The sequence below is a fragment of the Aeromonas sp. R7-1 genome, from assembly GCF_040908115.1.
Lineage (GTDB): Bacteria > Pseudomonadota > Gammaproteobacteria > Enterobacterales > Aeromonadaceae > Aeromonas > Aeromonas caviae.
The window spans coordinates 1-42,444 of the sequence record NZ_JBFODD010000035.1 but is presented as its reverse complement, the minus strand read 5'-3'; the positions used below and the strand labels follow the sequence as shown (position 1 = coordinate 42,444).

32 protein-coding genes and 1 pseudogene are annotated in these 42,444 nt (G+C 63.8%); 19 read left to right on the top strand and 14 right to left on the bottom strand.

Going from position 1 to position 42,444, the window contains the following annotated elements:
• Positions 1-121 precede the first annotated feature (121 nt).
• The 4 genes from AB5Y51_RS07935 to arcA form a co-directional block, all read right to left on the bottom strand.
• A complete protein-coding gene (locus tag AB5Y51_RS07935; protein WP_010676008.1) occupies positions 122-1,528 on the bottom strand; it encodes a YfcC family protein in 1,407 nt (468 codons plus the stop codon).
• 121 nt (positions 1,529-1,649) lie between these two features.
• Positions 1,650-2,654, bottom strand: a complete 1,005-nt coding sequence (gene argF, locus AB5Y51_RS07930; protein WP_010676009.1) for an ornithine carbamoyltransferase — start codon at positions 2,652-2,654, stop codon at positions 1,650-1,652.
• 78 nt (positions 2,655-2,732) lie between these two features.
• Positions 2,733-3,659, bottom strand: coding sequence for a carbamate kinase (locus tag AB5Y51_RS07925; RefSeq protein WP_223955928.1), 927 nt, complete (start codon positions 3,657-3,659; stop codon positions 2,733-2,735).
• 62 nt (positions 3,660-3,721) lie between these two features.
• A complete protein-coding gene (gene arcA / locus AB5Y51_RS07920; protein ID WP_010676011.1) occupies positions 3,722-4,942 on the bottom strand; it encodes an arginine deiminase in 1,221 nt (406 codons plus the stop codon).
• A 746-nt stretch (positions 4,943-5,688) separates the two neighbouring features.
• On the opposite strand from arcA, the gene AB5Y51_RS07915 reads away from it, so the two are divergent.
• The gene (locus AB5Y51_RS07915; protein WP_102983722.1) at positions 5,689-5,865 is read left to right on the top strand and encodes a hypothetical protein; all 177 of its coding nucleotides are present in this window, start codon (positions 5,689-5,691) and stop codon (positions 5,863-5,865) included.
• A 742-nt stretch (positions 5,866-6,607) separates the two neighbouring features.
• Here the strand turns inward: AB5Y51_RS07915 and AB5Y51_RS07910 are convergent.
• The 6 genes from AB5Y51_RS07910 to AB5Y51_RS07885 form a co-directional block, all read right to left on the bottom strand.
• On the bottom strand, positions 6,608-8,341 hold the full coding sequence (locus tag AB5Y51_RS07910; RefSeq protein WP_368178255.1) for a methyl-accepting chemotaxis protein: 1,734 nt from the start codon (positions 8,339-8,341) through the stop codon (positions 6,608-6,610).
• Positions 8,342-8,398: 57 nt separating this feature from the next.
• Positions 8,399-9,409 (bottom strand): galactose/methyl galactoside ABC transporter permease MglC, encoded by a 1,011-nt coding sequence (gene mglC / locus AB5Y51_RS07905; protein ID WP_010676014.1) that lies wholly within the window; start codon positions 9,407-9,409, stop codon positions 8,399-8,401.
• A gap of 15 nt (positions 9,410-9,424) precedes the next feature.
• Complete coding sequence (gene mglA / locus AB5Y51_RS07900; RefSeq protein WP_010676015.1) at positions 9,425-10,945, bottom strand: galactose/methyl galactoside ABC transporter ATP-binding protein MglA; 1,521 nt, start codon at positions 10,943-10,945, stop codon at positions 9,425-9,427.
• Between the two features lie 53 nt (positions 10,946-10,998).
• Positions 10,999-11,985 (bottom strand): galactose/glucose ABC transporter substrate-binding protein MglB, encoded by a 987-nt coding sequence (gene mglB / locus AB5Y51_RS07895; RefSeq protein ID WP_010676016.1) that lies wholly within the window; start codon positions 11,983-11,985, stop codon positions 10,999-11,001.
• 219 nt (positions 11,986-12,204) lie between these two features.
• A complete protein-coding gene (locus AB5Y51_RS07890) occupies positions 12,205-15,279 on the bottom strand; it encodes a beta-galactosidase (protein ID WP_368178254.1) in 3,075 nt (1,024 codons plus the stop codon).
• Positions 15,280-15,921: 642 nt separating this feature from the next.
• Positions 15,922-16,926, bottom strand: a complete 1,005-nt coding sequence (locus tag AB5Y51_RS07885; protein ID WP_010676018.1) for a substrate-binding domain-containing protein — start codon at positions 16,924-16,926, stop codon at positions 15,922-15,924.
• A 216-nt stretch (positions 16,927-17,142) separates the two neighbouring features.
• Here AB5Y51_RS07885 and galE point away from each other — a divergent pair, with 216 nt between their 5' ends.
• The 6 genes and pseudogenes from galE (at position 17,143) to bacA (ending at position 23,713) form a co-directional block, all read left to right on the top strand.
• Complete coding sequence (gene galE, locus AB5Y51_RS07880) at positions 17,143-18,156, top strand: UDP-glucose 4-epimerase GalE (protein WP_045522836.1); 1,014 nt, start codon at positions 17,143-17,145, stop codon at positions 18,154-18,156.
• 49 nt (positions 18,157-18,205) lie between these two features.
• Positions 18,206-19,264, top strand: a complete 1,059-nt coding sequence (locus AB5Y51_RS07875) for a UDP-glucose--hexose-1-phosphate uridylyltransferase (RefSeq protein ID WP_368178253.1) — start codon at positions 18,206-18,208, stop codon at positions 19,262-19,264.
• Positions 19,261-20,409, top strand: a complete 1,149-nt coding sequence (gene galK / locus AB5Y51_RS07870; RefSeq protein WP_043153961.1) for a galactokinase — start codon at positions 19,261-19,263, stop codon at positions 20,407-20,409. The genes AB5Y51_RS07875 and galK overlap by 4 nt, the downstream gene beginning before the upstream one ends.
• Positions 20,410-20,490: 81 nt before the next feature.
• A pseudogene (locus tag AB5Y51_RS07865) lies at positions 20,491-21,504 on the top strand (galactose-1-epimerase); the annotation flags it as partial.
• Positions 21,505-21,647: 143 nt separating this feature from the next.
• On the top strand, positions 21,648-22,643 hold the full coding sequence (locus AB5Y51_RS07860) for an aldo/keto reductase (RefSeq protein WP_368178252.1): 996 nt from the start codon (positions 21,648-21,650) through the stop codon (positions 22,641-22,643).
• A 254-nt stretch (positions 22,644-22,897) separates the two neighbouring features.
• Positions 22,898-23,713: an undecaprenyl-diphosphate phosphatase gene (gene bacA / locus AB5Y51_RS07855; RefSeq protein ID WP_010676024.1), complete on the top strand. Its 816-nt coding sequence runs from the start codon at positions 22,898-22,900 to the stop codon at positions 23,711-23,713.
• A gap of 111 nt (positions 23,714-23,824) precedes the next feature.
• On the opposite strand, the gene AB5Y51_RS07850 is transcribed toward bacA, so the two are convergent.
• From AB5Y51_RS07850 to AB5Y51_RS07840, 3 genes are all read right to left on the bottom strand, one after another.
• Positions 23,825-24,490, bottom strand: coding sequence for a ChrR family anti-sigma-E factor (locus AB5Y51_RS07850; protein WP_368178251.1), 666 nt, complete (start codon positions 24,488-24,490; stop codon positions 23,825-23,827).
• Positions 24,483-25,052: a sigma-70 family RNA polymerase sigma factor gene (locus AB5Y51_RS07845; RefSeq protein ID WP_010676026.1), complete on the bottom strand. Its 570-nt coding sequence runs from the start codon at positions 25,050-25,052 to the stop codon at positions 24,483-24,485. Before AB5Y51_RS07845 ends, AB5Y51_RS07850 begins: the two co-directional genes overlap by 8 nt.
• Positions 25,053-25,176: 124 nt before the next feature.
• Positions 25,177-25,743 carry an LON peptidase substrate-binding domain-containing protein gene (locus AB5Y51_RS07840; protein WP_010676027.1) on the bottom strand — a complete coding sequence of 189 codons (567 nt, stop codon included), beginning with the start codon at positions 25,741-25,743 and terminating at the stop codon, positions 25,177-25,179.
• A 314-nt stretch (positions 25,744-26,057) separates the two neighbouring features.
• Between AB5Y51_RS07840 and argS the strand changes: the two genes are divergently transcribed.
• The 4 genes from argS to hslU all read left to right on the top strand — a co-directional run bounded on the left by argS (position 26,058) and on the right by hslU (position 30,786).
• Complete coding sequence (gene argS, locus AB5Y51_RS07835) at positions 26,058-27,803, top strand: arginine--tRNA ligase (protein WP_010676028.1); 1,746 nt, start codon at positions 26,058-26,060, stop codon at positions 27,801-27,803.
• 3 nt (positions 27,804-27,806) lie between these two features.
• The gene (locus AB5Y51_RS07830) at positions 27,807-28,655 is read left to right on the top strand and encodes an SPOR domain-containing protein (protein ID WP_010676029.1); all 849 of its coding nucleotides are present in this window, start codon (positions 27,807-27,809) and stop codon (positions 28,653-28,655) included.
• A gap of 176 nt (positions 28,656-28,831) precedes the next feature.
• Positions 28,832-29,365, top strand: coding sequence for an ATP-dependent protease subunit HslV (gene hslV / locus AB5Y51_RS07825; RefSeq protein ID WP_005306539.1), 534 nt, complete (start codon positions 28,832-28,834; stop codon positions 29,363-29,365).
• 92 nt (positions 29,366-29,457) lie between these two features.
• The gene (hslU, locus tag AB5Y51_RS07820) at positions 29,458-30,786 is read left to right on the top strand and encodes an HslU--HslV peptidase ATPase subunit (RefSeq protein WP_010676031.1); all 1,329 of its coding nucleotides are present in this window, start codon (positions 29,458-29,460) and stop codon (positions 30,784-30,786) included.
• 88 nt (positions 30,787-30,874) lie between these two features.
• Here hslU and AB5Y51_RS07815 read toward each other — a convergent pair whose 3' ends face one another.
• Positions 30,875-32,299: an MFS transporter gene (locus tag AB5Y51_RS07815; protein WP_368178250.1), complete on the bottom strand. Its 1,425-nt coding sequence runs from the start codon at positions 32,297-32,299 to the stop codon at positions 30,875-30,877.
• A 168-nt stretch (positions 32,300-32,467) separates the two neighbouring features.
• Here AB5Y51_RS07815 and AB5Y51_RS07810 point away from each other — a divergent pair, with 168 nt between their 5' ends.
• The 8 genes from AB5Y51_RS07810 (at position 32,468) to nirD (ending at position 42,391) form a co-directional block, all read left to right on the top strand.
• Positions 32,468-33,388 carry a LysR family transcriptional regulator gene (locus AB5Y51_RS07810; protein ID WP_042864766.1) on the top strand — a complete coding sequence of 307 codons (921 nt, stop codon included), beginning with the start codon at positions 32,468-32,470 and terminating at the stop codon, positions 33,386-33,388.
• A gap of 272 nt (positions 33,389-33,660) precedes the next feature.
• Positions 33,661-34,302, top strand: a complete 642-nt coding sequence (locus tag AB5Y51_RS07805) for a helix-turn-helix domain-containing protein (RefSeq protein WP_323955836.1) — start codon at positions 33,661-33,663, stop codon at positions 34,300-34,302.
• Positions 34,299-35,267, top strand: coding sequence for a secretion protein HlyD (hlyD, locus tag AB5Y51_RS07800; RefSeq protein ID WP_368178249.1), 969 nt, complete (start codon positions 34,299-34,301; stop codon positions 35,265-35,267). Before AB5Y51_RS07805 ends, hlyD begins: the two co-directional genes overlap by 4 nt.
• Positions 35,264-37,033 carry an ATP-binding cassette domain-containing protein gene (locus tag AB5Y51_RS07795; protein WP_323909225.1) on the top strand — a complete coding sequence of 590 codons (1,770 nt, stop codon included), beginning with the start codon at positions 35,264-35,266 and terminating at the stop codon, positions 37,031-37,033. The genes hlyD and AB5Y51_RS07795 overlap by 4 nt, the downstream gene beginning before the upstream one ends.
• On the top strand, positions 37,030-38,139 hold the full coding sequence (locus AB5Y51_RS07790; protein ID WP_368178248.1) for an ABC transporter permease: 1,110 nt from the start codon (positions 37,030-37,032) through the stop codon (positions 38,137-38,139). Before AB5Y51_RS07795 ends, AB5Y51_RS07790 begins: the two co-directional genes overlap by 4 nt.
• Before the next feature lie 3 nt (positions 38,140-38,142).
• Positions 38,143-39,231, top strand: coding sequence for an ABC transporter permease (locus AB5Y51_RS07785; RefSeq protein WP_324062682.1), 1,089 nt, complete (start codon positions 38,143-38,145; stop codon positions 39,229-39,231).
• 296 nt (positions 39,232-39,527) lie between these two features.
• On the top strand, positions 39,528-42,074 hold the full coding sequence (gene nirB, locus AB5Y51_RS07780; protein WP_368178247.1) for a nitrite reductase large subunit NirB: 2,547 nt from the start codon (positions 39,528-39,530) through the stop codon (positions 42,072-42,074).
• The gene (nirD, locus tag AB5Y51_RS07775) at positions 42,074-42,391 is read left to right on the top strand and encodes a nitrite reductase small subunit NirD (protein ID WP_368178260.1); all 318 of its coding nucleotides are present in this window, start codon (positions 42,074-42,076) and stop codon (positions 42,389-42,391) included. Before nirB ends, nirD begins: the two co-directional genes overlap by 1 nt.
• The last annotated feature ends 53 nt before the right edge of the window (positions 42,392-42,444 follow it).

Genomic DNA, 42,444 nt, shown 5'->3' with positions numbered 1-42,444 from the left:
CGCCTTTTTGGTGCCCGCGCGGCAAGGAGCCAGGCCACGGGAGAGCCCGGGCGCCCCACCTTGCCAGCCATAAAAAACGGGAGCCCCAGGCTCCCGTTGTTGTCCCTATGTCTGTCGGCATTCATGCCAGCACGGCGCCCAGGCTCAGGCAGAGCACGATCAGCACAGTCAGCATGCCGAGCAGCGGGGCCACCCACTTCAGCCAGCGCACATAGGGCACCTTGGCAATGGCCAGCCCCCCCATGACCACGGCGGAAGTCGGGGTCACCAGGTTCACCAGGCCGGAGGCGGACTGGTAGGCGGTGACCACCAGCTCGCGGCCCACGTTGGCGAAGTCGGCGAGCGGCGCCATGATCGGCATGGTCAGCACCGCCAGACCGGAGGAAGAGGGCACCAGGAAGGAGAGCACCACTTCCAGCACGAACATCACGTTGATGAAGACGATGGTGGAGAGGCCGGTCACGATCCCCTCTGCACTGTGCAAAATGGTGTGGGTGATCATGCCGTTATCCATCACCACCACGATACCGCGGGCGATACCGATGATGAGGGCCACGCCGAGCAGATCGCGTGCACCGTCGATGAAGTTGGAGGTCAGCTCTTCTTCGCTCATGCGGGAGATGACGCCGACGATGATGGCGGCAGCCAGGAACACGCCGGAGATCTGCGCCATCCACCAGCCCAGCACGGCCACCCCGTAGATCATCACGGCAAAGGCGGCGACGAAGATACCCAGCACGATCTTGCGGGTGGTGGTGAACTCCAGCATCTGGTCGCTCTTGTTGCCGAGGAAGTGGGCTCGGTTCTCTTCCCACTTGTCGGCCACCAGGGACTTGCTGGGATCGCTTCGCACCATCTTGGCGTAACGCATCACATAGGCCACGCAGATCAGCCAGCCGGCCACCAGCATGGCGACCCGCAGCCAGATGCCGTCGGTGAAGGAGATGCCGGCCGCGTTGGCGGCGATCACGGTGGCGAACGGGTTGATGGTGGAGCCCAGGGTACCGATACCGGCCCCCAGCAGCACGGTCGCGGCAGCGACCACGGGGTCGAAGCGGGCGGCCATCATCACCGGCACCAGCAGGGTGTAGAACGGCAGGGACTCTTCCGCCATGCCGTAGATGGTGCCCCCTGCGGCGAACAGCGCCATCAGGATCGGGATCATCCACTCTTCACGGCCACGCAGGCGATCGGTGACGCGCTCGATACCTGCATCGATGGCACCTGTCTTGGTCACGATGCCAAGGAAGCCACCGATGATCAGGATGAAGAGGGAGACGTCGATGGCGCCAGCCTCATAGGTGTCGTGGTTGTAGAGACCGTCGATAGGTGCCAGCAGCACGTCGACGATCCCCTGGGGATTGGCATCCACCAGTTTGTAGGTACCGGCCACCGGCACTTCCTTGCCGAGGGCCTCGTTCATGGTCATCTCGTATTTGCCGGCCGGCACTATCCAGCTCAGGGCGGCCACCAGGGCGATCAGCACAAACAGTATTGTGTAGGCTGACGGGAACTTGAATTTGGTCATGGTCCAGCTTCCTTCTGTGGGTGTGGTATCCATGCAGGCTGCGGGTCGTAGGGTTGGAGGTATTATGCCGCTGTCACATGGTTGAAAAGCCGGGGGTCACCCCCCGGCACCACTGACGACGTCAGTCGCCCAGCGTAGCCACCATCACTGCCTTGATGGTGTGCATCCGGTTTTCCGCCTCGTCGAACACGATGCTGTGCTCGGATTCGAACACGTCCTCGGTCACTTCCAGGCCCTTCATGCCATATTTGTCGGCCACTTCCTTGCCCATGGTGGTCTCGTCGTTGTGGAACGCCGGCAGGCAGTGCATGAACTTCACATCCGGGTTCTTGGTCGCGTTGATGACGTCCATGTTGACCTGATACGGGGTCATCAGCTTCACCCGTTGATCCCAGGCTTCCTTCGCTTCACCCATGGAGACCCAGACGTCGGTGTAGAGGAAGTCGGCACCCAGCACACCCTCTTTCACGTCTTCGGTCAGGTGGATGCGCGCACCGGTCTCTTCGGCGATGAGGCGGCAGGTGGCAACCAGCTCCTCTTCCGGCCAGAAGGCTTTCGGCGCCACCAGGCGGATGTCCATGCCCATCTTGGCGGCACCCACCATCAGGGAGTTGCCCATGTTGTTGCGGGCGTCACCCAGGTAGGCGAACTTGATCTGATCCAGACGTTTGCCCTTGCCGTGCTCCAGCATGGTCATGAAGTCCGCCAGGATCTGGGTCGGGTGGAATTCGTTGGTCAGGCCGTTCCAGACCGGCACACCGGCGTGGGCCCCCAGCTCTTCGACGATCTCCTGGCCGTAGCCGCGGTATTCGATGCCGTCATACATGCGGCCCAGCACCCGGGCGGTGTCCTTCATGGACTCCTTGTGACCGATTTGGGAACCGCTCGGGCCGAGGTAGGAGACCTGGGCGCCCTGGTCGAAGGCCGCCACTTCGAACGCACAGCGGGTGCGGGTGGAGGTCTTCTCGAAGATCAGGGCAATGTTCTTGCCGACCAGATGCTTGCGCTCATAGCCACCGTATTTGGCTTTCTTCAGGTCGATGGCCAGATCGATCATGTATTGGATTTCGCGAGGGGTGAAGTCCAGCAGTTTCAGGAAGTTACGGTTACGCAGATTAAAAGCCATGATGAGTTCTCTCTATATTTGTTCAGACCAATTTGGCAGTGTCATTGACTACGCAGTTGTTCAGACCAGAGCCTTGGCTCAGGCATTGACGGTATTGGTGGCGACGATGTTGGTGCCGGCTTCCCCCTTGAGGATGGCGAGGCCATCTTCCAGGGCGCCGATGCCGACCATGCCGCCGGTCGCCTTGACGAATTCACAGGAGGCTTCGACCTTGGGCCCCATGGAGCCGGCATCGAACTTGACGCCAGCCAGCTCATCCGGGCTGGTGACCCGCAGCGGACGCTGGGTCGGTTTGCCCCAGTCCAGATACACTGCATCGGCATCGGTCAGGATCAGCAGGGCGTCGGCCTTGATCTGCTTGGCCAGGTAGGCGGCAGACATGTCCTTGTCGATGACGGCCTCGATGCCGGTCAGGCTCTGGCCATCCCAGGTCACCGGGATGCCACCACCACCGGTACAGATGATGAGGTGACCCTGGGCGATCAGGGTTTCGATGGCGTCGCCTTCGACGATGCGCTGGGGCAGCGGGGACGGCACCACGCGGCGGAAGAACTTGCCGTCTGCCTTGACCGACCACTGCTTCTCGGCAGCCAGGGCGCGGGCCTCCACTTCTTCATAAACCGGGCCGATAAACTTGGTCGGGTTGGCAAACGCCGGATCCTTGGGATCGACCTGCACCTGGGTCAGCAGCGCGGTGACGTTGCGGCTCGGCATCAGGTTCTTCAACTCCTGGATCAGCATGTAGCCGATCATGCCCTGAGACTCGGCACCCAGCACATCCAGGGGATAGGGGGAGACCTTGGTGTAGGCGCTGTTCTGCAGGGCCAGCAGGCCGACTTGCGGGCCGTTGCCGTGCACCAGCACCACGTTGTAATCCTCGGCGATGCGGGCGATGGTCTTGGCGGCGGTGGCGATGTTCTTGCGCTGGATGTCGGCTTCCAGAGGTTCACCGCGGCGGAGCAGGGCATTGCCCCCCAGGGCGACGACGACAGTTGGTTTTTTCATGGGTGTTACTCTCGAATTCGGGTGTGTGTGGCGCCAGCCTCTGCCAGCGCCACGCCGTCTTGTCAGATGCCGTCACGTTCCATCGGGCAGCTCATGCAGCGGGCGCCGCCGCGACCACGTCCCAGCTCTTCACCCGGGATGGGCAGCACAGTGATGCCGGCCTTGTCGTACTTCTCGTTGGTGTAGGTGTTGCGCTCGTAACCCACCACCACGCCGGGGCGCACGGTCAGCACGTTGTTGGCGTCGTTCCACTGCTCCCGCTCGGCCTCGAAGCTGTCGCCGCCAGTGGTGATGAGCCTGAGCTGATCCACCCCCAGCGCCTTCTCGATGGCGGTCACGAAGTAACCCTCTTCCTTGATGTTCATCCCGGTGGCACCGCCCGGGGTCAGGCTCCAGCAGTTCACATCCTTGCGGATGACTTCCGGATAGACGGAGAAGGTGTCGACATCCATGTGGGTCATGACGGTGTCGAGGTGCATGCAGCTACGGTGTTTCGGCAGCTCCATGGCGATGACCTGCTTGGCCTGACCGTGCTTGAACAGGCTGCGGGCCAGATGCTCCACCCCTTGCGGCGTGGTGCGCTCGGACATGCCGATGAGCACGGCGCCACGGCCGATGACCAGAACGTCGCCCCCTTCGATGGTGGAGTTGTCGTAGTCGCGCTCCTCGTCACCGAAGTACTTGATGAACTCCTGACCGGCAAACTGCGGGTGCCAGCGGTAGATGGCCTTCACGTGGTTGGTCTCGCGACGACGGGCGGCCTTGGCCATGGGGTTGATGGAGACGCCGCCATAGACCCAGCAGGAGGTGTCGCGGGTGAAGAGGTGGTTGGGCAGCGGTTCGATGATGAAATCGGTCGGGGCATGCATGCCGACCACCATGTTGACGCCGCTGTAGGGCATCTCGGAGTAGGTGAGGCCGCCGGAGAGGATGCGGGCCAGCTCGCGGTGAGGCATGTCCGCCAGGAAGCAGCGCACGTCGTTGGCCAGGGCAGTGCCGAGGCGATAGTCGGATACCTGGTGTTGCAGCAGCCAGGCTTTGGCTTCCGGCACGTCCAGGGTTTCCGCCAGCAGATTGGTCAGGAGGAAGACTTCGACATTCTGATCGCGCAGTACCTGAGCGAATTTGTCGTGCTCCTGACCGGCACGTTCCACAGACAGGACGTCGTCAAACAGCAGATCCTGGCAGTTGGAAGGGGTCAGACGCTTCAGACTGAGGTTGGGGCGGTGCAACATGACACGGCGCAACTGGCCAACTTCAGAACCCACATAAAATTTGCTCATGATGATATTCCGTCTAGCAGTGGTCCCTGCGAGTGATTGAATAGATTCCTTCTATTCAGGCTCGTGGCTAAGGCGGGATATTCTTTATGTAGGGTACTCGGCTTGTGTTCTATCCTGCCCTTGCCTTTCGACGCAGAGATTAGGTCTGGCAACTCCACCAAACTTGGACATTGATCACATTCACCCGAGACTGCATAAATTCAGAAGTTAATTTATGATGGAGTTTACATATCTGACATTTCCCTCACCCTCCATCCGGCATAAATACGCAATAAAGCCCCAATATATTCCAAAAAGAGCGCAATTTCATTCATCTATGGTATCCACAAATGGATAGCCACCAATAAAAAACATCAAATAAATCAATGTATTAAAATCAAAACGCTCATTTTTTGAATAAAGTTCACCCACCTTTGAATTTATCCTCGCTTATCATCCCGTTTGCTCTCACATAAATAATCACCTGCTCCTTTATCGCTGAATAATCCATCTCTTGTCCCAGATCATGGCGGCCCGTCCGGGCCAGATGGCGAGCCTCATCGCCAAGTCGTGTGCACTATCTCTTTTATATGGATATGCATTTTGCACGCATCCTGATGGCGGCTTTTTCACCGACCGGAGTGCAACCGGGATTCAAAGTTTTTTCATTAGTTGAATTTTTTCAGTCACCTTGCGCCGATTTCGGGTTCGCCTTAACTCAAAAAGTGATGCTTGTCACATTCGTTCCCGTCACCAAGGAGATAACCATGAAGATCCCGTCGCTGTTTCTGTTCGTCGCCCTGGTCCTGCCCATGACACCGGCCCTGGTGCATGCCCAGGGAGCCCCCGCCATGCCGCTGGTGGTCTGTCACGTTGACCAGGCACCCCAGATGCTGGTACCCGCCTACCTATGCCAATGGTACGGTGGCAGCCAGCACCCCTGACCCTCTCGCCCAAGGGGAGGCGATCTCCTCTTGGGTCACCCCCGCTTTCCCTCCTTTATCTCCTGAATGGGATCCGGACCACTCCACCTGCATCATGCCCGTTGCCCTCCTCCACCCTCATCTGCGATCGACACTGACCGGTCTCCCCGGATTCTGAACCGCAGTTAAACGCCTTGTGAGACATTCGCCATCGACTGCGTAAGCAAAGTGCCAACAAAATTCTCGCCATAGTCGGAAGATGCGCGTGAAAAAACAGCATGAAAGATCATTAAAACCATGATTTTAAAAAAGATAACTTCATTATCCTTTCGCGGGAAACCAGTTTGAATAAAACGTTTTTCAGCATGTCATTGTCGCCCTGCGCGAAATCCTTATAGTTACTCCTGCACGGACGCAATGAAGTCGGTCAGGAAGACTGGCTGCCAGGGTTGGGCAAATGGACTCACCACAGGATGTGGTAAAGGACACCTCCCAGGACGGAGAAAGTGCGACGGGAACGGATGACTCGTCAGGCCATGATGGCTAAAGGACACCCCAAAGGATTGGGAAGGGGAAACCTAAAGGAAGAGGTATAGTCAGGGATTGCAGGGAGCAACTTCGTTCAAGGATATGAGCGATAAGACTATCGGGGGCGACGCAAGTCGCCCCCATCTTTTTTGGGTATTTTTCACGTCTGCTCGCTGATGGGTCATCCCGGCCACGATGTTGCTGGCCAGGGTACCCGGGACTCGCACAGCCGGCGCTATTCCAGCCGGAAGTGCCCCACTATCTCCCGCAGCCTGTCATAGGTGCGCTGCATGGCGTTCGAGCTGTCCACGGTGCGCTCGCCATTCCCCTTGAGCTGGGTGATCACCTCGGCGATGGCACTCATGTTGCGATTGATCTCCTCGGCAACGGCACTCTGCTCCTCCGCGGCAGTGGCAATATGGCTGATGAGATCGTTGATCTCCACCACTTCTCCCGCCATCAGATCCAGTGACGCATTCACCTTGCTGGTGTTTTCCGCCGCATCCTGGCAGCTCTGCCGGGTGTTGCCCATGGCGGCCACCACGGTCTGGGTGCCCCGTTGCAGCCGGGTCAGCATGGTCTGGATCTCGGCAGTGCTCTTCTGGGTGCGTCCCGCCAGAGAGCGCACTTCGTCCGCCACCACCGCAAACCCCCGCCCCTGCTCACCAGCCCGGGCCGCCTCGATGGCGGCGTTGAGGGCCAGCAGGTTGGTCTGCTCTGCGATGCCACCGATGACCCCGAGAATCGAGCCTATCTGCTGCACATCCTGCTGCATGGCTTCGATGGAGTGTGCCGTGGCCTCCACCTCCGTCACCAGCGCAGTGACGCTGGCCATGGCCTGATCCACCACCTGACGCGACTGGTTGGCCAGTTGCTGGCTCTGGCCGGTCAGCTGGGCAGTATTGGCCGCGCTCTCCGATACCGAGACGGCAGTACGGCTCATCTCGTTGATGGCGGTGACCACCTGTTCGGTCTCCCGCACATGCTCCGCCAGCAGGCCCTGGGCCGACCCCGTCTGCCTCGCCAATGCCGATATCCCTTCATTGAGCTGGCCGCTCGCTTGTCTCACCTCCCCCATCATGCCCTGCAACTGCTCGATGAAACGGTTGATGCCCGCCGAGATCTGGCCGAGATCATCCTTGCTGGTCACCGTGAGCCGGCGGGTCAGATCCCCATTGCCCTGGGAGAGCTCCTGTACCAGGTCGCGCAGGGAGAGGATGGGTCTATAGGCCAGGTTGAGGGCCACCATGGAGAGGGCCAGTACCAGCACCGCCACCCCGAGCAGGGCCAGGGTGATCTTGCCGTTGAGCGCCTGGGTCATGGCCCGGATATAGTCGAGATCCACATAACCGGTCAGGGTCCACTCGCTGCCGCGAATATCCAGCTTGTTGGGGCGGCTCTCGCTCTCTCCCTGGGGCTTGCTGCTGTAGAGCACCTGTCCCTGACTGTCGGTGAGGGAGAAGTAACGCCCTTCCCCGCTTACCTTGGTCAGCAGCGTCTTGAATTCGCTCATGTCGAGGTAGTAGAGGTAGGCGGAGTCGGCACCGCGCGGCACCAGGATGGAGATGACGGGTTTGCCGTCCAGCTGCTCCAGCGGGCTGACGGTGATCTGGTTGTTGGCGGCGGGGATCAGCTTGCGCAGGGCGTCAACCCTGGCCTTGTCGTCGATGACCCCGTTCGCGTCGAATGCCATGTCGCCAATGAGCTTGACGATGTTGTGAAAGCCGGTCTCCTGCAGCGCCTTCTTGACGCTGGTCACCCCAAGGTTGAGGTTGGCGGCCAGCAGCACCTTCTGGTTGATGTCACCCGCCAGCTTCTCCCTGACCAGGGTGATCTGCTCGTTGATGTTCTGGGTGGCCTGGGTGCGGATGTAGCCGCTGATGAAATGGTTGACGCTGAACCAGGCGGTACCGATGGTGACCAGAATGGCGAGCAGCAACAGCACGTTGATTTTGACTTTGAATGCCATGGTATGGGTCCCTCCAAAGAGAAAGGGCCGGGATGACCCGGCCCTCCCTGCCAATGCTTACTTCTTCTTGGCGTACTTCATGGAGTCCAGGGCTACCGCCAGGATGATGATGCCGCCCTTGATGATGAACTGCCAGTAAGGGCTGACACCGATGTAGGTCAAACCATAGTTGATCAGCGTGAAGATAAGTACGCCGGTGATCACACCCGCGACAGTTCCCACACCGCCGGCAAACGAAACGCCCCCCACCACGCAGGCCGCGATGGCATCCAGCTCGTACATGAAGCCGAGGTTGTTGGTGGCACTGCCGATCCGCCCCGCTTCCAGCATGCCGCCGAAGGCGTAGAAGACACCGGCCAGGGCATAGATGACCACCAGGTTGACGGCGACGTTGACGCCGGACACCTTGGCCGCTTCCGGGTTGCCACCGATGGCGAAGATGTTCTTGCCAAAGCGGGTCTTGTTCCACAGCACCCAGACGAAGACGCTGGCGATGGCCGCATAGAAGGTCAGGTACGAGAGCTTGAATCCGCCAATCCGGATGAAGCCCTGCGCAAAGTTGGAGAAGCGAGGATCAAACCCGGCTACCGGGGAAGCCCCCACGGAGTCGAAATAGAGGGAGTTGATGCCGTAGACGATGATCATGGTGCCCAGGGTGGTGATGAAGGGCGTCACGTTCAGGTAGGCGACGATCAGGCCGTTGACCAGACCAATCAGGGCGCCCACCACGCACACCAGCAGGATCACCGCCGGAATGGGCACCTCCCCCAGGGTGGGGAAGACCTTGTTGACGTTGGTCAGGGCCTGCAGCATGGTGGCCGCGATCAGCGCCGCCAGACCGACCTGACGACCGGCCGACAGGTCAGTACCCTGGGTGATGATGATGCCCGCCACCCCGAGGGCGATGATGACCCGTACCGAGGACTGGGTCAGGATGTTGCTGAGGTTGGTGAGGCTGAGGAAGGAGGGCTCCTTGATCACGATGATCATGAGCAACACCAGCAACACCACATAGATGCCGTTCTCTTTGAGCGCCTGCATCAGATTGAAATTTTTAGCCGACTCCATAATGTCTTCCTGTCTTTATAGGTACAGAGATGCCAGGCGCAGGATCTCGCTCTGGTCAGTTTCTTTGGTGTTGACGATCCCCGCGACCCGGCCATTGCTCATGACCATGATGCGGTCCGTGATGCCGAGCAGTTCCGGCATCTCGGAGGAGATGATGACGATGCCCTTGTCCTTCTTCGCCAGCTCCAGGATGAGCTGGTAGATCTCGAACTTGGCGCCGACGTCGATACCCCGGGTCGGTTCATCCAGCATCAGGATCTCGGGCTGGGTCAGCAGCCAGCGACCGATGATCACCTTCTGCTGGTTGCCACCGGAGAGGGAGCCAATCTGTGTCTGCTGGGTCGGTGTCTTGACCCGCATGGAGTCGATGACCCACTGGGTATCGCTCTTCATCTTGTTGTCGCTGAGCAGCCCCATGGATCCCTTGTAGTTGTCCATGTTGGCGATCAGAGAGTTGAAGGCGATGTCGAGGCGTGAATAGATCCCGGTGGAGCGGCGCTCCTCGGTCACCAGGGCGAAGCCGTTCTGGATCGCCTCGTGGGCGTTGTGGTTCGCCACCTCTTTGCCGTGCAGCTTGATGGTCCCTTCGCTGCGATCGCGGATGCCGAACAGGGTCTCCACGATGTCGGTGCGCTTGGCCCCCACCAGACCGGCGATGCCGAGGATCTCCCCCTTGTGCAGGTTGAAGGTCACGTCCTTGATGGAAGGCTGGTTCTTGGCCGTCAGGTGCTCGACCTCGAGGATCACCTCTTTGGGCTGGTTGGTTTTTTCCGGGAAGCGCTGGGTGAGCTCGCGGCCGACCATCATGCCGATGATCTGATCCATGGTCATGCCCTTGAGGGGCTGGGTCGCCACCCACTGGCCATCCCGCAATATGGTGATCTCGTCACAGAGCTGGAAGATCTCTTCCATCTTGTGGGAGATGTAGACGATGCCGCACCCCTTCTCCTTGAGCTTATTGATGATCTTGAAGAGGTGGTTGACCTCTTTCTCGGTCAGGGAGGAGGTGGGTTCGTCCATGATGACGATCTTGGCGTCATAGGAGAATGCCTTGGCAATCTCGATCATCTGCATCTGGGAAACCGACAGGGTGCCGACCTTGACCCTGGGGTCGATGTCGATGTCCAGCTCCTCGAAGATATGCTTGGTGTCCTGATACATCTTGCCGTGGTCGACAAACAGTCCCTTGGTGGGATAGCGGCCGAGCCACATGTTGTCCATCACGGTGCGTTGCAGTACCAGGTTCAGCTCCTGGTGCACCATGGAAACGCCATTCTCCAGCGCCTCTTTGGACGAGGTGAAGTTGATCTCCTGTCCCTTGAAGAAGATCTTGCCCTGATCCTTCTCGTAGATGCCGAACAGGCACTTGAGCAGCGTGGACTTCCCTGCGCCATTCTCGCCCATCAACGCATGCACAGAATGAGGACGGACCCGTAAATTGACATTATCGAGTGCCTTGACGCCAGGAAAGCTCTTACTGACGTCAATCATCTCCAACAGCCATTCTGATTGTTGCCGTGTTGTCATATCAGCCATCACATCTGGTTGAAAAGAGGGCAAGGGGATCTCCCTTGCCCTGAGGGGAGGAATTACTCGAATTGGGACAGGTTGTCTTTGTCTACGCCCACGTAGGCAACGCGGACGACCTTGTTGTCGATCTTCCAGTTGGTGCCTTCACCGGCCGGCTTGCCTTCGGCCAGGTTCTTGGTCAGCTCGAAGGTGGCCTTGGCCTGGTTGGCCGCATCGTTCAGCACGGTACCGGCCATGGCACCGCTCTTGACCATGGCCAGGGCTTCCGGCAGGGCGTCAACACCGAACACCGGGATGGCGGTCTTGCCCTGGGCCTTCAGGGACTCCACGGCGCCCATCGCCATGCCGTCGTTGTTGGCGATGACTACTTCGATCTTGTTGGCGTTCGGACCGGAGATCCAGGCGTCCATCTTGTCCTTGGCCATGGCGGTATCCCACATACCGGTATCCATGTGCAGCTGCTCGGTCTTGATGCCGCCATCGTTCAAGGTCTTGACGACGTAGGTGGTGCGGGCTTCCGCATCCGGGTGACCAGGCTCACCCTTGAGCAGCACGAACTGGATGACGCCGTCCTTGTTCAGATCCCACTCGGGGTGCGCTTTCCAGTGCTTGGCGATCAGCTGGCCCTGAATGATTCCGGACTCCTTGGAGTCGGTGCCAACGTAGTAGGCCTTGTCATAGCTGGCCAGGTCGGCCGCGCTCGGTTCCTTGTTGTAGAAAACCACGGGGATCTCGTCCGCACGGGCTTTCTCAATCACGACAGGGGCCGCCGCCGGGTCAACCAGGTTGATGGCCAGGGCCTTCACGCCCTTGGCCAGCAGCACGTCGATCTGGTCGTTCTGCTTGGACTGGTCGTTCTGGGAGTCGTTCATCAGCAGTTCCACACCCGGGGTGGCCGCCGCTTCTTTCTCGATGGCCTTGCGCACCACGGCCATGAAGTTGTCGTCGTACTTGTAGACGGTGACCCCGATACGGGTATCGGCCTGGGCTTGGGCTCCCGCCATCAGTCCCATCAGCAAGGTGGCAACTGTCGTGAGTTTTTTCATTGTTATGCTCCGATCTCTATCTGTTTTTTGTAGGGAATGCTGTACACCGTTTGAGCTGGCGCCAGCCTAATGTAATCAGTTTGTTGTGAGGCGGTCTGTGATCCTGGCAACAAAATGAAAACGTTTACACTCTGTTACATAGCCGTAATATTGTTAAAAATTAAATAGTTACGTGAGAAACCGCCTTTGAGTCTCGCCATCTCGCGACGGCGGGTCCGGCTAGCTCAGACGGCAGTGCCACTGATAACGCCCCGGCAACAGCCAGAACTCGGGCCGCACGCTCTGGCTCCAGGAGTCGTCGCCTCCCACCCCCATGTGGAAGCCATCGAGGCACAGGTGCGTGCCCCCCAGGGCCACCAGATCGGTCTGGTGACGGGCTTCGGCCAGCTGCTGCTGACTGTAGCGGCTGACACTGAAGTGGAAGCGCCCCTCCACCGCCAGATCCCCCAGTTGCAGTGCGCGGGTATCGCAGCGCAGTCCGTTGTCGGTGGGGAAGACATAAGGGGTGTGCAACGCCTCGATGGGCAATTGCCAGCGACCGAGATCGGCGGCGAGCCGGCGATCCGGGTAATTCTCGTGGGGGCCAAGCCCCAGCCAGCTCACCGGGGCACCTTCGGCCGGTTCATCAGCCAGCCAGAGCCGGGCACCGATGCGCGGCAGGGAGGGCATGTCGGCGGCCACCTCCACCTCGATGGCGAGGTGCATGGCGCCCTCCCCGTCCATCCTGTGATGCCAGCGGGTCAGGATCTTCGGCTCGTCACCCACGAAGTAGCCGTGGTGCGCCGTGATAAGACCCAGCTCCGGACTCGCCTCCAGGCCGAGACAGCGGTGCTGCAGATCATTGAGTCCGGCCTCCTGCCAGCGGGCAATCCAGGCGTTGGGATCGGCATGATCCGCCTCGCTGGTGCCGATATCGTTGTCGAGCGGCGCCCGATAGAAATGATCGGCGATGGCGTCGCGCAGCCGCTCGCGGCCCTGCTTCTGCCAGCTGACGATGCGACCACTGGCCTTGTCGAGCTGCCACAGGGAATCTGCGGCGCCAAGCACCCAGTGATCGCGCTGCTCGGTCAGGCTGACCGCCGGGCAGGCCGACGGCAGCGCCAGGGGCGCGGGCAACAGGCATTGCTGGCGAGCCACCTCGTGACCCGCTCCGGCCCAGGCCGTGGCGGTGGGCTGCACGATGGCGAGATCCAGCCAGGCGAGCGCCCCCGGCGCAAAGGCCGGCAGTTGCTCCAGCAGGGTCAGCGTCACGCTCCCCCGGGGGGCCAGCTCGAGCGGGCATTCACCCTGGCTCACCACCACCCCGTCTTCACACAGACGCCACTGCAGGCGTTCGTTGTCCGTCTCGCGGAACAGGTATTCGCTGCGGATCTCCACCGTCAGCGGCTGGCGACCCTGCAGGGTCAGAACAAAGGGCTGCTGGGCACGCCGGGCTTCAAACAGGGAGGGATGGGGGGTGCGATCGGGGAACAGCAGGCCGTTGCAGCAGAACTGGCGATCGTTGGGAGTGTCGCCGAAATCGCCACCATAGGCCCAGAAATGGCGGCCATCGTCGGTCTGCTTGTCCAGCCCCTGATCGACCCAATCCCAGACAAACCCACCCTGCAGCCGCGGATGATCGCGAAATGCCTGCCAGTAATGGGCATAGCCCCCCAGGCTGTTGCCCATGGCGTGGGCGTATTCGCACAGGATCAGCGGCCGGGTCTCTTCCGGCAGGCCGATCCACTTGGCCAGCGCCCACTTGGGCACCGCCGGGAAGGGTTGATCCTGGTGGGTACGGGCATACATGGGGCAGATGATGTCGGTGGCCGGGGTGTCGGCCCCGCCCCCTTCGTACTGCACCGGGCGGCTGGGATCCGCCCCCTTCACCCAGCGATACATGGCGTCGTGGGCCGGACCATAACCGGATTCGTTCCCCAGGGACCAGATGATGATGCAGGGGTGGTTGAAGTCCCTGGCCACCATGCGGGTGACCCGCTCCAGGAAGGCGTTGCTCCAGGCGGGATCCCGCGCCAGCCGCCCCATGGGGGTCATGCCGTGGGTCTCCAGGTTCGCCTCGTCCACCACATAGAGGCCGAGCCGGTCGCACAGGCGATAGAGCTCGGGGTGATTGGGATAGTGGGAGCAGCGCACCGCGTTGAAGTTGTGCCGCTTCATCAGCAGCAGATCCTGCTCCATGTCGGCCGGGGTCACCACGTGACCCGTGGCGGGATGGTGTTCATGGCGATTGGCGCCACGAATGAGCAGGGGTTGGCCGTTGACCCGCAGCAGGCCGCCACGGATCTCCACCGCCCGAAAGCCCACGTCATGGGCCTCGCTCTCGAGGACGCTTCCCTGCTCGTCCAGCAGGGTCAGGGTGAGGCGATAGAGGTGCGGGGTCTCGGCGCTCCACTTGTGTGGCGCCGTTACCGTCAGCCACAGCTCCGCGCGATCGTCATACACCCCTTTCTCGTCGATGGCCTGGGTGCCAATCTGCTGGCGCAGGGTCGCCACCCGCTCGTCGCCATCATAGAGGTTGGCCTCCACCGACAGACCGGCTCCGTTGGCCGCCTGCAATTCAACCTTGAGGCGGGCATCCCGGTAGCAGGCGTCGAGCTCGGGCGTCACTCGGATATCCATCAGATGACGGGCCGGTTTGTGCAGCAGGCTGACGGAGCGGAAGATGCCGCTCATGCGCCACATGTCCTGATCTTCCAGATAGGAGCCGTCAGACCAGCGCAGCACCAGGACGGCGAGGCGGTTGGCCCCGGCCTGAAGGAAGGGGGTCAGATCGAATTCCGCCGGCAGCCGGCTGTCTTGGGAGTAACCGACCCAGCGGCCGTTGCAGAAGAGGTGAAACGCGCTGTCCACCCCGTCGAAGATGATCCGGGTCTGCCCCTCGGCCAGCCAGTCCGCAGCAATGGTGAACTCGCGGGAGTAGCAACCGGTGGGATTCTCGGCAGGCACCCGGGGCGGGTCGCAGGGAAAGGGGTACTTGATGTTGGTGTAGATGGGCACATCCGTGACGGGCCGCGCCCCCGGATAGGCCGCAGCCAGTTGCCAGTTGCCCGGCACCTTGATGGGGCAGGCATCTGGCAGATCCTCTACCAGCCACTGCTCCGGCACCCGCTCCGGGGCCTCGAACCAGGAGAACTGCCACTCGCCGTCCAGCAGCAGGCGGGAAGGTGACAACCCCCCCATCCTGGCTTCCCCTTCACTGCGCCAACTGGACAAGGGGGTATGGGCTGGCAACCGGTTCACGGCGGTGATCCCCTGGGTCTGCCAATCCTGACGGGCCACTATCTCCCTGAGCATGCTTCACTTCTCCCTGCATTCACGCTGAAAACCACTGCAGTGTAGGAGAGTTTTGCCCGGTGATCGGCGATCCCGCTCACACAGATGTAAACGATTACACTCATTTTGTTAAGTAAAACGGAGTAAAAATCGGATAAATCCGAGTAAATAACCCCGCGGGGGAAAAGCGGACCTTCGGAAGGGCAAAAGATGCCCGGGAGTGTGAAACCGGGAGGCAATGGCCGAACCAGCTGAGCAAGCCATGGCAAAGACCCGACATCACGCCCCCCTCGCTCCATCAGGTGCTGGAGCGCCTCAACCCGGTTCCGGGCACGCAGCCCGGCCTCTCGCAGGAGTGTGCAGAGGCCACGAGAGCCCCTGCCCGACGCAGAGAAAAGCCATGGCGGGTGTCTGGCAGGTTCCGGCAGGAAGTGAGGCTCGGCAGGCCGGGGGAGAGGGGCTCGTGACAGACGAGCGGGAAGAGCTGCCGAGTTCGGCAGGCAGGGAGTGTGAGGGGACGGTTGTCACTCCTCAGACAGTCCTTTATGGTCTGCGCTAGCCATGCTCTGAGCTATCTATCGTCTGAGCTATGGGGGCGCTTTATATGCTGCAGTACGGGTTCGCCAGGTGCAGCGCTTGCGCCGACGGGCGCAAGCGCTGCGATCAGGACCTGACGGGAGCGACCGAATGGCGGTTGATCAGGGTGGGGGTATAGATGCGGCTCTGCACCGATTCGCTCTCCCCTGCGGCGAGTTGCAGCGCCAGCTTGGCCGCCTGGGCCGCCATCAGCTCGATGGGATAGCGCATGGTGGAGAGCTTGGGCCTCAGGTATCTGGCGTAGATGATGTCATCGAAGCCCACCACAGACACCTCTTCCGGCACCTTGAGGCCGTTGTCCGCCAGCACAGAGATGGCCCCTGCCGCCATGGCGTCGTTGTAGGCCACCACCGCCGTGATGGGCAACCCCTTGGCCAGCAGGTTGAGCATGGCGCGCTCGCCCCCCTCTTCATTGGGCATGCCGCTCTCCACCAGCTCGGGATCGGCGAAGACCTCCGCCTCCGCCAGGGCATCCTGATAGCCCTGGTGGCGCAACAGCGCATCCTCGATGGCGTGATCCGAGCTCAGGAAGGCGATATGGCGGTGGCCGAGATCCAGCAGATGACGGGTGGCTGTCGCCGCACCCTGGCGGTTGTTGAGGGCGATGCAGCGCCCCCTCAGACTCGGAATGTCGCGGTTGATCAGCACCATGCCGGGGGCGCGCAGGGCGTAGTCGACCAGCTCCTCGTCGCCGAGCGCCTTGCTGTGCACCACCAGTGCCTCGCAGCGTTTGCCGATGAGCAGCTCGATGGCCTCCCGCTCCTGCTGGGCGCGGTGAAAACCATTACCCATCAACAGGTGCAAGCCCTGCTCCACCGCCACCGCCGCGACCCCTTTGACCAGGGCGCCGAAGAAAGGATCCGCCACGTCGCCCACCACCACTCCCATGGTGTCACAGGTCTGGCTGACCAGGGCCCGCGCGTTGGCGTTGGGGGTATAGCCCAGCTCGGCCATGGCCTTCAGCACCACCTCGCGGGAGGCGGCACTGGCCTTGGGTGAGTTGTTCATCACCCGTGAAACCGTTGCCACTGACACATTGGCCAAACGGGCGACATCCTTGATGGTGCTCATGCTGTTTTCACTTATTTCACGCTGCAACTGGCCGCATTATACCGTTCAATGTCACTGATAACAGGGGGAAAAATCAGAACTTGCCACATTGGTCGATGAAAACAAGTGTAATCGTTTACACGTATTTGTTAAGCAGCTCACAGTTTGCCCGTCAGCCCCTCGGCTAGACTCCTGCTCAGGCTTTCCTGATGCGAGGAGTTGAGGGTGGAACAACGGATGAAAGTACTGGTCACCGGCGGTTGCGGCTACATCGGCAGCCACACCTGTCTGGCCTTGCAGGCCGCAGGCATGGAGCCCGTGGTGGTGGACAACCTCTGCAACAGCAAGGCGGGCGTCCTGACCCGTGTCGCCGCCATCAGCGGGCACGAGCCCCGCTTCTACGAGGGGGACATCCGTGACCCGGCCCTGCTGGATCGCATCTTCAGCGAGCAGCACATCGACGCAGTGATCCACTTCGCCGCCCTCAAGGCGGTCGGCGAGTCGACCCGCATCCCGCTGGACTACTACGAGAACAACCTGAGCGGCACCCTGGTATTGCTGCAGGCGATGAAACGGGCCGGGGTACGCAATCTGGTGTTCAGCTCGTCGGCCACCGTCTACGGCGATCCCGCCAGCACCCCGATCCGGGAGGATTTCCCCCGCAGCGCCACCAACCCCTACGGCCGATCCAAGCTGATCATCGAGGAGATCCTCGAGGATCTGCAGCGGGCCGAGCCCCACTGGAGCATGACCCTGCTGCGCTATTTCAACCCCGTCGGCGCCCACGAGTCCGGCACTCTGGGGGAGGATCCCCAGGGCATCCCCAACAATCTGATGCCGTTTTTGACCCAGGTCGCCATCGGCCGGCGCGACTGCCTCTCGGTCTTTGGTAACGATTACCCAACCATCGACGGCACCGGGGTGCGCGACTACATCCATGTGATGGATCTCGCCGAAGGGCACGTCAAGGCTCTGGAACACTGCGCCGGACGGGGCGGTGTCCACGCCTACAACCTGGGCACGGGCCAGGGCCAGAGCGTGCTGCAGATGGTCGCGGCGTTCGAGGCTGCCTGCGGTCGGCCCCTTCCCTACCGGATCGAGCCACGGCGCCCCGGCGACATCGCCGAGTGCTGGGCCGATCCCGCCAAGGCCGCTCGGGAACTGGACTGGCATGCCAGCCGGGATCTCGCCGCCATGTGCGCCGACAGCTGGCGCTGGCAGTCCGCCAACCCCAATGGTTACGAGGCGTAGGCCCTGGCCTGCGCCTTCGGATGTATTCAACTCACACACTGGAGTGATGATGTTCAACCCCGTTGATCACCCCCACCGCCGCTTCAACCCGCTCACCGGCCAGTACGTGCTGGTCTCCCCTCACAGGGCCAAGCGCCCCTGGCAAGGCCAGGTCGAGAAGGTGAGCCTGGCGCCGAGCCAGGCCCATGATCCCGACTGCTTCCTCTGTGCGGGCAACACCCGGGTGACCGGCGATATCAACCCCGACTATCAGGGCACCTTCGTCTTTACCAACGACTTCGCCGCCCTGATGCAGGACACCCCGGCCGCCGACGCGGCGCCGGATCCCCTGCTGAAGCTGGAAGCCGCCCGGGGCACCAGCCGGGTCATCTGCTTCTCGCCGGATCACGGCAAGACCCTGCCCGAGCTGCCCCTGCCCGCCATCGAAGGGGTGATCACCACCTGGATGGACCAGGTGGCCGAGCTCTCTGACCAGTGGGAATGGGTCCAAGTCTTTGAAAACAAAGGCGCCGTCATGGGCTGCTCCAACCCGCACCCTCACGGCCAGCTCTGGGGCAGCGACTTCCTGCCCAACGAGATTGCCCGGGAAGAGGCGCACCAGCGCGCCTGGCTGGCCGAACACGGCCGCCCCCTGCTGCTGGACTATGTGGAGCGGGAGCAGGCGGATCGCTCCCGCATCGTGGTGGAGACCGCCCACTGGCTGGCGGTGGTGCCCTTCTGGGCGGCCTGGCCGTTCGAGACCCTGCTGCTGCCCAAGGCCCATGTCCCCTCCATGCTGGATCTCACCCGGGAACAGCAACAGGACCTGGCCATAGCGCTCAAGGAGCTCACCAGCCGCTACGACAACCTGTTCCAGTGCAGCTTCCCCTACTCCATGGGCTGGCACTTCGCCCCGCCCCGCTCCGACTGCCCCGAGGCGTGGCAACTGCACGCCCACTTCTATCCGCCCCTGCTGCGCTCCGCCACGGTGCGCAAATTCATGGTGGGCTTCGAGATGCTGGCCGAAACCCAGCGCGATCTCACCCCGGAACAGGCGGCGGAACGGCTGCGCGCCCTCAGTCCCATCCACTACAACGACCAGAACCAGTCCAACGAGGAGGCCCTATGACCCCGAGCCAGCGCGTCAGCGCCGTGTTTGCCGAGCAGTTTGAGCAACAACCCGACCTGCTGGTACGGGCTCCAGGCCGCGTCAACCTCATTGGCGAGCACACCGACTACAACGACGGCTTCGTGCTGCCCTGCGCCATCGACTACGAGACCTGCGTCGCCATCGGCCTGCGCGGCGACAACCTGGTCGAAGTGATCGCCGCCGACTACGACAACCAGCGCGACCGGTTCAGTCTCGATCAACCCATCGAGCACCACCCCAGCCAGCGCTGGAGCGACTACATCCGCGGCGTGGTGAAACACCTGCAGGCACGGGGCCACGCCCTGCGCGGCCTCAATCTGGTGGTCTCCGGCAACGTGCCCCAGGGGACGGGTCTCTCCTCCTCCGCTTCCCTGGAGGTGGCCATCGGCCAGGCCTTCAAGGAGGCCCAGGGGCTGGCCATCAGCCAGGCGGAAATCGCCCTCAACGGCCAGCAGGCGGAGAACCAGTTCGTCGGCTGCAACTGCGGCATCATGGATCAGATGATCTCCGCGAGCGGCAAGCAGGATCACGCCTTGCTGCTCGATTGCCGTTCCCTGGAGACCCGGCTCATCCCCATGCCCACCGATCTGGCGGTGCTCATCGTCAACTCCAACGTGCGCCGCGGCCTGGTGGACAGCGAATACAACACCCGTCGCCAGCAGTGCGAAACCGCCGCCCGTCACTACGGGGTCAAGGCCCTGCGGGATCTTGACCTGGCCACGCTGGAAGCGGGCAAGGCCGGTCTGGACGAGGCCTGCTATCGCCGTGCCCGCCACGTGGTCGGCGAGAACGCCCGCACTCTGGCGGCGGCCGATGCGCTGGCACAGGGCGATCTGGTGCGCCTCGGCGAGCTGATGGGCCAGTCCCACGCCGCCATGCGCGATGACTTCGAGATCACCGTGCCCCCCATCGACGGCCTGGTGGAGATCATCAAGGCCCGGCTCGGCAGCGAAGGCGGTGTGCGCATGACCGGCGGCGGTTTTGGTGGCTGCGTGGTCGCCCTGCTGCGCCCCGAGAAGGTGGCCGAGGTGATCGCCGTGGTGGAGGCGGAATACCCGGCCCGCTTCGGCCTCAAGGCGGACTGTTACGTCTGCCGTGCCAGCGCAGGGGCCGGCAGACTGTAACGCACGCCTGACAACGGGTGACGCCCCCTGCCCGGCACTCACGACGCCGGCAGGGGGTGACGGGATCACGACGGGGAACCGCAAACCATGATGAGATTCGAGCTGGAAAACGAGGAGGGACTGCGGCTGCGCGGTCTCGCATACGGGGCCACCCTCACCTCCCTCACCCTGCCGGTGGCGGGAGAGCGGCGGGAGGTGCTGCTGGGCTGCGCCGACGAGGCCTACCTCACCCAGCAGGTATGGCTGGGGGCCGTGGCGGGGCGCTTTGCCAACCGCATCGGCGGCGCCCGCCTTGAGCGGGAAGGCCAGTGCTGGACGCTGGACGCCAACCAGGGGGCCAACTGCCTGCACGGCGGGCGCGACGGGTTCCATCGCCGCACCTGGCAGATCAAGGAGCAGGAGGCGGACAGGGTCAAGCTGGCGCTCCTCTCCCGGGCGGGGGATCAGGGCTTTCCCGGCAATCTGAGGGTGAGCCTGGAGTATCGGCTGGAGCAGTGCGATCTGGTGGTCGACTTCTGCGCCAGCACGGACGCTCCCAGCCCGGTCAGCCTCACCAGCCACGCCTACTTCAACCTGGATGGCGGTGGCGACATCCGCCACCACACCATCAGCCTAGACGCCGACCGCTACCTGCCCACGGATGACCAGAGCCTGCCGCTGGCCATCGCCCCGGTGGAAGGCCCCTTCGATCTGCGCGCCCCCCGCCCCATCGGCCAGGCGTGGCTGGACCACCCCCAGCAGCAGTTGGCCAAGGGGTACGATCACGCATTTCTGCTCAACAACAGCGATTTTGAGCCTGCTGATGAGCCGTTTGGTGGGTCCAACCAGCCATGGGCCGCCCGGGTGATCTCGGGGGATGGCAAGCTGACCATGGCGGTCTACACCAACCAGCCCTCCCTGCAGTTCTACAGCGGCAACTGGCTGACCGGCACACCGGATCGTCAGGGCCGACCCTACCGGGATTACGACGGCTTCTGCCTGGAGGCCCAGCAATTGCCCGACAGCCCGAACCGGCCCGCCCTCGGCGATCCCTGGTTGCTGCCGGGGCAGCGTTATCGCCACCAGACCCGTTATCGCTTTATTCCTGCCCCCTGACAGCCCCGCTCGGGCAGACGAAGGGGCCCGGGCGCGCCGCCACGTCATGGCGGCCCCGATGGCACCGCCGAATCAGCCGGGGTGAGGCCGGCCGCAGGGCCCGCCGCTCCTCATTGCACACCAGCCCAAGGAACCGCACCGTGATGGATGACAACTACCTCGCCGCCCCCGACCGCTACCAGCGCCAGTCCTACCGACCGGCGGGCCGCCACGGCCTGCGCCTGCCCGGCATCGGTCTGGGCCTTTGGCACAACTTCGGCGCCGGGAGCGATCCCGCCACCGCGAAGGCCATGGTGCATCAGGCGTTCGATCTGGGGATCACCCACTTCGATCTCGCCAACAACTACGGGCCGCCGCCGGGATCTGCCGAACTGACCTTCGGCACGCTGCTCAAGAGGAGCCTGGCTCCCTATCGGGACGAGCTCATCATCGCCAGCAAGGCGGGCTACGTGATGTGGGACGGCCCCTACGGCGATGGCGGCAGCGCCAAGTACCTCTTCGCCAGCCTGCACCAGAGCCTGCGCCGTCTGGGCCTCGACTACGTGGACATCTTCTATCACCACAGGCCGGATCCCCGCCCCCCGCTCGAGGAGACCTGCCAGGCCCTGGCCCTGATGGTGCGCCAGGGCAAGGCGCTCTACATCGGCCTCTCCAACTACCCGGCACCGCTCGCGGCCAAGGCTGCCGCTCGGCTGGCGGAGCTCGGCACCCCCTGCCTGGTCAACCAGCTCAAATACTCCCTGTTCCAGCGCGATATTGAGCCCGACACCCTGCCGGCCTGCCGGGAGCACGGCATGGGGGTGGTCGCCTTCTCGCCCCTGGCGGGGGGGCTGCTGAGCGATCGCTACCTGGCGGGCATTCCCGCGGATTCCCGCGCCGCCAGTGCCAGCCCCTTCCTCACGGCGGACCAGATCACCGAGGAGAAGCTCGCCACCGTCCGCGCCCTGCATGCACTGGCCCTGCAACGGGGTCAGTCCCTGTCGCAACTCGCACTGCAATGGGTGCTGCGCGACCCCGTGGTGAGCTGCGCCCTGATCGGCGCCAGCCATCCCCAACAGATAAGGAGCGCCGTCGACGCCCTGGGGCAGCCCCCCCTGGACGATGATCTTCAACAGAAAATCCTGTCCATACTGGCCTGACAGCACAAAGAGATCATAAAACAGAGGTCAACAGGCGTGACTGCCCTGTCAGAACGTGACGGGACAGTCATGGCTTCTGACAGCATGCGGCAAGCCGCGCCCTGCATGGTCCGCCAGCGCCCTTTCCCGGCCGGAACAGGGCGCTGAAATCCCCAATATTCACTGGTTGCCCGCGCGATTTTCCGCCATCATTGGCCGCCCCGACCCGTTCGGGGTTGATTTTATCCAGACCCCATAACCAAGAGATCTGCACCATGACCGAATCCTACGCCCTGTTCGTCGCCTTTGTGCTGGGCATAGTGGAAGGCCTGACCGAGTTCCTCCCCGTCTCCTCCACCGGCCACATGATCATCGTCGGCCACCTCCTCGGGTTTGAAGGACCCAAGGCCGCCACCTTCGAGGTGGTGATTCAGCTCGGCTCCATTCTGGCAGTGGTCGTCATGTTCTGGCGCCGCCTGTTCGGACTCATCGGCATTCACTTCGGTCAGAAACCGACCCCGGGCCACGCGACCCTCTCCCTGGTGCACGTCATCCTCGGCATGCTGCCCGCCGTGGTCGTCGGGCTGGCTATCCACAGCTGGATCAAGGCCAATCTGTTCGGGCCGGAAACCGTGATGTATGCCCTGGTGGCCGGCGGCATCCTGCTCATCATCGCCGAAAAGTTCCGCCCCGCCGTGACCGCGGAGACCCTGGACGACATCAGCTACAAGCAGGCCTTCGGCATCGGCCTGTTCCAGTGCCTGGCACTCTGGCCCGGTTTCTCCCGCTCCGGCGCCACCATCAGCGGCGGCATGCTGATGGGCATCAGCCGCCACGCGGCAGCAGAATTCTCCTTCATCATGGCGGTACCCATGATGATCGCGGCCAGCGGCCTGGATCTCTACAAGAGCCGCGATTTCCTCTCCATGGCGGACTTCCCCATGTTTGCGGTGGGCTTCGTCACCGCCTTCGTGGTGGCCATGGTCGCCATCAAGACCTTCCTGGCGCTGATCCGTCGTCTCGACTTCATCCCGTTCGCCATCTACCGCTTCCTGCTGGCCTTCGTCGTCTACCTGGTCTTCGTGGCCTGATGGGCTTCGCCGCCAAGCAACACAAAAGGGACCCGAGGGTCCCTTTTTTCATGCCGTGATACCGCCTCAGTCGCGCGGCAGCCCGCGATCACCGGGCAGCCGTGACCCAACTCAATAGAGGTGCTGGCTGATGCCGTTGAGCAGCCGTGACAACCCCTTGGTGAACTGCACGGGGGCATCCTGCACCGTGTAGCAGAGGCAGCCGTCCGGGGTACGGGGGCTGTGGGCGTGGCTGGCGTCACGCCAGATGAAATCCCCCGCCTGATAGCGGGTGTCGCCATCCTCGATGGTGCCCGCCAGCAGCAGGGTCAGCTCATATCCCTTGTGGGTGTGCTCCGGGATCCGCCCCCCCGCCTCGATGTGCAGCAGGTTGGCCCGCGCCCCCATCTCGTCCAGGGGCAGGCTGACCTGACGGATGGCCCCGAGATGACGCCACCTGGGGGCATGATGCCGTGCCAATGCCCGCGGCAGCCGGTAACTGTGACCCGCCACCCTGAGCTCTGGCCTCGGGCTTTCGGGAAGGGCGAGCGCCGCCTCCGTCGCCACCGGCTGTTGCAGTATGCCCGCCAGCATGGCATCGAATCCGGCGGGCAGCGCCTCGTCCGGCGCGTCAGGGGCGAGATGCTGGCTCGCCAGCGCCTCTTCAAATTGCTTCACCCGGACGGCACACTCGGGGCAGAACTCGCAATGGGCGGAGACACCGACGGCCAGCGGCAGGGGCAGCTCGTCGGCGGCGAAGGCGCGCAGCATGGGTTCAGTCGGATGGGTCTTAATCATGGCCTTGCTCCACTTGTTCCTTCAGTTTCTGTAGTGCCAGCCGCAGCCGGGACTTGATGGTGCCAAGGGGCACGCCGAGCCGGTCGGCCAGCTCCTGCTGGGAGAGCTCCTGCAGGTAGATGCCGCGCACCACCTGCTGCTGCGGCTCCGGCAGCGTGGCGACATAGTGGGCCATCTGGCGGGTCAGCACCGCGTCTTCACCGCCGCTCAGGTGCTCCTCTTCGGCCCGGAACTCCAGCAACGGCCAGATCTCCTCGGCGCAGAGCTCCTCCTTGCTGGCGCGGCGGCGGCGCAGCATGTCAAAGCTCTGGTTGCGCATCACTGTGTAGATCCAGGTGGTGGCGGCGCCCTTGTCGGGGTGATAGAGCCGTGCCTTCTGCCAGACCAGCAGCATGGTCTCCTGCACCAGTTCCATGGCGTTGGCTTCGCTGCCGAGGTGGCGCAGCCCGTAGCTGCGGATGCGCGGCGCGAAGTGGTGGAACAGGGTGGCGAAGGCAGCCTTGTCGGCCCGCTCGGCCACCCGGACCAGCAAAGATGTGAGGTCGCCGTCTGGGTTGTCCATGGGGGGCGATGTCCTGCGTGGAGCCGATTGTGGTTGGCCAGTATATGCCATTGCGCCATCCCTCGCGTGTGGTGTTCACCCCCAATACGGTGAGCGAGGAAAAAGGATCACCGGGAAGGGGAATTCAATGGCTCGCGACCAGCAGACCGCTCAGCAGGGAGAGAGTGGGCTGGTTGTCCTTGGCCGCCACCAGCCACTGTTTTTGCTCCACCGGGATGGGCAGCACCTCCAGCCAGCGCTGGGCGACCCAGCTCGCATCCTCCCAGTCCGGCTCCGGATAGAGGGCCGCGTACTCCGGATAGTCGTTGAACACATCCTGCAACGCCTTGGCCAGGGAGTGCTGATCCGCCTGGAGCCTGCCGCTCTGCCAGGGGGGCAGGGGCTCCACCTCGCCGACCCGCAGACCGTCCTCTTCCTGCCAGAGATCCGTGATGCGCACCCGCTCCACCCCGAGCACCGTGATGCCGAGCAAACCATCGGGCAGCAGATCGAAATCGATGATGCGCACCCGGGTGGCGATGGGGTACATGTTGCGCAGCGCGTCGGGCTGGCGGGGGTCCAGCATGCAGAGCGCGAACTCCCGCTCCCGGGACTCGGCGATCATGCGCTGGTATCTGGGCTCGAAGATGCGCAGCGGCATGATGCCGCCCGGCAGCAGGTGAGCGGAGAGTGGAAACAGTACCAGTGTCATGGGAATCATCCTCCAACGGCGTCCTCAAAGGATACGACCGCCACGGGAAGCGGGATCATTCAGATCGAATCGGTATAAATAACCCTGTCATAATCAGGGGAAAATAGCCTGGACAAGCCGTTTCGTTATGCAGTAGAAATGGATAACCACCACTTACCCAAATCAATATCCTGCAATGTGGTGGAAAACGCAGTGAAATATCCGCCACACCCACGGGTGCGGGCCGTTCCTATAGTTTTCTCGGCCCGATGCGGGTAAAATTCACGCCCTTATCCAGTCAGTCACTTTTCGACGCGCAACCTCGGTGGTCAGTTATGAAAGAGCATATTCATCATCTACTTGAACAAACGGTAGCCAATCTCAAGTCCGCAGGCGTCCTGCCCGCCGACCTGGAAGCCCGGGTGCAAGTAGACCGATGCAAGGAGAAGGCTCACGGCGACCTGGCCACCAACCTGGCCATGCTGCTGGCCAAACCGGCCCGCAAGAACCCCCGCGAGCTGGCCGCTGCCATCATCGAGCACCTGCCTGCCTCCGATCTGATCGCCAAGGTCGAGATCGCCGGCCCCGGCTTCATCAACTTCTTCTTCGACCCGAGCTGGCTGGCCGGTCAGGTGGAAGCCATGGTGACCTCCGACAACGCCAACGTGAAGCTGCCGGCACCGCAGACCGTGGTGGTGGACTACTCCGCCCCCAACGTGGCCAAGGAGATGGCGGTGCACCACATCCGCTCCACCGTGCTCGGTGACGTGGCCGCCCGCGCCCTCGAATTCCTGGGCCACAAGGTGGTGCGTGCCAACCACATCGGCGACTGGGGCACCCAGTTCGGCATGCTGATCGCCTATCTGGAGAAGATGGCCAACGAGCACGCCTCCGACATGGAGCTCAAGGACCTGGAAGCCTTCTACACCCAGGCCAAACGTCACTACGACGAAGACGAAGCCTTCGCCGAGCGCGCCCGCAACTACGTGGTGAAACTGCAAGGTGGCGATGAGTACTGCCGCACCATGTGGAAGAAGCTGGTCGACATGACCATGGAGCAGAACCAGCGCAACTACGACCGCCTGAACATCTCCCTGTCCAACAAGGACATCATGGGCGAGTCCATGTACAACGACATGCTGCCGCAGATCGTTGCCGACCTGAAAGCCAAGGGGCTGGCAGTCGAGAGCGAAGGGGCCACCGTGGTCTTCCTGGACGAGTTCAAGAACAAGGATGGCGAGCCCATGGGCGTCATCATCCAGAAGAGCGACGGCGGTTTCCTCTACACCACCACCGACATCGCCTGCGCCAAATACCGTTACGAAAACCTAGGCGCCGACCGGGTCATGTACTTCATCGACTCCCGTCAGCACCAGCACCTGATGCAGGCCTGGACCATCACCCGCAAGGCGGGCTATGTGCCGGAGTCCGTGCCCCTCGAGCACCACGCCTTCGGCATGATGCTGGGCAAGGACGGCCGTCCCTACAAGACCCGCTCCGGCGGCACCGTCAAGCTGGTTGACCTGCTGAACGAAGCGGAAGAGCGCGCCAGCGCCCTGCTGGAGAGCCGGAACAGCGACCTCTCTGCCGAAGAGAAGGCCCAGGTGGTGCACGCCATCGCCATGGGCGCGGTCAAGTATGCGGATCTCTCCAAGAACCGCACCACCGACTACATCTTCGACTGGGATCTGATGCTCTCCTTTGAAGGCAACACGGCGCCGTACCTGCAATACGCCTACACCCGTATCCAGTCCATCTTCCGCAAGGCCGGTGTCGATGCCGACACCCTGAGCGGCAAGGTGGTCCTGAGCGAAGATGCCGAAGAGACCCTGGCCCAGAAGCTGATCCAGTTCTCCGACGCGGTCAACGGCGTGGCGGACAAGGGGATGCCGCACCTGCTCTGTACCTATCTGTATGAGCTCTCCGGCAACTTCATGACCTTCTACGAAGCCTGCCCGATCAACAAGGACGGCGTGGACGAGGCGACCCGCCAGAGCCGTCTGCTGCTGTGCGCCGCCACCGCCAAGGTGCTCAAGCTGGGCCTGGGCGTGCTGGGCATCCACACCCTGGAGCGCATGTAATAGATGGCGACCCGGGATTACGTCGGCAACAGCCCGAGACGACGGGCGGGTGGCCGTAACATCAAGAAAGCGGCCCCTCGCCGCTTTCCTGTTATCCCGGCACTGCTGGCCGGGGCCCTGGTCGTCGGTTTCGGCGCCTTCCTCTACCTCATCAACGGCAAGGGCGCCGATGCCCCCACCATCGAAGAGCAGGTGAAGGCCAACAAACCCAAGGCACAGGGCAATACCCTGCCCCAGGAGAAGTGGAGCTACATCGAGCGGCTGGAGAACAAGCAGGTGGACATCATAGAGCCGCCGCCCCAGCCGGGCGTGCTGCCGCCCCCGCCCGCCGAGACCATGACCCTGCAACCGGAGAAGCTGCCCAAGCCGGTCGCGACCGACATTCCCCAGCCGGGAACCCCCATCGGTCAGGTGAAGCCCTATCAGCCGCAACCGGTGCAGCCGACCAAGCCGGCCACCGGCGCCCCGGTCGCCAGCGCCCGGGAGCAGGTGATCGACCAGAAGGCCGAGCGTGAGCGGATGGAGCGGGAGATCCGCGCCGAACTGGAGCGGGAGCGTGCCGAGGCCGCCAGGGCCAAGGCGGCGACCCAGACTGCACAGACCGCAGCCGCCGACGGCGGCCGCTACATGATGCAGTGTGCCGCCCTGCGCTCCCAGGATTCCGCAGAATCCCTCAAGGCGCGCATCGCCTTCACCGCCGGGCTCTCCTCCAGTCTGCAGGTGGTGAACGGGGCCGGTGGCGCCGTCTACAAGGTGATGGTGGGCCCCTTCAACGGCAAGGCGGCGGCCGACGCGGCCAACCGCAAGCTGCAGGGCTCGGGCATCAGCGGCTGCATCCCCAAGAAGGGGTGATCGCCGCGTCCATGCACAGGGCCGGGTGGCAACACCCGGCCCTGTTTCTTTTGGCGCCCACCCGATCCCTCCTCCGCGATCCGTGCTCGGCACAGGCTTGAAAAGCCGTTTTGCCATCCCCATCTTTTCCTCCATGCACAGTCAGGCCGTCATTCGGCTCAAGCGAGGTAAGTAAAGTGACTACCATAGTTTCAGTTCGCCGCAACGGTCAGGTCGTCATCGGTGGCGATGGCCAGGTTTCTCTTGGCAACACCGTCATGAAGGGCAACGCCCGCAAGGTTCATCGCCTCTACAACGGCAAGGTACTGGCTGGTTTCGCCGGCGGCACCGCCGACGCCTTCACCCTGCTCGAGCGCTTCGAAGCCAAACTGCAGGCCCATCAGGGCAACCTGGAGCGCGCCGCCGTGGCGCTGGCCAAGGACTGGCGCACCGATCGCGCCCTGCGCCGCCTCGAGGCCCTGCTGGCCGTCGCCGACGAGCACAAATCCTTCATCATCACCGGCAACGGTGACGTGGTGCAGCCGGAGCACGATCTCATCGCCATCGGCAGCGGCGGTAACTTCGCCCAGTCCGCCGCCATCGCCCTGCTGGAGAACACCGAGCTCGACGCCAAGAGCATTGTCGAGAAGTCCCTCAAGATTGCGGGCGACATCTGCGTCTTCACCAACGGCAACCACACCATCGAAGTGCTGGATTATTCAGCTAAATAAGCCGGCGAAATAGGGCCGCCAAATAAGGCCGCCAGCCAAACCCCATTTTCCAAGGGGTGGGCCCTGCCCGCCCCGGATACAGGAACGCCATCATGTCCGAGATGACCCCGAGAGAAATCGTCCACGAGCTGGACAGACACATCATTGGTCAGGCCGACGCCAAGCGCGCGGTCGCCGTCGCCCTGCGCAACCGCTGGCGCCGGATGCAGCTCTCCGAGGAGATGCGCCACGAGGTGACCCCGAAGAACATCCTGATGATAGGGCCCACCGGCGTCGGCAAGACCGAGATCGCCCGTCGCCTGGCCAAGCTGGCCAACGCCCCCTTCATCAAGGTGGAAGCGACCAAGTTCACCGAAGTGGGCTATGTGGGCAAGGAAGTGGACAGCATCATCCGCGATCTGACCGATGTCGCCATCAAGCTGGTGCGCGAGACCGAGATGGAGAAGATGAAATACCGCGCCGAGGAAGCCGCCGAAGAGCGCATCCTCGACGCCCTGCTGCCCAACCCGCGCAACAGCTGGGGTGAGGAAGAGAAAGCCGACAACTCCAACACCCGCCAGATCTTCCGCAAGAAACTGCGGGAAGGTCAGCTGGATGACAAGGAGATCGAGCTGGATCTGGCCGCCTCCCCCATGGGTGTCGAAATCATGACCCCGCCGGGCATGGAAGAGATGGCCAACCAGTTGCAGGGGCTGTTCCAGAACCTGGGCCAGAACCAGAAGAAGAAGCGCAAGATCAAGGTCAAGGAGGCCATGAAGGCGCTGATCGAAGAGGAAGCGGCCCGCCTGGTCAACCCGGAAGAGCTGAAGCAGAAGGCCATCGCCTCCGTCGAGAACAATGGCATCGTCTTCCTCGACGAGATCGACAAGATCTGCAAGCGCGGCGAGAGCTCGGGCCCGGACGTTTCCCGTGAAGGGGTTCAGCGCGACCTGCTGCCGCTGGTCGAGGGCTGCACCGTCAACACCAAGCACGGCATGGTCAAGACCGATCACATCCTGTTTGTCGCCTCCGGTGCCTTCCAGATCGCCAAGCCGTCCGACCTCATCCCCGAGCTGCAGGGTCGTCTGCCGATCCGGGTCGAGCTGACCGCCCTGACCACCGAAGACTTCGAGCGCATCCTGACCGAGCCGAACGCCTCCCTGACCGATCAGTACAAGGCACTGATGGCCACCGAAGGGGTCAACATCGAGTTCACCCAGGATGGTATCCGCCGTCTGGCCGAAGCGGCCTGGCAGGTCAACGAGCGCACCGAGAACATCGGCGCCCGTCGTCTGCACACCGTGATGGAGCGGCTGATGGAAGACATCTCCTACGACGCCTCCGAGAAGTCCGGCGAGACCTTCGTCATCAACACCGACTACGTCAACGCCCACCTCGGCAAGCTGATTGAAGACGAGGATCTGAGCCGCTTCATTCTGTAACAGGTTGATCGATAACGAGGAGCTGAGCGGTTTACTATCCTGCTCAATCCCATAGCAAGACGCCTCCCCTCTGGAGGCGTCTTCGTTTTCAGCGTTCTCCCGACTCGCAGCCGTCCCGGGCCACATCACCCTGCACGGCACGCTCCTCCCTTCCCGCCAACCAGAGCGCACTCATCAGCAGCAAGGCCGTCAGGGCGAAGGTGACCCGGGTGGCAAACGCCAGCTCGTTCGCCGTCGCGAGGGCGAGATCGGGCCGCCCCGCCAGGGCGGCGAACAGGCCCCCCAGTCCCGCCGCCCCCATCAGCTGGCCCAGGTTGCGCGACAGGGTCAGCAGCCCGGCCACGGCGCCACGGCTCGCCCCCTCCACCTCCCCCACCACGGCGCTGTTGTTGGCGGTCTGGAACAGGGCATAGCCGGCGGTGAGCAGCAGGATGGGCAGCAGGTAGCCGAGGGGCCCGAGCGCCCTGTCCAGCAAGGCCAGCAAGACGGCGGCCACCACCATGAGCCCCAGGCCGAGGCGCACCACAGGGGTCGCCCCCACCCTGTCCACCAACCAGCCAGCGGGCATGCCGGACAGCGCCGCCAGCAGGGGGCCCATGGAGATCATCAGCCCCACCGTCCCCATGTCGAGGGCAAAGGCGCCGTGAAGGTAGAAAGGACCGATCAGCAGCGTCGCCACCATGACGCTGGCCACCAGCGCACTGGCGATGATCCCGCCTCTTCGCCTGGACGCCCCCAGCAACGCCAGGGGCAGCAGAGGGCGACGGGCGCCCGAGTCGGCACGCACGAAGAGCGCCATGGCGACGAGCGCCCCTATCCCCGGCCAGGCCCCGAGTTGGCTGCCCCGGGTCAGTGCCAGCCCGTAGCAGAGCAGCGCCGTCACCAGCAGCAACAGACTGGTGAGCGGGAGGCCTCCCTCGGCAGAGCCCGCCTCATCCCGGGGCAGGTCGCGCCAGGCACACCCCAGGGCCAGCAACGCCAGGGGGAGCAGCAGCAGGAAGGGTGCCTGCCAGCCAAATCCGCCGATCAACAGGCCGCCGAAGGAGGGGCCGAGCGCCGTGCCGCAGGCCGACAGGGTGCCAAGCAATCCCATGCTCCAGCCCCGTCGGGCTGGCGGCACCAGCTCTCCTGCCATGGCCAGCGAGAGCACCAGCATGCAGGCCGCACCCGCCCCTTGCAGGGTGCGAGCGGCAATGAGCCAGCCAATGGAAGGGGCCAGGGCGCACAGCAGGGAAGCCAGCGCAAAGACCCCGGTCCCCCAGAGCAGCACGCGACGCCGCCCCAGACGATCCCCGAGCCGGCCCGCCACCACCGTCAGACTGGTGATCCCAAGCAGGTAGGCCACCAGCACCCATTGCAGGCTGGCGAAGGGCACGCCGAAGTCCTGCCCCAGGGCAGGCAGCACCAGGTTGGCCATGCTGCCCGCCAGCATGGGCAGCAGGGTGGCGAGCCCGAGCCCCGCGAGACCAAGACGGCGCGTCACAGGAGGGGAAACAAGAAGTGGTGTGGACATGGCAGTCTCTCCGGCAAGTGATGATGCACTCAGGCTAACGGGGGTAGTGACAAGGCGGAAGACGCACGGATTGCAACTTATAGTTGCACCAGACGCCATATGAAGAGACGGCAACTCGGGTATCATGAAGGGGTCGGCCCGTCAGGCGCCGCCTGCGAGGAGACGACCATGACCCCGGATTTCAACCTGCTGATCACCCTGGATGCCCTGCTGGAAGAGGGCAGTGTGGCGGGCGCCGCCAGACGGCTAGGCCTGAGTGCTTCCGCCATGAGCCGGGCCCTGGCAAGGCTGCGGGAGACCACGGGGGATCCGCTGCTGGTGCGGGCGGGACGCGGCCTGATCCCCACACCCCGGGCGCAGATCCTGCGGGATGAGGTCGCCCGCCTGGTTCAGGAGACCCGGGCCGTGCTGCGCCCCCAGCAGGAAGTAGACCCGGCGAGCCTGGAGCGCACCTTCCGCCTGCGATCCAGCGACGGCTTCGTGGAGGCGGTAGGCCCCGCCCTGCTGGCGCGCCTCGCCGTCGAGGCCCCCGGGGTGCGGCTGCACTTTCTGGCCAAACCCGACAAGGAGAGCGGCCCCCTGCGCCGTGGCGAGCTGGACTTCGAGACCGGAGTGATCGGCGCCACCACGGCCCCTGAGCTGCGCACCCAGGCCCTGTTCCAGGATCACTTCGTCGCCGTGGTGCACCCGGACCACCCCCTCTGCGACGGCACCCTGACCGTGGCGCGCTATGCCGCCGCGCGCCACGTGCTGGTCTCCCGCCGGGGCCAGCCTCACAGCCCCATCGACGAGATCCTCGCAGGCCAGGGGAGGCGGCGCACCATCACCACCCTGGTTCCCGGGTTTGCGACGGCGCTGGCCCTGGTCAGGGAGAGCAATCTGGTGGCGACGGTGCCGCACCTGCACTGCGCCAGCCTGCTCGGCGATCTGGTCACCCTGCCCCTGCCCTTCGCTCTGCCAGGGATCCGGGTCGCCCTGCTCTGGCACCCCAGTCAGGATGCCGATCCGGGCCACCGCTGGCTGCGCGCCCTGATACGGGACACCTGCGCCCGGCCCCCCTATCACACCGGGACCACCGACACCCCCTGATCCGGGTAAGGCAGAGCCCGACTCCATCACAGGCCCCTTGTGGCCCGGGCACCCGCACCCGGGACCAGAAGCGCCTGTCACCACCCCGTCACACCGACATGCCAGTGGCTTGGGCACAAGCGATGGATCCTTCCCCCTGCCGGACGGGGATCACGGCCCCTCAGAGCGGGGCGGATCACATTGCGGGCAAAAAGATCCTGTCGCCCGCTTCCGCATTTTTTATACGGACGTATAATTGCGTACAAAATGCATACACCAGGAGCACCAGCCAGATGCACCCCACCCGTCAGAAACTGCTCGATACCGGCCTCGCCATCGCCACCGACAAGGGGCTGCGCGGCCTCACGGTGCGCGAGCTGGCGGCAGCGGCCGAGGTGAACCTCGGCTCCTTCGTCTACCACTTCGGCAACCGCGACGCCTTTATCGACGAGCTGGTGGAGCTCTGGTACGCCCCCCTCTATGACGAGCTCAAGGCGGTGGCAGCCAAAGGCTCCTACCCCTCTGCCATCGCCATGTTCGAGGCCACCATGGAGGCGCTGATCGGTCTGGTGGCGCGCCAGCGCGGCTTCATCAACCACCTGTTTGGCGATGCGCTGGCGGGGGAAGGGGCGGCCCAGCGCTTTCTGCTCAGCCTGCCGCGCCGTCATCCCCTGCTGCTGATCGAACAGGTACGGATGGCACAGGCGGAAGGGTCGCTGGTCGCGGGTCACCCGCTCCAGCTGATGATCTTCATCATGGGGTCGGTCGGCCTGCCGCTGGTGATCGCAGGCAGCGGTCGTCAGCTCGGCTGGCTGCCCGAACAGGCCGCCCCCTTTCTCAGCCAGATAGACAACCCTGAGGCCGCCAGACAGCGACTGGTATGGGCCCTGCGCGGCCTGCGCCCCACCGGCATCAAGGAAGGAGAAACGGCATGAAACAACGCATTGCAATCCTGGCCCTGCTGCTAACCGTTATCGGTGGCTACCTCTGGTGGCAGGGGCGCCCGGCCGACGGCTCCATCCTCTACGGCAATGTCGACATTCGCGACGTCAATCTGGCCTTTCGGGTCGGCGGCCGCGTCGATCAGGTGCTGGTGGATGAGGGAGATAGGGTAAAAGCCGGTCAACTGCTGGCCCGCCTCGATCCGGCTCCCCTCACCCACAGCCGCGACAGCGCCCGCGCCAATCTGGCTGCGCTCACTGCCGCCAACGCCCTGATCCACAAAGGCTATCGCAGCGAAGAGACCGACCGCGCCCGGGCCGCACTGGCCGCCGCAGACGCCGCTGCACTGGAGGCCAACCAGCAGTGGCGCCGCCAGAGCGCATTGGCGGCCACCGGCGCCATCTCCCGCGGTCAGCTCGATACTGCCCGCTCCCAGCGGGATCAGACCCAGGCGCAGGTACGCTCGGCACGCGAACAGCTCGCCCAGCTCGAAACCGGCTACCGCCCGGAGGAAATCGCCCAGTCCGATGCCCAGCTGGAAGGGGCCAAAGCGGCGCTCGCCAGTGCCGAACTGGCGCTGGCGGATGCCAATCTGACCGCCCCCAGCGATGGCATCATCATCAGCCGCGCCGTCGAGAATGGCAGCATGGTGCAGAGTGGAGCGACCGCCTTCAACCTCTCCCTGACCGCGCCGGTCTGGGTGCGCGCCTATGTGGAGGAGCCCTGGCTCGGCCACTTCCCGAGCGGCGCCAAAGTGACCCTCACCACCGACTCGCGGCCGGATCAGCCCTATCACGGGGTGGTGGGATTTGTCTCGCCCACCGCCGAGTTCACCCCGAAATCGGTGGAGACGCCGGACCTGCGCACTCACCTCGTCTACCGGCTGCGCATCGTGGTGCAGGATCCCGACCCGGCCCTGCGCCAGGGGATGCCGGTCACCGTCAGGCTGGCGCCATGAACAGCGCTATCTCCCTCGAGGGGCTCACCAAACGCTTTGGCGAGCGGGTCGCCCTCAACGCCATCTCCGCCACCATTCCGGCTGGCGGCATCACCGGGCTGGTCGGCCCCGACGGCGCCGGCAAGAGCACTTTGCTACGCCTGCTGGCCGGTCTGCTGATCCCGGAAGCGGGCACCATCCGGGTGCTGGGGCTGGATCCGGTGAGCGAGGGGGATCTGCTGCGTCAGCGCCTCGGCTACATGCCCCAGCAGTTCGGCCTCTACGAAGATCTCAGCGTGCTGGAGAACCTCACCCTCTACGCTGACTTGCGCGGCGTACTGGAGCCCGAACGCACGCCCACCTTCGCGCGGCTGCTCGCCTTCACCGATCTTGCCCGCTTCACCGCGCGGCCAGCCGGCAAGCTCTCTGGCGGGATGAAGCAGAAACTCGGGCTGGCCTGCGCCCTGCTCGGCACCCCGGATGTGCTGCTGCTCGACGAACCGGGGGTCGGGGTCGATCCCATCTCCCGCCGCGCCCTCTGGCAGATGGTGCGCGAGCTGGCCAAGGGAGGGATGACGGTGCTCTGGAGTACCGCCTATCTCGATGAGGCGGAGCTGTGCGACCACGTGCTGCTGATGGCGGATGGCGAGGTGCGCACCAGCGGCACGCCGGCCGATCTGATGGGGGCCATGGCCAGCCGCTGCTGGCTGCTGGAGGCGGGGCAGCTGGATGGCCGCGAGCGGCGCGCCCTGCTGCGCCGGGCACTGGCTCACCCGGCGGTGATGGATGGCGCGGTGGCGGGGGAGCGGGTTCGCCTGCTGCTGCACCCGGGCATGACGCCCCCGCCGCTCCCGGAGCTGCAACTGGCCAACGGCGCCTTTCAACCGGCCCAGCCCCGGCTGGAGGATGCCTTTATCGACCTGCTCGGCGGCGGCCCCGGCGGGGAGTCGAGTCTGGCAGCCGGGATGCGAGAAGCCGAACTGCCGCAGGGAGTCTCCCCCGAGGCGGTGATCGAGGCGCGCCACCTCACCAAGCGCTTCGGCGATTTTGCCGCCACCGATGACGTCAGCTTTGCGGTGCGCCGCGGCGAGATCTTCGGCCTGCTCGGCCCCAACGGGGCGGGCAAGTCCACCACCTTCAAGATGGAGTGCGGCCTGCTGCGCCCGAGCGAGGGACAGGCGCTGGTGACCGGCATCGATCTGGCCCACAGCCCCTCGGCAGCGCGCCAGCGTCTCGGCTACATGGCGCAGAAGTTCTCCCTCTACAAGCAGCTCACCGTGGCCCAGAACCTCTCCTTCTTCGCCGGTATCTACGGCCTGTTCGGCCGCCACCAGCAGACGCGGATCGATGCCATGGTGGCTGCCTTTGCCCTCGCCCCCTGGCTCGATCAGAAGGCGGAATCCCTGCCGCTCGGCCTGCGCCAGCGCTTATCGCTCGCCTGCGCCCTGCTGCACGAGCCGCCGCTGCTGTTTCTCGACGAGCCCACCTCCGGGGTCGATCCGGTGACCCGGCGCGAGTTCTGGTCGCACATCAACGCGCTGGCCGACCACGGCGTCACCGTGCTGGTCACCACCCACTTTATGGATGAGGCGGAGTATTGCGACCGCATTGCCCTCATCTATCGCGGCAAGCTGCTGGCGCTCGGCACTCCGGACGATCTCAAGGGGCTGGCCGCCAAAGAGGCGGCGACCTCTTTGCCAACCGGCTCCTTGCCGACCTGTTCTTTGCCAACAATGGAAGAGGCCTTTATCACCCTGGTCGAGCGGGCCAGCGAGGAGGACGCATGAGCATCAACTGTCGACGACTGCTGGCCCTCTGCCGCAAGGAGTCGCTGCAAATCGTCCGTGACCCGAGCAGCATCCTCATTGCCTTCATCATGCCGGTGGTGCTGCTGGTGGTGATGGGTTACGCCATCAATCTGGATGTGGACCACCTGCGCCTCGGCATCTGGCGTACCGATAGCGGCGCCCCGGCGGTGCGGCTGGAGCAGGCCCTGCGCGGCTCAACCGCGCTGGAGATCCACAGCGGCCCGAGCAAGGAGTCCCTGCTCGCCAGTCTGGCCCGTGGCGAGATCCGCGGCCTGCTGGTGATCGATGACGGCTTCTCCCGCGCGCTGGCCGGTCAGGGCAATGGCACGCCGCAGGCGCTGCTGCTGACCGATGGCTCCGAGCCCAACACCGCCAACTTCGTCACCAACTATGTGCAGGGGATCTGGCAGGGATGGCTCGCTGGCGAGGGGGTCGCCATGCCGGTGTCGATAGAGAGCCGCGCCTGGTTCAACCCGGCGCTGGTGAGCCGCAACTTTCTGGTGCCGGGCTCCATTGCGGTGGTGATGACCATCATAGGGGCCCTGCTCACCTCGCTGGTGGTGGCGCGGGAGTGGGAGCGCGGCACCATGGAGGCGCTGCTCGCCACCCCGGTCACCAAGGGGGAGCTGCTGCTCTCCAAGCTGCTGCCCTACTATGGCCTTGGCATCATTGCCATGCTGCTCTGCCTGCTCTTCTCGGTGGCGGTGATGGGCGTGCCATGGCGCGGCTCCCTGCTGCTGCTCTTTCTGGTCACCAGCGTTTTTCTCGGCAGCGCCCTCGGGCTCGGGCTGTTCCTCTCCACCGTGATGCGCAGCCAGTTCAACGCCGCACAGGCGGCGCTGATCGCCGCGTTTCTGCCCGCCGTGATGCTGTCGGGCTTCGTGTTCGAGATCGCCAGCATGCCACCGCTGCTTCGGGCCATCACCCACCTCATTCCGGCCCGCTACTTCGCGAGCTCCCTGCAGACCCTCTATCAGGCGGGCAGCGTCTTCTCGATCCTGCTGGTCAACGGTTTCTGTCTGCTGCTGCTGGCCGGTTTCTGGCTGGCCCTGACCGCCCGCAAGACGCGGCGCACTCTGGAGTAACCCATGCTGATCCGACTCTGGTGGCTGATCCGAAAAGAGCTGCAAGCCCTGATGGGCAATACTCAGGGGCGCTTTCTGCTCATCATGCCGGTGCTGCTGCAAACCGCCCTCTTCCCGTTCGCCGCCACTCTGGAGGTGACCGGCAACACGCTGGCCATCTACAACCAGGATGGCGGTGCCCAGAGCCGCGAGCTGCTGGAGCGCCTCACCCATATGCCCGCCTTCACCACCGTCATGCCGGTGCAAGGCGAGGCGGGCATGACCCGGGCCATCACCGGACAGCAGGCGCTGCTCGGGCTGATTATTCCGGGGGATTTTTCGCGCCGGCTGGCGCGGGGCGAACCGGCCAAGGTGCAGCTGATTATCGATGGCCGTCGCTCCAACGGCGGTCAGGTGGCGGCGGGCTACATCAGTCAGGTGATCGCCCGCTGGCAAAGTGAGGGCAAGGGGCAACCCGAGCTGGCGGTACGCAACCTCTACAACCCCAATGTCGAGTTCCACTGGCATATCCTGCCGGCGCTGGTGGCCATCATCACCACCACCGGCTGTCTGATTGTCACCGCCCTCTCGGTCGCGCGGGAGCGGGAGGAGGGCACCTTCGATCAGCTGCTGGTCTCCCCCCTCACCGCGGGCTGGATCATGGCAGGCAAGGCGGTGCCCGGCATCCTGGTGGCGGTGGGACAAGGGTGCATAGTCGCGCTGGCCGCCCGCTTCGTCTTTCACCTCCCCTTCGCGGGGAGCCTCAGTCTGCTGCTGGCGGGCATGGTCTGCTACGGGCTGGCACTGGCCGGGATCGGGCTCTTCATCTCATCGTTCTGCTCGACCCAGCAGCAGGCCTTTCTCGGAGTCTTCTCCTTCACCGTACCGGCAGTGATCCTCTCGGGCTACATCTCACCGGTGGAGAACATGCCGCAGGTGTTCCAGTGGCTGGCTGCCATCGACCCCCTCACCCATTTCATCGTGCTGCTCAAGGGGGTCTTCCTCAAGGGGTTCGACTGGTCGGCCGCCTGGCCCCTGCTCTGGCCGCTGCTCGCCATCGCCGGCGTCACCCTGTCGCTGGCGCTCGCCATGTTCCGCCGCCATATCGCCTGACGTGCCGCCTTGATCAGCTGATGCCGGTCTCGCCCAGTGCGAGACCGGCCTTTTTCCGACATAAGTTTTCACTCCCCGGCAGTGGGTAAACCGGGCTTTCCCTCCACCATCCCTCACCCCGAGCCAGCCCAGAAATCATTAACTGGTATACCTATTTTTGTATAGTGTTGAATTTTCTCGAATTACCCCTGAGGAGATATATAAATAGACACTTGATTTGCATCAATCGCCCACCCCTGCCGACTGGGTAGCCTAGCCCCAGAATGATGTTTTATTACTCCAAACTTGAGGCAACTATGAGCAAAGTCAGACTGGTCGTTGTGGGCAACGGCATGGTGGGGCACCGCTTCATCGAAGAGCTGATCGAGCGGGCCGATCCGGGCCGCTACGAGATCACCGTCTTCGGTGCAGAACCCCGTCCCGCCTACGATCGCGTCCATCTCTCCTCCTACTTCTCCCACCACACCAGCGAAGATCTCTCCCTCGTCAAACCCGGCTTCTACGACAAGCACGGCATCCGCCTGCTGCTCGGCGAAGCGGTGAAAAAAATCGACAGGGCCAACCGCGAAGTGCACTCCAACAAGGGCACTGTGGTCGAGTACGACAAGCTGGTGCTGGCCACCGGTTCCTACCCCTGGGTGCCGCCCATCCAGGGCAGCCAGCACCATGAGTGCTTCGTCTACCGCACCATCGAGGATCTGAAAGCCATCCGCAGCGCCGCCAAGAGCGGCAAGAGCGGGGTGGTGATCGGGGGCGGTCTGCTTGGCCTCGAAGCCGCCGGTGCCCTCAAGGCGCTGGGTCTCGAGACCCACGTGGTGGAGTTTGCTCCTGTGCTGATGGCCGAGCAGCTCGACGGTCAGGGCGGCCAGCTGCTGCGCCGCAAGATTGAATCCATGGGCGTTCAGGTACACACCAGCAAGAGCACCAGCGAGATCCTGATGCATGGCGGCGAGCAGGCGAAACACCGCCTCGCCTTTGCCGATGGCAGCCAGCTGGAAGTGGACGTGGTGGTCTTCTCCACCGGCATTCGCCCGCAAGATACCCTCGGCCGTTACGGTGATCTCGCCATCGCCGAGCGCGGCGGCATCGTCATCGATGATCACTGCCTCACCTCAGACCCCGACATCTATGCCATCGGCGAGTGCGCCGCCTGGCAGGGCCGCTTCTTCGGGCTGGTGGCACCGGGCTACAAGATGGCCCAGATCACCGTCGACCATCTGCTCGGCGGCGACAGCAGTTTCGAAGGGGCGGACATGAGCGCCAAGCTCAAGCTGCTCGGCGTCTCCGTCGGCTCCATCGGTGATGCCCACGGCCGCACCCCGGGCAGCCACAGCTATGTGTTCCAGGACGATCAGGCCGGCGTCTACAAGAAGATCGTGGTGAGCGAAGACAACCGTCGATTACTCGGCGCCGTGCTGGTGGGTGACGTGGAAGATTACGGCAACCTGCTGCAGATGATGCTCAATGCCCTGCCGTTGCCGAGTCACCCGGATACCCTGATCCTGCCCACCTACGCCGGTGCCAAGCCGACGCTGGGGGTAGATGCCCTGCCGGAAAGCGCCCAGATCTGCTCCTGCTTCGACGTCTCCAAGGGCGACATCGCCAAAGCGGTGGCCGAGGGTCACACCACCCTTGCCGCCATCAAGCAGCACACCAAGGCCGGTACCGGCTGCGGCGGCTGTGTGCCGCTCATCAGTCAGGTGCTCAACGCCGAACTGGTGAAGCAGGGCATCGAGGTCAACAACCACCTCTGCGCCCACTTCCCCCACTCCCGTCAAGAGCTGTTCCATCTGGTCAAGGTGGAGGGGATCAAGAGCTTCGACGAGCTGCTGGCCAAGCACGGTCAGGGCTATGGCTGCGAGGTGTGCAAACCGACCGTCGGCTCCATCCTCGCCTCCTGCTGGAACGAGCATGTGCTGAGCCCGCGCAACATCCCGTTGCAGGACACCAACGATATCTTCCTCGGCAACATGCAAAAAGACGGCAGCTACTCCGTCATCCCGCGTATGGCCGGTGGCGAAGTGACCCCGGAAGGGCTGCTGGCGGTGGCCGAAGTGGCCCGCGACTACAAGCTCTACACCAAGATCACCGGCGCCCAGCGCATCGGTCTGTTCGGGGCCCAGAAGGATGATCTGCCCGCCATCTGGCGCAAGCTGCTGGCGGCGGGCTTCGAGACCGGTCAGGCCTACGCCAAGGCGCTGCGCATGGCCAAGACCTGCGTCGGCAGCACCTGGTGCCGCTTCGGCGTGCAGGACAGCGTCGGCCTCGGGGTCTTCCTCGAGAACCGCTACAAGGGCATTCGCACCCCGCACAAGATGAAGTTTGGCGTCTCCGGCTGTACCCGCGAGTGTGCGGAAGCCCAGGGCAAGGATGTCGGCATCATCGCCACCGACGCGGGCTGGAACCTCTATGTGGGCGGCAACGGCGGCATGAAGCCGCGCCACGCCGACCTGCTGGCGTCTGACCTCGACCGCGAGACCCTCATCAAGCTGATCGACCGCTTTATGATGTTCTACGTCACCAGCGCCGACAAACTGCAGCGCACCTCGGTCTGGCTCGGCAATCTGGAAGGGGGCGTCGACTACCTGCGCGAGGTGATCGTCGACGACAAGCTGGGGCTGGCCGAGACGCTGGAGCGCGATATCCAGACCCTGATCGACAGCTACGAGTGCGAATGGTCGCGCACCCTTAACGAAGAGGAGGCGCTCAAGCGATTCAGCCACTTCATCAACAGCGACAAACGCGACCCGGACGTTCAGTTCGTTGCCGAGCGCGATCAGCATCGACCAGCGACCCCGGCCGAGCGCATCCCTGTCTACCAGATCGAGGTGGAGACCAAATGATGAAATTCGCCTGCCAACTCAACGATATCCTGCCGGGCACCGGTGTGTGCGCACTCATTGAGGGTCGCCAGCTCGCCCTGTTCCGCCCGCGCGCGGCGGCCGAGGTGTTCGCCATCGACAACCGGGATCCCTTCTTCGCCGCCAACGTGCTGTCGCGGGGCCTGATTTGCGAACACGACGGCGAGCTCTGGGTGGCCAGCCCGCTCAAGAAGCAGCGCTTTCGCCTGCGCGACGGCCACTGTTTCGACAACCCTGAGATGTCGGTGCAGAGCTACCCCGTTGAAGTGCGCGACCAGCAGGTCTGGGTCGCCGTCTAACACCAGACCCCACCCCGGCCCTCCCCTTCACAGGGGAGGGAGCAAAAAGCCCC

What these genes read in the sequence shown, in the direction of transcription:
- AB5Y51_RS07935 (WP_010676008.1), bottom strand. Translation starts at nt 1,528, where the DNA reads ATGACCAAATTCAAGTTCCCGTCAGCCTACACAATACTGTTTGTGCTG.
- argF (WP_010676009.1), bottom strand. Translation starts at nt 2,654, where the DNA reads ATGGCTTTTAATCTGCGTAACCGTAACTTCCTGAAACTGCTGGACTTC.
- AB5Y51_RS07925 (WP_223955928.1), bottom strand. Translation starts at nt 3,659, where the DNA reads ATGAAAAAACCAACTGTCGTCGTCGCCCTGGGGGGCAATGCCCTGCTC.
- arcA (WP_010676011.1), bottom strand. Translation starts at nt 4,942, where the DNA reads ATGAGCAAATTTTATGTGGGTTCTGAAGTTGGCCAGTTGCGCCGTGTC.
- AB5Y51_RS07915 (WP_102983722.1), top strand. Translation starts at nt 5,689, where the DNA reads ATGAAGATCCCGTCGCTGTTTCTGTTCGTCGCCCTGGTCCTGCCCATG.
- AB5Y51_RS07910 (WP_368178255.1), bottom strand. Translation starts at nt 8,341, where the DNA reads ATGGCATTCAAAGTCAAAATCAACGTGCTGTTGCTGCTCGCCATTCTG.
- mglC (WP_010676014.1), bottom strand. Translation starts at nt 9,409, where the DNA reads ATGGAGTCGGCTAAAAATTTCAATCTGATGCAGGCGCTCAAAGAGAAC.
- mglA (WP_010676015.1), bottom strand. Translation starts at nt 10,945, where the DNA reads ATGGCTGATATGACAACACGGCAACAATCAGAATGGCTGTTGGAGATG.
- mglB (WP_010676016.1), bottom strand. Translation starts at nt 11,985, where the DNA reads ATGAAAAAACTCACGACAGTTGCCACCTTGCTGATGGGACTGATGGCG.
- AB5Y51_RS07890 (WP_368178254.1), bottom strand. Translation starts at nt 15,279, where the DNA reads ATGCTCAGGGAGATAGTGGCCCGTCAGGATTGGCAGACCCAGGGGATC.
- AB5Y51_RS07885 (WP_010676018.1), bottom strand. Translation starts at nt 16,926, where the DNA reads ATGAGCACCATCAAGGATGTCGCCCGTTTGGCCAATGTGTCAGTGGCA.
- galE (WP_045522836.1), top strand. Translation starts at nt 17,143, where the DNA reads ATGAAAGTACTGGTCACCGGCGGTTGCGGCTACATCGGCAGCCACACC.
- AB5Y51_RS07875 (WP_368178253.1), top strand. Translation starts at nt 18,206, where the DNA reads ATGTTCAACCCCGTTGATCACCCCCACCGCCGCTTCAACCCGCTCACC.
- galK (WP_043153961.1), top strand. Translation starts at nt 19,261, where the DNA reads ATGACCCCGAGCCAGCGCGTCAGCGCCGTGTTTGCCGAGCAGTTTGAG.
- AB5Y51_RS07860 (WP_368178252.1), top strand. Translation starts at nt 21,648, where the DNA reads ATGGATGACAACTACCTCGCCGCCCCCGACCGCTACCAGCGCCAGTCC.
- bacA (WP_010676024.1), top strand. Translation starts at nt 22,898, where the DNA reads ATGACCGAATCCTACGCCCTGTTCGTCGCCTTTGTGCTGGGCATAGTG.
- AB5Y51_RS07850 (WP_368178251.1), bottom strand. Translation starts at nt 24,490, where the DNA reads ATGATTAAGACCCATCCGACTGAACCCATGCTGCGCGCCTTCGCCGCC.
- AB5Y51_RS07845 (WP_010676026.1), bottom strand. Translation starts at nt 25,052, where the DNA reads ATGGACAACCCAGACGGCGACCTCACATCTTTGCTGGTCCGGGTGGCC.
- AB5Y51_RS07840 (WP_010676027.1), bottom strand. Translation starts at nt 25,743, where the DNA reads ATGACACTGGTACTGTTTCCACTCTCCGCTCACCTGCTGCCGGGCGGC.
- argS (WP_010676028.1), top strand. Translation starts at nt 26,058, where the DNA reads ATGAAAGAGCATATTCATCATCTACTTGAACAAACGGTAGCCAATCTC.
- AB5Y51_RS07830 (WP_010676029.1), top strand. Translation starts at nt 27,807, where the DNA reads ATGGCGACCCGGGATTACGTCGGCAACAGCCCGAGACGACGGGCGGGT.
- hslU (WP_010676031.1), top strand. Translation starts at nt 29,458, where the DNA reads ATGTCCGAGATGACCCCGAGAGAAATCGTCCACGAGCTGGACAGACAC.
- AB5Y51_RS07815 (WP_368178250.1), bottom strand. Translation starts at nt 32,299, where the DNA reads ATGTCCACACCACTTCTTGTTTCCCCTCCTGTGACGCGCCGTCTTGGT.
- AB5Y51_RS07810 (WP_042864766.1), top strand. Translation starts at nt 32,468, where the DNA reads ATGACCCCGGATTTCAACCTGCTGATCACCCTGGATGCCCTGCTGGAA.
- AB5Y51_RS07805 (WP_323955836.1), top strand. Translation starts at nt 33,661, where the DNA reads ATGCACCCCACCCGTCAGAAACTGCTCGATACCGGCCTCGCCATCGCC.
- hlyD (WP_368178249.1), top strand. Translation starts at nt 34,299, where the DNA reads ATGAAACAACGCATTGCAATCCTGGCCCTGCTGCTAACCGTTATCGGT.
- AB5Y51_RS07795 (WP_323909225.1), top strand. Translation starts at nt 35,264, where the DNA reads ATGAACAGCGCTATCTCCCTCGAGGGGCTCACCAAACGCTTTGGCGAG.
- AB5Y51_RS07790 (WP_368178248.1), top strand. Translation starts at nt 37,030, where the DNA reads ATGAGCATCAACTGTCGACGACTGCTGGCCCTCTGCCGCAAGGAGTCG.
- AB5Y51_RS07785 (WP_324062682.1), top strand. Translation starts at nt 38,143, where the DNA reads ATGCTGATCCGACTCTGGTGGCTGATCCGAAAAGAGCTGCAAGCCCTG.
- nirB (WP_368178247.1), top strand. Translation starts at nt 39,528, where the DNA reads ATGAGCAAAGTCAGACTGGTCGTTGTGGGCAACGGCATGGTGGGGCAC.
- nirD (WP_368178260.1), top strand. Translation starts at nt 42,074, where the DNA reads ATGAAATTCGCCTGCCAACTCAACGATATCCTGCCGGGCACCGGTGTG.